The sequence below is a fragment of the Nonlabens sp. genome, assembly GCF_965660805.1.
In the GTDB taxonomy this organism is placed as follows: Bacteria; Bacteroidota; Bacteroidia; order Flavobacteriales; family Flavobacteriaceae; genus Nonlabens.
Genome location: NZ_CBFIBE010000004.1, coordinates 1 through 57,671 on the forward strand (window position 1 = coordinate 1; position 57,671 = coordinate 57,671).

General features: G+C 37.4%; 44 protein-coding genes, 1 tRNA gene and 1 pseudogene (1 of these 46 running past the window's edge). 28 read left to right on the top strand and 18 right to left on the bottom strand.

Annotated features, from left to right (window positions below; all coding sequences use genetic code 11):
* Positions 1–472 (top strand): annotated as a pseudogene (locus ACTF48_RS01945) (TonB-dependent receptor); the annotation flags it as partial.
* 204 nt (positions 473–676) lie between these two features.
* Complete coding sequence (locus ACTF48_RS01950) at positions 677–2,932, top strand: inorganic phosphate transporter (RefSeq protein WP_438961453.1); 2,256 nt, start codon at positions 677–679, stop codon at positions 2,930–2,932.
* 281 nt (positions 2,933–3,213) lie between these two features.
* Here the strand turns inward: ACTF48_RS01950 and ACTF48_RS01955 are convergent, their stop codons facing one another.
* Genes ACTF48_RS01955 through ACTF48_RS01970 form a run of 4 tightly spaced genes read right to left on the bottom strand, consistent with a single transcriptional unit; the run spans position 3,214 to position 9,901 of the window.
* A complete protein-coding gene (locus ACTF48_RS01955; protein WP_438961454.1) occupies positions 3,214–6,732 on the bottom strand; it encodes an efflux RND transporter permease subunit in 3,519 nt (1,172 codons plus the stop codon).
* A gap of 1 nt (position 6,733) precedes the next feature.
* On the bottom strand, positions 6,734–7,891 hold the full coding sequence (locus ACTF48_RS01960; RefSeq protein ID WP_438961455.1) for an efflux RND transporter periplasmic adaptor subunit: 1,158 nt from the start codon (positions 7,889–7,891) through the stop codon (positions 6,734–6,736).
* Positions 7,892–7,915: 24 nt separating this feature from the next.
* Positions 7,916–9,286, bottom strand: a complete 1,371-nt coding sequence (locus ACTF48_RS01965; RefSeq protein WP_438961456.1) for a TolC family protein — start codon at positions 9,284–9,286, stop codon at positions 7,916–7,918.
* Positions 9,287–9,901: a TetR/AcrR family transcriptional regulator gene (locus ACTF48_RS01970; RefSeq protein WP_438961457.1), complete on the bottom strand. Its 615-nt coding sequence runs from the start codon at positions 9,899–9,901 to the stop codon at positions 9,287–9,289.
* 170 nt (positions 9,902–10,071) lie between these two features.
* On the opposite strand from ACTF48_RS01970, the gene ACTF48_RS01975 reads away from it, so the two are divergent.
* Entirely contained in the window at positions 10,072–11,055 is a 984-nt protein-coding gene (locus tag ACTF48_RS01975; RefSeq protein ID WP_438961458.1) for a polyprenyl synthetase family protein, read from the top strand.
* Between the two features lie 24 nt (positions 11,056–11,079).
* Positions 11,080–11,880 (top strand): NAD(P)H-binding protein, encoded by an 801-nt coding sequence (locus ACTF48_RS01980; RefSeq protein WP_438961459.1) that lies wholly within the window; start codon positions 11,080–11,082, stop codon positions 11,878–11,880.
* A 143-nt stretch (positions 11,881–12,023) separates the two neighbouring features.
* Here the strand turns inward: ACTF48_RS01980 and ACTF48_RS01985 are convergent, their stop codons facing one another.
* Both ACTF48_RS01985 and ACTF48_RS01990 read right to left on the bottom strand, forming a co-directional pair.
* A complete protein-coding gene (locus ACTF48_RS01985) occupies positions 12,024–12,488 on the bottom strand; it encodes a CYTH domain-containing protein (RefSeq protein WP_438961460.1) in 465 nt (154 codons plus the stop codon).
* A 147-nt stretch (positions 12,489–12,635) separates the two neighbouring features.
* On the bottom strand, positions 12,636–13,295 hold the full coding sequence (locus ACTF48_RS01990; RefSeq protein ID WP_438961461.1) for an NAD-dependent epimerase/dehydratase family protein: 660 nt from the start codon (positions 13,293–13,295) through the stop codon (positions 12,636–12,638).
* Between the two features lie 38 nt (positions 13,296–13,333).
* Between ACTF48_RS01990 and dinB the strand changes: the two genes are divergently transcribed.
* Together dinB and ACTF48_RS02000 are read left to right on the top strand one after the other, a co-directional pair.
* Positions 13,334–14,419 carry a DNA polymerase IV gene (gene dinB / locus ACTF48_RS01995; protein ID WP_438961462.1) on the top strand — a complete coding sequence of 362 codons (1,086 nt, stop codon included), beginning with the start codon at positions 13,334–13,336 and terminating at the stop codon, positions 14,417–14,419.
* Positions 14,420–14,475: 56 nt separating this feature from the next.
* Positions 14,476–14,979: a PAS domain-containing protein gene (locus ACTF48_RS02000; protein ID WP_438961463.1), complete on the top strand. Its 504-nt coding sequence runs from the start codon at positions 14,476–14,478 to the stop codon at positions 14,977–14,979.
* Positions 14,980–14,983: 4 nt separating this feature from the next.
* On the opposite strand, the gene pyk is transcribed toward ACTF48_RS02000, so the two are convergent.
* From pyk to ACTF48_RS02025, 5 genes are all read right to left on the bottom strand, one after another.
* A complete protein-coding gene (gene pyk, locus ACTF48_RS02005; RefSeq protein WP_438961464.1) occupies positions 14,984–16,414 on the bottom strand; it encodes a pyruvate kinase in 1,431 nt (476 codons plus the stop codon).
* Positions 16,414–16,902, bottom strand: coding sequence for an IPExxxVDY family protein (locus ACTF48_RS02010; RefSeq protein WP_438961465.1), 489 nt, complete (start codon positions 16,900–16,902; stop codon positions 16,414–16,416). Before ACTF48_RS02010 ends, pyk begins: the two co-directional genes overlap by 1 nt.
* Positions 16,903–17,067: 165 nt before the next feature.
* Positions 17,068–17,805 carry a ribonuclease III gene (rnc, locus tag ACTF48_RS02015; protein ID WP_438961466.1) on the bottom strand — a complete coding sequence of 246 codons (738 nt, stop codon included), beginning with the start codon at positions 17,803–17,805 and terminating at the stop codon, positions 17,068–17,070.
* 15 nt (positions 17,806–17,820) lie between these two features.
* Positions 17,821–19,068: a beta-ketoacyl-ACP synthase II gene (gene fabF / locus ACTF48_RS02020; RefSeq protein WP_438961467.1), complete on the bottom strand. Its 1,248-nt coding sequence runs from the start codon at positions 19,066–19,068 to the stop codon at positions 17,821–17,823.
* Between the two features lie 90 nt (positions 19,069–19,158).
* Positions 19,159–19,395: an acyl carrier protein gene (locus tag ACTF48_RS02025; protein WP_015361896.1), complete on the bottom strand. Its 237-nt coding sequence runs from the start codon at positions 19,393–19,395 to the stop codon at positions 19,159–19,161.
* 155 nt (positions 19,396–19,550) lie between these two features.
* On the opposite strand from ACTF48_RS02025, the gene purN reads away from it, so the two are divergent.
* Complete coding sequence (gene purN, locus ACTF48_RS02030; RefSeq protein WP_438961468.1) at positions 19,551–20,114, top strand: phosphoribosylglycinamide formyltransferase; 564 nt, start codon at positions 19,551–19,553, stop codon at positions 20,112–20,114.
* Positions 20,114–20,593 carry a ribonuclease HI gene (gene rnhA / locus ACTF48_RS02035; protein ID WP_438961469.1) on the top strand — a complete coding sequence of 160 codons (480 nt, stop codon included), beginning with the start codon at positions 20,114–20,116 and terminating at the stop codon, positions 20,591–20,593. The genes purN and rnhA overlap by 1 nt, the downstream gene beginning before the upstream one ends.
* A 92-nt stretch (positions 20,594–20,685) precedes the next feature.
* On the opposite strand, the gene fabD is transcribed toward rnhA, so the two are convergent.
* Both fabD and ACTF48_RS02045 read right to left on the bottom strand, forming a co-directional pair.
* Complete coding sequence (fabD, locus tag ACTF48_RS02040; protein ID WP_438961470.1) at positions 20,686–21,570, bottom strand: ACP S-malonyltransferase; 885 nt, start codon at positions 21,568–21,570, stop codon at positions 20,686–20,688.
* A 111-nt stretch (positions 21,571–21,681) separates the two neighbouring features.
* Complete coding sequence (locus ACTF48_RS02045) at positions 21,682–22,587, bottom strand: dihydrofolate reductase (RefSeq protein ID WP_438961471.1); 906 nt, start codon at positions 22,585–22,587, stop codon at positions 21,682–21,684.
* Positions 22,588–22,643: 56 nt separating this feature from the next.
* Here ACTF48_RS02045 and ACTF48_RS02050 point away from each other — a divergent pair, with 56 nt between their 5' ends.
* Both ACTF48_RS02050 and ACTF48_RS02055 read left to right on the top strand, forming a co-directional pair.
* Positions 22,644–23,717 carry an aminotransferase class V-fold PLP-dependent enzyme gene (locus ACTF48_RS02050; RefSeq protein ID WP_438961472.1) on the top strand — a complete coding sequence of 358 codons (1,074 nt, stop codon included), beginning with the start codon at positions 22,644–22,646 and terminating at the stop codon, positions 23,715–23,717.
* A gap of 97 nt (positions 23,718–23,814) precedes the next feature.
* On the top strand, positions 23,815–25,386 hold the full coding sequence (locus tag ACTF48_RS02055) for a family 16 glycosylhydrolase (RefSeq protein WP_438961473.1): 1,572 nt from the start codon (positions 23,815–23,817) through the stop codon (positions 25,384–25,386).
* Positions 25,387–25,474: 88 nt separating this feature from the next.
* Here ACTF48_RS02055 and polA read toward each other — a convergent pair whose 3' ends face one another.
* Complete coding sequence (polA, locus tag ACTF48_RS02060; RefSeq protein WP_438961474.1) at positions 25,475–28,327, bottom strand: DNA polymerase I; 2,853 nt, start codon at positions 28,325–28,327, stop codon at positions 25,475–25,477.
* A gap of 189 nt (positions 28,328–28,516) precedes the next feature.
* Here polA and ACTF48_RS02065 point away from each other — a divergent pair, with 189 nt between their 5' ends.
* Together ACTF48_RS02065 and ACTF48_RS02070 are read left to right on the top strand one after the other, a co-directional pair.
* On the top strand, positions 28,517–29,734 hold the full coding sequence (locus ACTF48_RS02065; RefSeq protein WP_438961475.1) for a metallophosphoesterase: 1,218 nt from the start codon (positions 28,517–28,519) through the stop codon (positions 29,732–29,734).
* 110 nt (positions 29,735–29,844) lie between these two features.
* Entirely contained in the window at positions 29,845–30,141 is a 297-nt protein-coding gene (locus ACTF48_RS02070) for a thioredoxin family protein (protein ID WP_438961476.1), read from the top strand.
* On the opposite strand, the gene ACTF48_RS02075 is transcribed toward ACTF48_RS02070, so the two are convergent.
* Together ACTF48_RS02075 and ACTF48_RS02080 are read right to left on the bottom strand one after the other, a co-directional pair.
* Complete coding sequence (locus ACTF48_RS02075; RefSeq protein WP_438961477.1) at positions 30,113–30,754, bottom strand: polysaccharide deacetylase family protein; 642 nt, start codon at positions 30,752–30,754, stop codon at positions 30,113–30,115. The genes ACTF48_RS02070 and ACTF48_RS02075 overlap by 29 nt on opposite strands.
* A 2-nt stretch (positions 30,755–30,756) precedes the next feature.
* Complete coding sequence (locus tag ACTF48_RS02080; RefSeq protein ID WP_438961478.1) at positions 30,757–34,113, bottom strand: protein O-mannosyl-transferase family; 3,357 nt, start codon at positions 34,111–34,113, stop codon at positions 30,757–30,759.
* 200 nt (positions 34,114–34,313) lie between these two features.
* Here ACTF48_RS02080 and ACTF48_RS02085 point away from each other — a divergent pair.
* A tRNA-Gln gene (locus ACTF48_RS02085) sits at positions 34,314–34,384 on the top strand.
* Positions 34,385–34,736: 352 nt separating this feature from the next.
* Here the strand turns inward: ACTF48_RS02085 and ACTF48_RS02090 are convergent.
* Positions 34,737–35,558, bottom strand: coding sequence for a universal stress protein (locus ACTF48_RS02090; RefSeq protein WP_438961479.1), 822 nt, complete (start codon positions 35,556–35,558; stop codon positions 34,737–34,739).
* A 145-nt stretch (positions 35,559–35,703) separates the two neighbouring features.
* Between ACTF48_RS02090 and rimP the strand changes: the two genes are divergently transcribed.
* Genes rimP through infB form a run of 3 tightly spaced genes read left to right on the top strand, consistent with a single transcriptional unit; the run spans position 35,704 to position 40,249 of the window.
* Positions 35,704–36,171: a ribosome assembly cofactor RimP gene (gene rimP, locus ACTF48_RS02095; protein WP_438961480.1), complete on the top strand. Its 468-nt coding sequence runs from the start codon at positions 35,704–35,706 to the stop codon at positions 36,169–36,171.
* Between the two features lie 9 nt (positions 36,172–36,180).
* The gene (nusA, locus tag ACTF48_RS02100; RefSeq protein WP_438961481.1) at positions 36,181–37,413 is read left to right on the top strand and encodes a transcription termination factor NusA; all 1,233 of its coding nucleotides are present in this window, start codon (positions 36,181–36,183) and stop codon (positions 37,411–37,413) included.
* A gap of 28 nt (positions 37,414–37,441) precedes the next feature.
* On the top strand, positions 37,442–40,249 hold the full coding sequence (infB, locus tag ACTF48_RS02105; RefSeq protein ID WP_438961482.1) for a translation initiation factor IF-2: 2,808 nt from the start codon (positions 37,442–37,444) through the stop codon (positions 40,247–40,249).
* A gap of 140 nt (positions 40,250–40,389) precedes the next feature.
* On the opposite strand, the gene ACTF48_RS02110 is transcribed toward infB, so the two are convergent.
* Complete coding sequence (locus ACTF48_RS02110) at positions 40,390–40,764, bottom strand: SPOR domain-containing protein (RefSeq protein ID WP_438961483.1); 375 nt, start codon at positions 40,762–40,764, stop codon at positions 40,390–40,392.
* A gap of 184 nt (positions 40,765–40,948) precedes the next feature.
* On the opposite strand from ACTF48_RS02110, the gene ACTF48_RS02115 reads away from it, so the two are divergent.
* The 12 genes from ACTF48_RS02115 to ruvA form a co-directional block, all read left to right on the top strand.
* A complete protein-coding gene (locus ACTF48_RS02115; RefSeq protein WP_438961484.1) occupies positions 40,949–42,289 on the top strand; it encodes a c-type cytochrome in 1,341 nt (446 codons plus the stop codon).
* A 21-nt stretch (positions 42,290–42,310) separates the two neighbouring features.
* Positions 42,311–45,373, top strand: a complete 3,063-nt coding sequence (locus ACTF48_RS02120; RefSeq protein WP_438961485.1) for a TAT-variant-translocated molybdopterin oxidoreductase — start codon at positions 42,311–42,313, stop codon at positions 45,371–45,373.
* A gap of 28 nt (positions 45,374–45,401) precedes the next feature.
* Positions 45,402–46,799 (top strand): NrfD/PsrC family molybdoenzyme membrane anchor subunit, encoded by a 1,398-nt coding sequence (nrfD, locus tag ACTF48_RS02125; protein WP_438961486.1) that lies wholly within the window; start codon positions 45,402–45,404, stop codon positions 46,797–46,799.
* Positions 46,792–47,328, top strand: coding sequence for a DUF3341 domain-containing protein (locus ACTF48_RS02130; RefSeq protein WP_438961487.1), 537 nt, complete (start codon positions 46,792–46,794; stop codon positions 47,326–47,328). Before nrfD ends, ACTF48_RS02130 begins: the two co-directional genes overlap by 8 nt.
* Positions 47,328–48,059, top strand: coding sequence for a c-type cytochrome (locus ACTF48_RS02135; RefSeq protein ID WP_438961488.1), 732 nt, complete (start codon positions 47,328–47,330; stop codon positions 48,057–48,059). The genes ACTF48_RS02130 and ACTF48_RS02135 overlap by 1 nt, the downstream gene beginning before the upstream one ends.
* A gap of 21 nt (positions 48,060–48,080) precedes the next feature.
* Entirely contained in the window at positions 48,081–49,466 is a 1,386-nt protein-coding gene (locus ACTF48_RS02140; protein WP_438961489.1) for a quinol:cytochrome C oxidoreductase, read from the top strand.
* 22 nt (positions 49,467–49,488) lie between these two features.
* Positions 49,489–50,565 carry a cytochrome c oxidase subunit II gene (locus ACTF48_RS02145; RefSeq protein WP_438961490.1) on the top strand — a complete coding sequence of 359 codons (1,077 nt, stop codon included), beginning with the start codon at positions 49,489–49,491 and terminating at the stop codon, positions 50,563–50,565.
* A 5-nt stretch (positions 50,566–50,570) separates the two neighbouring features.
* Positions 50,571–52,391 (top strand): cytochrome c oxidase subunit I, encoded by a 1,821-nt coding sequence (locus tag ACTF48_RS02150; protein WP_438961491.1) that lies wholly within the window; start codon positions 50,571–50,573, stop codon positions 52,389–52,391.
* A 116-nt stretch (positions 52,392–52,507) separates the two neighbouring features.
* Positions 52,508–53,536 (top strand): Holliday junction branch migration DNA helicase RuvB, encoded by a 1,029-nt coding sequence (gene ruvB / locus ACTF48_RS02155; RefSeq protein WP_438961492.1) that lies wholly within the window; start codon positions 52,508–52,510, stop codon positions 53,534–53,536.
* The gene (locus ACTF48_RS02160) at positions 53,536–54,888 is read left to right on the top strand and encodes a cytochrome P450 (protein WP_438961493.1); all 1,353 of its coding nucleotides are present in this window, start codon (positions 53,536–53,538) and stop codon (positions 54,886–54,888) included. The genes ruvB and ACTF48_RS02160 overlap by 1 nt, the downstream gene beginning before the upstream one ends.
* A gap of 185 nt (positions 54,889–55,073) precedes the next feature.
* Complete coding sequence (locus ACTF48_RS02165) at positions 55,074–57,386, top strand: NADP-dependent malic enzyme (RefSeq protein WP_438961494.1); 2,313 nt, start codon at positions 55,074–55,076, stop codon at positions 57,384–57,386.
* Positions 57,387–57,444: 58 nt separating this feature from the next.
* On the top strand, positions 57,445–57,671 hold the start of the coding sequence (gene ruvA, locus ACTF48_RS02170) for a Holliday junction branch migration protein RuvA (protein WP_438961495.1). The gene runs 355 nt beyond the window's last position; only the first 227 of its 582 coding nucleotides appear in the window; the start codon lies at positions 57,445–57,447; its stop codon lies off the right edge, out of view.

Here is a 57,671-nt window from a genome sequence, read left to right on the forward strand (position 1 = left end):
ATTAACTAATTTTAATTTTCAGTCTAACATATCCGTCATACAATCAGATCAGGAATACGTGGAACAAGAACGTATTTTTAGAGAAAATACTGCTCGAGATGGTCAGGATGTAGGTGACAGTCGTGAACTACAAGGGCAATCACCTTTCTTAGTTAATACCGGTATTACATATGAAACTCAAGAGAGCGGTTGGAGAACAGGATTGTTTTACAACGTGCAAGGCAGAACTCTACAAGTTGTAGGAGGTGGAGATGTAGCTGATGTTTATACCTTACCATTTCATAGTCTAAATTTCACCTTAAATAAAAATTGGAAAGCAGATAATGCTGAACACAGCATTAATTTTAAAGTGGATAACCTTTTAGGTGATGAGCGAGAAAGTGAATTTGAATTCTTCGGAGCAGATAATCCATTATTTTTCTTTCAAGATCCAGGAAGAACGCTAAGCATTAGCTACGGCGTCAAGTTTTAATAACTATTATATCAGATAAAAGACCATTCACACGAGTGGTCTTTTTATTTGAAATGTATTTGCCACAGGCTATTATTTTATATTCGCTTTCGCGAAAGTGAGAGTATTAAAGTATAATCCTACAAATAATAAAAAAGTATAACACTTACATAACGTACAAGAGCACAGAAAATAAGACTTTTGCACTCTTAAACAAGCCTCAACATGGGAGATATTTATGTTTACATGCTGGTCATTCTTGCCGGCCTTGCTATTACTGATCTGGTCGTAGGAGTAAGTAATGATGCGGTAAACTTTTTAAATAGTGCGATAGGTTCTAAAGCGATAAGTTTTAAGACCATAATGATCATCGCCAGTATAGGAATAGCCGTAGGTGCTCTTTCTTCTAGTGGTATGATGGAAGTAGCGCGTAAAGGAATTTTTAATCCCGAGATGTTCTTTTTTGATGAAGTCATGATGATTTTTATGGCGGTGATGATTACTGATATCTTGCTCTTAGATTTCTTTAACTCTTTAGGCTTGCCTACTTCTACTACAGTATCCATTGTTTTTGAATTACTCGGAGCAGCCGTATGTATAGCGCTCATAAAGATCTATTATGAAGGCGATACAGAAACTATTGCTGATTTAGGGAATTACATAAATTCCCAAAAAGCATTAATGATAATAGCTGGAATTCTAGGCTCAGTGGTGATAGCATTTACTATAGGTGCGATAGCTCAGTTTTTTTCTAGAATGTTGCTCACTTTCAATTTTGAAAAAAGAGCACCTATTTATGCAAGTCTTTTTGGTGGGGTATCTTTAGTTGGGTTGTTCTATTTTATTATCATAAAAGGACTTTCTAAAACAGATATTTCATTTGTTAAAACTACGTCTGCATTTCTAGAGCAGCATATGGGAATTAGTTTTCTTATAGGGTTTATAGTTTTTTCAGTACTGAGCTATCTCTATATCTTACTGTTTAAAAAGAGTATTTACATACTGATTATCGCCTTAGGAACATTTGGACTGGCCATGGCGTTTGCAGGGAATGATCTAGTAAATTTTATAGGTGTAGTAATAGGAGCAAAACAAGCATGGGCTGGCTGGGTAGATTCTGGACTAGCTGCTACAGATTTTAACATGGCATCACTAGCAGCAGCTCAAAAGTCACCGTACTGGATTTTACTAGCGGCTGGTGGAATTATGGTGTTGACACTTTGGTTCTCTTCCAAAGCACAAGCTGTGGTAAAAACATCTGTAGATCTTGCCAGACAAGGTAATGGAACAGAGCGATTTGAGCCTAATGCATTTTCAAGATTTCTAGTGAGGTATACCATTATTACGGCAGGTTTTGCCCAGCGACTTTTACCTCAGTCTGCATCAAATTATATTTCTTCACGTTTTGAAAAATTACCTGAAAGTGATGTGGTCTTAGAGCAAGCAGATGTGCCAGCTTTTGATTTTGTGCGTGCTGCGGTAAACTTGATGATTGCCAGTATTTTAATATCGATTGCAACTACTTATTTAACCTTGCCTCTTTCCACTACTTATGTCACTTTTATGGTGGCTATGGGAACCTCTCTGGCAGATCGAGCTTGGGGTTCAGAAAGCGCAGTTTATCGTATTGCAGGAGTTTTAAATGTCATAGGTGGATGGTTTTTTACTGCATTCAGTGCTTTTACCGCTGCTGCTATTTTTGCCTCAATCATTTATTATGGAGGTTTTACAGCTATAGTAGGTTTAGTCCTTCTTGCCGTTTTTCTCTTAATACGTAACTATCTTTCTCATAAAAAGAATAAGACAGCCACCATAGACCCTAAAAGTTTAAAAAATCAAGAGAGTAGTACAGTTCAAGGTATTATCACTGAAAGTGCAGATAATGTTGCTAACGTGGTGTCTAGAACAAATAAAATATACACTGATGTCCTTCACGGATTAGCCAAAGAGGATAAGAAATCACTCAAAAAGAGTAAGAAAGGAGTTGAAAAACTAGATTTAGAAATTGAGAGTCTTAGAGATAACATATTTTATTTCATTAAAAGTCTCGATGAGACCAGTTTGAGAGGTAGTAACTTTTATATAACCATACTCGCGCACCTTACTGATATTGCACAGTCACTTGATTTTATAACAAAAAAGAGTTACAAGCACATTAATAATGAGCACCGTAAACTGCGCTACAATCAGTTTAAAGACTTGCAAGAGGTGAATGACTCACTGAGCGCTTTATTAAATGAAATGGAAGAGGTATTCCAAAGTCGTAAATTTGAACGTATAAGCCACGTACTTTCCAGAAAAGAGGAAATATTAAGCTTATTATCTATTAAGATTCAAGCTCAGATAAAACGCACTAGAAGCGAGGAATCTAGCCCTAAAAACACCACACTTTATTTTAATATTCTACTAGAGACTAAGGATCTTGTCACTGGAATAATGAACCTCATGCAGGAGTATCATTCTAGCTATAAAAAAGAATAGTAGGGATTTATAAAGTCTTAATAAATAGTTCCTTTTTTTACTTACTTTTCAACTAAAATTATTTCCGTAGCTACGGCTATGCAAAGAGTTTTCAGCTTCAACTAAGCAAAAAATAATTCCATTTATTTTAACGACATTACAAGCACAAATTGATATTAGAGATGTGCTGTGATGTTGATGGATACGCTTTCGCGAAAGCATAATACTTTATTCTAATCCATAAAAAAGCCCTTATCTAGAAAGAAAAGGGCTTTTAAGTAAGAATGTTTTACCAGTTAGGATTAAGCTGCCTCTGAATAATTTTCAACTGCAACTGCTTGTGGTTTGCGCCATCTTCTCCATCTCAACTTTACACGATGTACCATATATAATAATATAGGCACGATGATTAAAGTTAAGAAGGTCGCAAAGATGAGCCCGTAGATAACGGTCCATGCGAGTGGTCCCCAGAAAATAACGTTATCTCCACCTATAAATATTTTAGGATCAAACTCACTAAACAGCGTGAAGAAGTTGATGTTCAAACCTATCGCAAGTGGTATTAAACCTAGCACCGTTGTGATAGCGGTAAGAATAACAGGTCTTAAACGAGCTTTACCACCTTTAACGATAGCGTTAAACATATCTTTTTTACTTAAGAGTTGATCATCTTCCAGATCTAGTTCTTCACTACGTCGCAGTTTAAGAATATCTATGTAATCTATAAGTACCACGCCGTTGTTTACTACAATCCCAGCGAGCGATATAATTCCCATCATGGTCATTAATATTACAAAGGGATCTCCAGTGATAATAAGTCCTAAGAATACACCTATGAAGCTTAAGAATATGGCTATCATAATAATTGTAGGCTTAGAAATAGAAGCAAACTGAAAGATAAGAATCAAGAATATTAAGAAAAGACCACCAAAAAGCGCACTCATTAAAAACGCCATTTCTTTATTTTGTTCTTCAATCTGACCTGTGTAGTCTATTTTAATATCGTTAGGTTTTTCAAAATCGGCCATTTCATTTTGAATCTCTGTAACTACAGCACCAGCGTCAGTAAATCCAGGTTTAAGCGCAGAGTAAACCGTCACGACTCGTTTTGCATCCTTGTGCTTAATAGCGCTAAAACTAGAGGTGTTTTTTTGTTCTGCAACAGCGCTTACAGGTACTTCTTTTATCTGACCAGTAGCCATATCCCTAAAAGTGATACGCTGGTTAAAAATGGCACTACGATCATAACGTTGCTCCTCATTAAAACGCACGTTAATATCATAATCCTCTCCATCTTCTTTATAAATCCCTGCTTTTTCTCCAAAAACAGCACGGCGCAACTGTAAACCTACCTGACTATTGCTTACACCTAGTTCACCAGCTTTAGCACGATCTACGTTTACAATCATGGAAGGTTTGCTGCGGTTTACATCTACTTTAAGTTGATCAACTCCAGCTACATTGCGACTGTTTAAGAATTTCACCATTTGCTCTGCCGTCGCTATAAGCTGTCCATAGTCCTTACCTTCTAGTTCTATGTTTACGGGATAACCTTGAGGTGGTCCAGCGGCATCTTTTTCTACAGATATGGAGACGCCTGGATAAGCTCCAGCAAGTGCTTCTTGAACTTTTTTGCGCAGTACTTCACTATCTCTTAACTCACCATCAGTTCCTTCACGGAACTTGTACTCACGCATACTGGCTGTAATTTTTCCTTTATGTGGCATCTCTGCAGAGCTACCACCATCAGTTTGAGGATTTCCTGCACCCATTCCTACTTGAGAAACTGCACTTTCAACCAGAACGTTTTCCCCATCTTTCATATAGAATTCATCATTGAGTACTTGATAAACTCGTTGCTCAATTTCTTTAGTGATTTGATTTGTCTTTTCAATTGCTGTTCCTTGTGGATACTCTACGTAGACAATGATCTGGTTAGGTTTATTATCTGGGAAAAACTCAATTTTAGTTCTTCCAGAGGCAACAGACCACCCAAAATAAGCCATCAATATCCCTATAAACATCACAAACATTCCTCCCATAAATAGATAGGGTTTGATACCGCTTAAAGCAAATTTTAAGAAACGTTCATAAGACTTATCTAGCCATACTAGAATAGTTTTTTGAAAACCACGGGTTAACGGCTTGATGAGGTATTTATATAACCAAAACATGATTACCGTTAATAACATTAAACTACCTAGTCCACGCACTGGTCCACCTACTATGAGGATAAAAGCTCCTATAGCTCCCATAATACCCGTTAAGTAAAACAATTGCTTTACAGAAAGGTTGCGATCCTCTATTTCCATAAATTTAGAAACGAGCATGGAGTTAAAGAATATAGCTACAAACAAAGAACTACCTAAAACGATAGAAAGTGTGATAGGGAAATAAATCATGAATTGCCCCATTAATCCAGGCCATAACCCTAGCGGTACAAAGGCAGCTACTGTGGTTAATGTAGAGATAATAATAGGTACAGCAATCTCACCAACGCCTTTTTTAGCAGCTTGGATTCTGGTCATTCCTTCTTCTTCCATCAATCGGTATACGTTTTCTACTACTACAATACCGTTATCTACTAGCATACCTAATCCCATAATCATAGCAAAAAGAATCATGGTATTTAAGGTGTACCCAAAAAGATTAATTATAACAAAGGACATGAACATAGACATAGGGATCGCAAATCCTACAAAGAGTGCGTTTCTAAACCCTAAAAAGAACATTAAAACACCTACTACGAGTAGAATACCAAAGATGATATTGTTTACTAAATCATCTACTTGATTTAATGTTTTTGAAGAAAGATCATTTGCAATGGTAATGTCTAGGTCTGATGGTAAAGTTCCAGATTCTTGAGAATCTTTTACAATCTCCCGTATCCTATCTGCTGCTACGATCATGTTCTGTCCAGAACGTTTTTTTATGTCCAGCATGACCACCTGGTCACCATATTCACGTGCAAAGGTGTTCTTATCTTCTTCTTTAAAAGTAATGGTGGCTACATCTCTTATGTAGATAGGTCCTTTCTCATTCTTAATGACAAAGTTTTCTAAGTCTTTAGGGTCATCTATTTCACCTATAATTCTTATAGTGCGTCGCTGGCCACTGGATTTTAAATTACCAGCACTTATTGTTGCATTTCCACCACGCACGGTGTTTAAAATGTCATCAAAGCTTACTTGAGCTGCGGTCATTTTATAAATATCTACAGCTATTTCTACCTCTAAATCTTGAGCGCCACGTATATCTACTTGTTTAATTTGCTCTACATCTTCAATTTCATCTTCTAAGTATTCTGCAAATGTTTTAAGCTTTCTAACGGTATAATCGCCTTTTATGTTAATATTCATAATAGGCATTTCCTCACTTAGGGTAAGGTTAAATACATTAGGTGTAACGGGTTTGTTATTAAAAGTAGGCCAGTCTTCACCAGCGCTTTCAGAATCTACTTCATCTTTAACGAGTTGTTTTGCGGTTTCTACTTCTATTTCTTCATCAAATTCTACGATGATAATAGAGTAATCTTCTTGAGAAGTAGATTCAGTCTCTGTGACACCAGATATATTTTTTAACTTGTCTTCTAACGGGTCAGTAATGAGACGCTCCACGTCTTCAGCAGTGTTACCTGGCCACACGCTAGAGATATAAATTTTAGTCTCTTTAATTTCTGGAAAATCTTCTCTAGGCATGCTGTTATAAGCACTCAATCCTAAAATAAAGATTATCACCATCATCACATACACGACGATAGAATTATCTATAGCCCATGAAGAGAGTTTAAACTCTTTGTCGCTTTTCTTTTGGGTAGCCATGTTATGAGTTTTTAATATCTATTAATTGGCCTTCTTTAACGGTGCGAGCACCTTCAGTAATCACCTGATCACCTAACTTAAGACCAGTTGTAACCTCTATAAGGTCACCACTTGCTTTTCCAGTTTCTATTTTACGTCTCATAGCCACAAGACCATCTTCATTTTTATGAGCAATCATTACATATTGCTCGCCGTCTTGATTTTCGCTTATGACACTTAATGGAACTAGTATGGCATTTTTTGACGTATAATCGTTGATCTTAAGCTTAGCAGTAAGGTTAGGTTTTACCATTCCGTCCTCATTAGGTACTGGGATTTCTATAGAAAAAGAACGATTTGCAGGATTGATATAATTACTGGTTTGGCGCACTGTACTCTCCATAGATTTTCCTAACACTGGAAATTCTACTGTTACGTCTGTTCCTTTTGTGATAGAAGTTATGTAGGTTTCTGGAACATCTACTGTGATATACATGTCTTTGAGAGAAACCAGTCTAAATAATGGAGACATACCAGGACTTACTACAGTACCTTGCTCTGTAATTACATCATCTATAGTTCCTGAAAAAGGAGCTTTAACTGTGGTTTTGGCAATTGTTTTTTGCATAGAATTGATCGCTTTGCTTTGCGCTTCATAATTTGCTTTGGTTTGTAAATATTGAATTTCAGAACCTATATTTTGATCCCACAATCTTTTCTGGCGTTCAAAAGTAGTTTTTGCCAGTTGCTGTTGCACTTGCATTTGCTGTAATTGCTGGGATAAACCACCATCGTCTATTTTTGCAAGCACTTGTCCAGCACTTACATTCTGTCCTTCTTTAACATAAACTTGAGTAAGCAAACCAGCCGTTTCAGGCATGATAGTAATATTTTGTTTAGTATCTACACTTCCTTGTAACACTGTATAGTGAGTAAAAATGGTGTCCTTAACGTTCATGGTGCTGACCTGTGTGTTCATAGCTTGATCACCGTGCTCGTTTTGATACTCTTGTATTTTTTTAATCGTTGCCTCGATTTCTCCTTTTTGTGTGTTTAAAGAGCTTTTCATGCTCGATAGCGCCTTTAAATCTCCTTGTGCGATAAGTTCATCAACACTAGGTTCTTTGCCACCGCAAGAAACTAGTAAAATGGTCGTGAGTATAATTATTATTTTTTTCATGATATAATGATTCTGTGGTGTGACTTATTTTTTGGTTGTGTAATTAGGTGTGTTTAGAATGGTTTCTAGGTTAGCCTTTTCAGTAATGAGTAGATACATGCTGTTTAGAAACTCTCTTTGTGTGGAGTAAAGTTGTGTTTGTGCTTGTCTCAGGTCAAAACTGGTTGCAATTCCTTCTCTGAACTTGATATTATTTTTATTTTCAATGCGCTCAGCCAGTGCTAGATTATCTTTACTAGTGGTATAATTATCTATGGCTGTTTGATAATTATTAATAGCCGTTTCATAATTAAGACGTATTTCTTCGCTAGTACGCTGTAAGTCAGTTTCAGCTTGATCCCAGGCTATTTTTGTTCTTGCTTGGGCTGCTTTTCTACCCATGGAGCTAAAAATGGGAACATTTATACTTACTCCAGCAATAGACTGCTGGAACCATTGCTGGTTATTATTAAAAAATACAAAATCATTATCAAAGGTTTGAGTTCCATAGTTGATAAAACTACTTACCGTAGGAAGTCCTTTTGCTTTTTCTAGTTTATATTCTAAACGGCGCTGTTCTGTGAAGTTATGAGCGATTTGATAATCCACATTTTGATTCAGATCTAGTGATTCTTCAGTAATTGATGGATCTATATGAAGTAGCGCTAGCGATTCTAAGTTTTCAGTAAGTGTTACTGGAGTGCTAAGTTCTATTCCTAGAGCTAGTTTTAACATGTCCATAGCAATATCGCGCTGTCTGGTAGCACTGTTGAGCTGATTATCTAATTGTGATAAGGTGATTTGTAATTGCTCTACATCTTCTTCTTCGGCAAGGCCGTTTTCAAATATTTTAGTGACTTCCTTCAGGTTATCTGCTACATTATTGCGGTTTTTAGAAATAATGGCTATGTTTTCTTCAGTAAGTAAAACGCCGCCATAAGCATTTATAATCCCTTTTCTTACCTCAAGCTTTGTCTTATTATTTGCATTTTTAGAGAAATCCAGAAAGGTCTTTGAAGCCTCTAAGGCTACTAAATATGAACCATCAAAAATGAGCTGTGTTAAGGTAGCATTTAAAGTCATACTCTGTTGTGGTCCAAAAACCACAGGCACAAAAGTCCCAGGTGTTCCACCAGCAATTTCTCCTGGTAGTGGCGTGACTGGTTGTTTCAGCTGGTTTTGATAATCTACTGTACCATTAATTTGCGGTAATCCAGCCGCTGTAGTTTCCCATTTTTGCTTTAAAGCTTTGGCGATATCTCGCTCGGCATTAATGGCACGGTAGTTATTTTCTAGTCCATGCGCTATGGCTTGTTCTAGCGAGAAACTGTAACTGGATGCAGTATACTCTTGAGAGTACGCTTTCGCGAAAGCGAGGACAAAAACAAATAGTGCTATTCTTAATTTAACAGGCATTTAATCGTGATTTGTATTAGTGATTTGGTTAAGTATTTTTCTTCCTGCTGGTGTGACTATACCGCGCAGGTGGTACTCTAGATACTGGTCATATAGTTCTTGAACGGGAAATTGTCTGTTAGGGAACAAGTGTAAATCTTTAATCCCTTGAATCCCTACAAAGTAAATTCTGGATACAAAGGCTTTATCTATACTGTCGCGGTACAATCCTTTTTCAATTCCTATTTCTAGATTTTTGTTAATGCAGTCTTGCATGTAGTTAAACTGCATGGCGCTTATTTTTTGATGAACTCGTGGATAGTAACGCTGCAATTGATGAATAGGTGACGTTTTATCTCCTTTAAGTGAGGTCATTACCATGCGTTTAATTTCATACAGTTCCTCAATGGGATTCTCTGAGTGTACACATATATGATCTACACCAGTACATATAGTGTTATAAATGTTCATGGTAACTGCGGTGACTAGCTCTTCCTTATTTTTGTAATAACTGTAGAGCGTTTTTTTACTCATTCCCATTTCTGCCGAAAGATCATCCATAGTCACGCTCTTAAACCCTAGGTCTAAGAACATTTCAGTGGATTTTTCTAGTATTTCGTTTTTTAAATCGGTCATTTATGGTCATTAACAGGCGGCAAATATACTAACAGGAAACTTTAAATACTTGAAAAGTTTCCTAGGTTTTACAATTGTTTAACATTCTATCTTTTTAAAGTTTTGCCCACTTTGATAAAAACCAAATGCAATATCGAGTGAGAGTCGAGTTATGGTATTACTTTTACAAGATGAAAGAATTAAACTCCTTAAGAACCCTTTTTCTAGAACGTTTAAAGTCTAGAGTGACTGAAAAAGAGCCTAAATCTCTTTATGATCCTGTACATTACATACTAGACTTAGGTGGTAAAAGGCTGCGGCCATTACTTACTCTAATGAGCGCTCAAATGTATGGTTCAACAGTAGAAAAGGCTATGGACGCGGCAATTGCGGTTGAGGTATTCCACAATTTTACTTTACTACATGATGACATTATGGATGCAGCAGATTTGCGTCGTGGTCAGGAAACCGTGCATGTAAAATGGGATGTGAATACAGGAATTTTATCTGGAGATGCTATGCTTATTATGGCCTACCGATTATTTAACTCTTATGACGCGCAAACCTTTTATGACTTGAACCAGGTGTTTTCTAAAACAGCACTAGAAGTATGTGAAGGACAGCAGTATGATGTGGATTTTGAAACCAGGGATGATGTTACGATTCCTGAATATATCCACATGATTAAGTTAAAAACATCTGTCCTGGTAGGTTGTGCGCTGCAAATGGGAGCAATTATCGCTGGAGTAGATAAAAAGGAGCAAGAGCTTATTTATGATTATGGGATTCATCTAGGAATAGCATTTCAATTAATGGATGATTATCTCGACGCTTTTGGAGATCCAGAAACCTTTGGTAAAGAAGTAGGTGGCGACATACGTGAGAATAAGAAAACCTATCTATATCTTAAAAGCCTAGAGGATCAAGGTTGTGCGACTGAATTAAAAGAGTGGTTTTCCATGGACTTTAATGACATGAATGAAGAACAAATAGAAACCAAAAAAGAAACGGTAAAAGTATTTTTTGAAGAAAGTGGTGGTGCCGCAGCAACACAACAAGCGATTAAAAATTATACAGATAAAGCACTAAATACCATCGAGCAGCTTTCCATAAGTAATGATGCTAAAAAACAACTTACCGCTTTTTCATTAGATTTAATGAGTAGGGTAAGCTAGTAATCTTAAAACAGCCACCTTAGAATGACTAGACGGGTCATAAGAGAAATGAATTTGAAAAAGAAAAGCATAGGAATATTAGGATTAGGCTGGTTAGGAACCGCACTAGCGCATCACTTACTAGAACTAGGTCACACCGTTAAAGGAACCGTACGTTCTAAAGATAAGATTCGTAAGCTGCAACAAAGCGGTATCGACACCTATTACCTAGAAATTACTGAAAATAAAATTTACGGCGACCTTGCCGATTTCCTTAAAGGAACTGATGTTCTTTTTATTAATATCCCGCCGGGATTGCGCAAGAATCCTGAAAGTGATTTTGCTCAGCGCATGAAGTTGCTCATGACCTTTGTGAATACTGCACGTGTAGAGCAAGTGATTTTTGTTTCTAGTACTTCTGTTTTTGAAGATATGGAAGGTATCCCAGTTTATGATGAACATAGTATCCCAAACAGCTCGAGTAATAACGGTAAAAAAATCTATGCCGCAGAGCAAGTGGTTCAAGATTTTTTTGAAAACACAACCATTCTCAGGCCTTGCGGCCTTATAGGTAGTGATCGCCATCCTATAAAAATGCTCGCTGGTAGGGTTAATGTTAAAAATCCTAATGCACCGATCAATCTAGTCACTAGAGACCATGTGATTAACCTAGTTAAAAAAATAATCACTGATGAAATTACAGCTACTGTAGTTCACGCTATTAGTGAACCGCATGATTCTAGAAAGTTATATTATCTTAAAAAAGCTGAAGAGTTTGGATTAGTAGCGCCTGAATTTGAAGAAAACGTAATCCATCTTGGAAAAAAGGTCGTTTCGGTTCTTTAAAACTACTCAAATGTTTCAAGTTCTAAAGTTGATCATTAACTAAAAATCATCATAACCAAACCTGTGAGGTTTAGTTAACAATGGATTTTAAAGACCGTTCTAATTCCGAGAACTTGCAAAATCTAAGAAATTGCGATTAATAACTACCACTCCTTAAAAGGCTTTTCACTTAAATAAGAATTATAATAGCGGTGATCACCAGTAACTTCTTGAGCGAGCCAGTCTGGTAAGGCAAACTTTTCGTCTTCGGTTTGGAGTTCTATTTCGGCCATGAGGAGACCTTTGTTAGTGCCATGAAAAACATCTATTTCCCAAGTTTGATTTTCAATGGCTATTTCATATCTTGTTTTATCGATCACACCTGGTAGTGCGAGTTCTAGTAATTCCTCAGCCTCAACAATGGTAATTTCTTTTTCCCATTCATACCTGGTTAAACCGCTGTCTGTGGACTGTCCTTTTATAGTAAGGAATCCTTGAGTGCCTTTTATGCGTACTCGTACCGTGCGCGCAGGATCTGTAGTGAGATAACCTTGTGTGATGCGTTTTCCTTTTACTTCTTTTAAAAAATCAGTAGTTTTTACAAGGTATTTGCGTTCTATTTCAGTCATGGGAAAAATTATTATGGAAAGGTATTAATTAGTATTCTAAGTTCAAGTAACAAGTGCAACATGTAAGTTTAAGCAATAAACTAAATCGTTCTCCACTATCGCTCGAACGGACTTAAAAATTATAAGATTTAAACTGAGAACTGAGAACTAAAAGCTAGCTATCTCGATTAACTCATCGCTTTCAATTCTTGTTTTAGGGTAACCTTTTGTAGCCACATAAATCATTGCAGCTGCAATTTCTTCTGGCGCTATGGTTCGATATTTTTTAAGAAAACCTATGAGTAAAGGATCGATGAATTTTTGAAATTTTTTCCAGGCACTTTCAAAGGGTCGTTTCTCTTCTCTATAACCACCTATAAGCGCTGGCTGGACAAAATAACATTCTTTAAAACCTAATTTTTCTATATCACGTTCCATTTCTCCTTTGCCTCGATTGTACATAAAACAACTATTAGGATTTGCGCCCAGTGCAGAAATGGCAATGACTTTGCTTATGCCATTTTTGAGCGCTGCTTGAGATACATGGAGCGGTAAATCATGTTCGATTTTGTAATATTCGGTGGCATCAGGTGTTTTGGCTTGCGTCGTTCCCGTGCAAATAAATAAATGATCGCCCTTTAAATGTTGTTGATAAGTGCGCTGATCAAATAAATCTACGAGATGAGATTCATGCTTGCGGTGATGGAGTCTAGTACCCTTTCGCGAAAGCGTGATGACACGATCATACTGCTCATTTTCATATAACAATTCCACTAACTTACTTCCTGTAAGTCCCGTAGCACCTATGACAATAGCTCTATATTTCATTAACACATTTCTTATTCTAAAGGTAGTAATTTTGTACAATGCACGAACTTGATGATCGTAAAATAATTCACGTGGACATGGACGCTTTTTATGCGAGTGTGGAACAGCGTGATTTTCCCGAGCTTAAAGGAAAGCCCATAGCCGTAGGTGGCGGCAGTGATCGTGGAGTAGTGGCAGCAGCTAGTTATGAGGCTCGTAAATATGGAGTGCGCAGCGCAATGCCTAGCGTTACGGCAAAAAAACTATGTCCCGACCTCATCTTTGTCAAGCATAGATTTGATAAATACCGAGAGGTATCTACTCAAATAAGAGATATTTTTCTGGATTATACAGATCTTGTAGAGCCATTATCACTCGACGAGGCTTACTTAGACGTTACCGAGAATAAACTCAATTATCCCAGTGCTACCGTTATTGCTTATGATATAAGACGCCGTATTTATGAAACTACGGGTCTCACTGCTAGCGCAGGGATTTCTATCAATAAATTTGTGGCAAAAATTGCCAGTGATTATAACAAACCTAATGGTCAAAAGACCATCACTCCTGAGGAAGTTCTTTCCTTTTTAGAAGAGCTGGAGATTAGAAAATTTCATGGAATAGGTAAAGTTACCGCTGAGAAGATGTACCGTCTAGGTATCTTTACCGGAGCTCATTTAAAGGAACGCTCGCTAGATTTTCTGGTTAAACATTTTGGTAAAAGTGGTGAACACTACCATAATATTGTGCGTGGGATACATAAAAGTGAAGTGCAACCAGATCGCATAAGAAAATCGCTAGGTGCAGAACGCACTTTTTCTGAAAATATATCTAGTGAGATCTTTATGAAAGAACGACTCACACAAATCGCTGAAGAGATTGAGAAAAGGCTGGCCAGAAATAATGTTGCTGGTAAAACCGTAACACTCAAAATAAAATATAGCGACTTTAAAACGCAAACAAGAAGTAAAACTTTGCCCCATTACATAAGAAATAAAGACTTAATTCTGGCAACTGCTATAGAATTAATGGAACAAGAAGGTTTTAGAGAAAGTGTGAGACTTCTGGGTATTACTCTGTCTAACCTCAATATTGAAGTAGAGGAAGAAGATTTTGTTGAAGTTCAATTAAAATTTTCATTCTAAAACATTAACAGCATATCGAGCGAAATATAGACTAAAGTATAGTAATTTTATGCACTATGTTATTAGAGAATTCCCAGTACGCTGTTATAAATAATGATACAAATTCCTTACCCATGTTATCCTGGGATTTAATGAAAACACTTTTGTGGAATTTAGAACCAGAAATGTATCATCATCTTAATACGCTAGCCATGGAGCATGACTGGCATTTTAACTATTTTCTAGACAGTTATTCTCACCATAAGGGTTATACCATTGTAGTCACAGATAAAGAGTTAAAGGTGCAATGCTGTTCTGAAAATGTTCTAAATATGACTGGTTATGAGAATTATGAGCTCATAGGCCATACTCCTGGTATATTACAAGGACATCATACAGATCTTAATTCAAAACGGCTCATAAAAAAAGCAATTCAAGAAGAATTGCCTTTTAACGCTCGACTGGTGAACTATCGTAAAGATGGAACGCCTTATGGATGTGAGATCGTTGCGTTTCCCATATTTAATGGAGCCTCACAACTATCTCACTTTATTGCTTTTGAATATGAGTATTACGTGTAAGGTATTATTCGATTTCACTTACTCTTAAGGTATTTACCATTCCTTTATCTGCTACTGGCATGGCTGCTAGATTGATAAGGTAGTCGCCTTTTTTTACAAATTTATTATCCTTTGCAAACTTGTTCACATCTTCAATAGTTTCATCAGTACTAACAAAGCGGTCGTACAAGTAAGCTTTAACACCCCATAATAAACTAAGTTGTGTTAAAATACGCTGGTTACTAGTAAACGTTAGAATGTGAGCATCTGGTCTCCAGGCGCTTATTTGAAAGGCTGTGTAGCCACTATTAGTCATAGTGGTAATGGCTTTGGCATTGATATCATTGGCCATTTTTGCGGCGTGATAGCAAATGGACTTAGTAATATATCTTTTAGTCTTTATATGTGGTGCGTTATGCGGTACTTTAATTAACTCACTGTCTTCTACAGACTTACAGATGTTAGTCATTTTTTCAATAACTTGAATCGGGTACTTACCTACTGAGGTTTCTCCTGATAGCATAACAGCATCTGCTCCATCCATGACAGAGTTTGCTACATCATTTACCTCAGCACGTGTAGGTGTTAAGCTAGTAATCATCGTTTCCATCATTTGGGTTGCAATAATTACTGGAATACGTGCTTGTTTAGCTTTAAGAACGAGTTGCTTTTGAATTAAAGGTACTTCATGAGCAGGAACTTCTACACCTAAATCTCCACGAGCGACCATGAGTCCATCACAATAAGCTACAATCTTATCTATATTTGTTACAGCTTCTGGCTTTTCAATTTTTGCAATAATAGGAATCTTATGTTCAGAGTTCTCTTTTATTAAATCCTGTAATTCCATTAAATCACGGCTGTGACGCACAAAAGATAAGGCCATCCAGTCTACTTGTTGTTCTATAGCAAAATGGGCGTCTTTAATATCCTTAGGTGTTAAGGCTGGTAAAGAAATATCTGTTTGAGGCAGGTTCACTCCTTTTTTAGAACGTAAAGGTCCACCTTGAATCACTTGAGCTTTTACATTTTCCTTACCGTCTGTTTCTACAACTTCAAAAATAAGTTTCCCGTCATCTAAAAGTATGCGCTCTTTAGGTTTTACATCTCTAGGGAAGTGCTCGTAGTTCATATACACTTTCTCTGCAGTTCCTTTAAAAGGCTTACCAGTTGTAAAGGTGATCATGTCTCCAGGATTTACCACGACCTCTTCACTCATAACGCCTACACGTAATTTAGGTCCTTGTAAATCGCCTAATATTCCAGTGGCATAACCATGCTCCTCGTTGAGCTCTCTTATTATCTGGATACGCTGCTTTACATCTTCATGGTCAGCATGTGAGAAATTGATTCTAAACACGTTTACACCAGCTTTCATCATTCCTAGTAATACTTCTTTAGTAGATGTTGCTGGTCCTAATGTTGCTACTATTTTGGTTTTTTTTGTCTTTGGCATTATTCAAAAATTAAATAATCTTTTTGTTTAATTGCATAATGATCTAGCTGGTAAGCCGTGATCACTTGCGGTATTTTTGTTATGTCGTTAATCAGTTTTTTTAATGGAAAATAAGCAGGGTCTTTTTCTACTTTTATAATATAATCTACACCTGCATATTCCTTAAGTAAAATGGTTTTTACAATAGTTTCTTCTTCATTTTCAAAGAGGCCACCATTGCTAGATGCCGTGTTAAGCGTTGCCCAGTATTTGTTAGGCGTGAGGTAAAAAGTATGATAATGTACTTGATCTTCATACTTATACACGGGATATTGCACTGTGAAATTAGGCATGGTAACGTCTTGATCATTATCTGTTCTTTTAAAAGACAGATTCAGGTACTTATTTACCATATAAGCCATTCTATAAGGCTCAATGGTAGAATGAATGCCTACGAGCGTGTAAGGCTCGTCATCACAGACCCAATCATCTAATTTGTAAGTCGCCATACTATTAACTATCTCCCACAAATTTAAGGAGACAAACTACAATTAAGTATTCAGAAATCAGTAAAAATCATTTTTTTTCTACGAAATGGTTATCGTAACACTGCTTTCGCGAAAGCGGAATAAAAAAGAAATGATTTGTTAAAACCATATAAATTCAAGTAGGTATTATGTCTTCATTCTGTCTTGTAGAGCAAAGAAGGCACGCTTACTGGCTTTTTCTTCAGCCTTTTTTTTAGAAGTTGCTCGTGCCTTTGCGAGAACTCGATCATCTATAGAAAGTTTTACAGAAAAGTGTTTGATCTCATTGACTCCTGTATCTTCATATGTGTGATAATGAAAGACTTTTTTATTCTTTTGGCACCACTCAATGAGTATGCTTTTATAGCTGATTACCTTACCTTCTAATTTTTCTAAATCCACATAAGGTTCAATCACTCTGCGACTTATAAAGTTTTGTGTACGTTTATAACCTTTATCTAAATATATGGCTCCTACAAGGGCTTCAAATAAATTACCGTGTACGTTTGCGCCATAATTGCGTTCTGGGACCTGAGTTCTTACAAAATTAATAAGCTCAAAGTCCATTCCTAATTCATTGAGATGTTCTCGGCTCACTATTTTAGATCGCATTTTAGTAAGGTATCCTTCGTCTGCGCTGGGTACTTTGTTATAGATATATTCAGCGATTACACTTCCTAATATGGCATCTCCTAAAAATTCGAGTCTCTCATAGCTTATAGGGTTTCCCAGATCATCTTTTAAACCCATAGATTTATGAGTAAAAGCCTTGCGGTAGATACTGATATTTTTAGGGGTTACTCCTGTAATTTTTTTTATTCCACGAGAAAGAGTCTCGTCATCTTGAGAGATGCGAGTAGAAAATATTTTTTTAAACCGATTCATTTAAGGAATAAACGCTTAGATTTTTCTAAACGCAATGCAGCAGTTGTGACCTCCAAAACCAAAAGTATTACTCAAAGCAACTTTTACTTCACGTTTTTCAGGCTTATTGAGCACTAATCTCAATGATGGGTCTATATTCTCATCTACCGTAGTATGGTTAATGGTAGGAGGAATGATACCTTCATTAATAGCCATTACACTAGCTATGGATTCAATTGCTCCAGCAGCTCCTAGCAGGTGACCAGTCATGGACTTTGTAGAGTTAATACTGATATGCGGTGCGTGATCGCCAAAAACGGCTTTAATCGCCTTTAACTCTGCTACGTCGCCTAGTGGTGTAGAAGTACCGTGAGTATTAATGTGATCTACATCTTCAGGATTAATACCTGCGTTTTGTAAGGTGTTTTTCATTACAGCTATAACACCACGTCCTTCTGGATCTGGCGCTGTAATGTGGTATGCATCACTTGAGAAACCACCACCTATTACCTCAGCATAGATTTTTGCTCCTCTTGCTTTTGCATACTCATAATCTTCTAGAACTAGAGCTCCTGCGCCTTCTCCTAGAACAAAACCATCACGTGTCGCGTCAAATGGGCGGCTCGCGGTTTCTGGACTTTCATTGCGTGTAGATAAGGCATGCATGGCATTAAAACCACCCATTCCAGCCTGTGCAACAGCAGCTTCAGAGCCACCAGTAACAATCACGTCACAATGACCTAGTCTTATATAATTAACAGCATCCAGCATCGCATTTGCACTAGATGCACAAGCAGATACTGTGGTGTAGTTAGGCCCCATAAATCCATGCTTAATAGAAATATGTGCCGGCGCTATATCTGCAATCATTTTAGGGATAAAGAAAGGATTAAATCGTGGCACGCCGTTACCAGCTGCAAATGATTTAACTTCTTCCTGAAAAGTTTCTAGACCACCTATTCCAGCACCCCATATTACACCTACTCTATATTTATCTATAGATTCTAAGTCTAATCCAGAGTCTGCTATCGCCTCATCACCTGCTACCAGTGCATACTGGGCAAAACGATCCATGCGTCTAGCTTCTTTGCGGTCTATAAAATCAGTCACTGTAAAGTTCTTGATCTCACAAGCGAATTTAGTCTTAAAATGTTCTGTATCAAAATATGTGATAGGAGCACAACCGCTCTTACCATTTTTTAAACCGTCCCAATATTCCTCTAGGTTGTTACCTATAGGTGTTAGGGCTCCCATTCCTGTAATGACTACTCGCTTTAATTCCATATAATTTAGATTTATACTTTAAGAGCTTAAAAATACCGTAAAAAATCAAAAAAAGATCATTTATGTATTTTCAAGCTCTAAAAAAAAGTATTAAGCTTTTGCTTCTTCTATGTATGAAACTGCTTGACCTACTGTAGCGATGTTTTCAGCTTGGTCGTCTGGGATCTGGATATCAAATTCTTTTTCAAATTCCATGATTAACTCAACTGTATCTAGTGAGTCTGCGCCTAAGTCGTTAGTGAAGCTCGCTTCTGTTACCACTTCATTTTCGTCAACACCTAATTTGTCCACGATAATCGCTTTTACTCTTGATGCAATGTCTGACATAATAATCTTGTTTTAATTTTAAATGAATGGCAAAAATAACAAACTTTGTGATAAAACCACTTTTTAGTTATTTGAGTTAACTTGCCATTTCATTTGATACTATAATTTTACTCAACTCTAGCAGGTGGTTTACAAAGAGCCTGCCACAATTATTTATGAAGAAAATAGTCATCCTCGCATCGGGTAATGGTACTAATGCTCAGGCAATTATAGATCATTTTGCAATAAATGATAAAGTAAAAATATCTTTAATTTTATCAAATAATTCTACTGCTTATGTGCTAGAAAGAGCTCAAAAAAATAATATTCCTGCGATGAGTTTTAATAAATACGCTTTTGCGAAAGCGGGAACTATAGAAACTCTATTACTTGCAGAACAGCCTGATATCATTGTACTTGCGGGCTTTTTATGGAAAATTCCAGGAAGTCTCGTAAAATTATTCCCAAATAAAATTATTAACATTCATCCTGCATTATTACCTAAATATGGTGGAAAAGGCATGTACGGGATACATGTGCACCGAGCAGTTATAGAAAATAAAGAGCAAATAAGTGGTATTACCATTCATTACGTGAATGAAAATTATGATGAAGGTGCGATTATAGAACAATTTAGCTGTCCTATATATAAAGAAGATACTGCTGACGAGCTTGCGGCAAGAATTCATGAACTAGAGCACCAGCATTTTCCAGTGGTCATAGAAAAAATATTATCCTAATGGAGCAAGTGCATATTTATACTGATGGCTCTTCTCGCGGTAATCCAGGACCTGGCGGCTATGGAATAGTAATGATATGGGTAGGGAAGAGCTATAAAAAGGAATTTTCCCAAGGATACCGGCACACCACTAATAATAGAATGGAATTACTGGCAGTTATTGAAGCACTTGAAAAAATTAAAATGGATGCTGTTCACATCACCGTTTTTACTGATAGTAAATATGTGAGTGATGCCGTAAATAAAAACTGGATTGCTGGCTGGATCAAGCGCAAATGGAAAAATGTAAAAAACCCAGATTTATGGAAACGTTTTATTAAAGCTTTTAATAGAACGCAACCTAAGATGCAATGGGTAAAAGGTCATAACGATCATCCTATAAATGAACGTTGTGATACACTAGCTGTTCAAGCAGCTTTAAAAAAAGATAATCATCTAGTGGATGAAGGTTTTGAAGCTGGAGAAAAAGGGTTGTTTTAATTTTTAAAACCTCACAGGTGGTTCTATTCCATAGACTATATTAAGGGAACTAATAACTTGTCTAAATAATAAACCCGTGAGGTTTTTATTGTTTACTCTACACTAGCGCTGCTAGTCGCTAGACTGCGATCTACTTTCTTAATCATTCCTTGAAGCGCTCGTCCTGGACCTACTTCTATAAACTCGCTAGCTCCATCTGCGATCATGTTTTGAACTGATTGTGTCCATTTTACGGGTGCGGTAAGTTGGGAAATGAGGTTAGCCTTAATAGCATCTACATCTTTTACCGCTGTGGTGGTTACATTTTGATAAACGGGACAGTTAGGTGTGTTAAAGTTTGTGGCTTCTATGGCTGCAGCAAGTTCTTCACGTGCAGGCTCCATTAAAGGTGAGTGGAATGCGCCACCTACTGGTAATAATAAGGCACGTTTAGCACCTTTTTCTTTTAAGATCTCACAGGCTTTTTCTACCGCTGGTACTTCTCCAGAAATAACTAGCTGTCCTGGACAATTGTAGTTTGCCGCTACTACAACACCATCGATATCATTACATACTTGTTCTACAACAGCGTCTTCTAATCCTAGAATTGCTGCCATAGTGCTTTCTTGATGCTCACAAGCGGCTTGCATGGCTAGAGCGCGTTTAGAAACAATTTTTAATCCGTCTTCAAAACTTAAAGTTCCCACAGCGGTTAGTGCGCTTAGCTCGCCCAGTGAGTGACCAGCAACCATTTCTGGTTTGAAATTTTCACCCATCATTTTAGCTAGGATTACAGAATGTAAAAAGATAGCTGGTTGGGTTACTTTAGTTTCTTTTAGTTCTTCAGCAGTTCCTTCAAACATGATTTTAGAGATTTCAAATCCTAGAATCTCATTTGCTTTTTCAAATAACGCTTTCGCAGAAGCGTAATTATCATATAAATCTTTACCCATTCCTGTGAATTGAGCTCCTTGACCTGGAAAAACGTATGCTTTCATAGTTGTTATTTAGTTGATGGGGCAAATTTAGTTAAAAGTGAGAGATTGCCGTGCTACACTCGTAATGACATTAAATACCTACTGTAGATTGCTGACTTTTAGGACTGAAAACTAATCAACTCGTTCCCAAGTCTCAAAATCAAAAGCATACTGATGTTTCTCATCTACTGGGTGATGTTCTGTGCGCACAAGTTTCCACTTTTTTTCATCAAACTCTGGGAAGTACGTATCTACATCAAATTTCCCGTGAACTCTCGTGAGTTCTATACGATCAGCGACTTCTAGTCCTAGTTTGTAAATCTCTCCACCACCTATGATGAAGGGTTCTTGATCACTAGAAGCTGCAGCAAGAGCGGTGGAAAGATCGTGCACCACGATACCGCCATCTGTTTTATAATTTTTATCTCGAGTAAGGATAATGTGAGTACGATTAGGTAATGGTTTAGGGAAACTCTCAAAAGTCTTGCGTCCCATAATGATATGATGTCCTGTAGTCAGTGATTTAAATCTCTTAAAATCATCTGGTAAATGCCATACTAGATCACCATCTTTTCCTAATTCATTATTAGCGCCTGCGGCAGCTATCATGGTTATAACTTTCTTAGAATCGCTTGTCGCGTTCATGATTTTATGTTCTGGTAATGGATGTGCAGCAGCAACTTTTTCCTCTAACTCTGCTATGCGTTCTTGTTGCTTTTGAACTAACCTGTTATATTGTTTCTTCTCCCATCCAGGACCTAAAAGTCGGTTAGTGATAAATACTTTAAAGGTGTGATAGATTAAAAATAGCAACCATATAAAAAGCACCCAAATCCACCATTCTATATCGAGTATAAGCATAGGATCTACCTGCATCATAACCTGACTTATAGTAATCAGTCCTATCGCGCCTACTAGAAAAACCACTAAATGTGTAAACAATCCACGTTTTTCCTTAATGCGTTTTTGAGCATTTTCAAACATTTCCTTTTGAACTGGGTCAATTGTAGGAGCCTCTTTTTTCTTTCTACCGAACATATAATGTACTTTTATACTTCAAATTTAAGCAGTATTGCTCGTTTTAATCTTTACAAATGCATAAAATAAGGTCTCAGTATCCTATTCTTGAAAAATTCACCTATCTCAATACCGCAAACCATGGTTTAATTTCTCAAGATTTAATAGATTATAGAATGGGCGTACTTCAAAAAATGAAGAATAGCGCTAGTTTATATACAAACCAGCGTAATGTTTTTATAGATCAGGTGCGACATACCATTGCAAATTTTCTCGATGCCGCTGTAGAGAATACTGCGGTCATTCCTAATTTTTCTACGGGATATAATGTTCTTATGGAAGGCGTGCCTGAAAACGCAAAATTCTTACTTCTAGAAGGTGATTACCCATCAGTAAACTGGCCTGTGGAGTCACGAGGATATGACTGTGTGTATGCGATTATAAATGAAAATTTAGAAGAAAATATTCTAGCAGCATGCCTTAAACATCGTCCTGATTTTTTCTGTTTTTCAGTGGTGCAGTACATCTCTGGAATTAAACTGGATCTTGATTTTATAGTACAACTTAAACAGCAGTTTCCTGATATGATTCTCATAGGAGACTTAACGCAATACGTGGGCTGTGAGGAATTCCGCTTTCGCGAAAGCGGACTTGACATCATTCTAGCCAGCTGTTATAAGTGGCTTAATGCTGGCGATGGGAATGCGTTTATTTGTGTCAAGGAACAAGTCAAAGAAGTGATCCAGCCAAAACGGGTAGGTTACCGAAGCACTCGTAATGTCATTAATGCTACACCTGAATTTATAGGAAGGTTTGAGTCTGGACATCAAGATATGGTGGCTATGGGAAGTTTACAATTTGCCATGGATGTAGTTCAAAAGATAGGACTAGATCGCATACAGATCGAGCTAAATGAATGGTCTGAAAAGTTAAAACAAGCTTTTATGGAGCGTGATTTATTAAGTGATGCGGTTGTAAATAGAGCTCATCATTCTACCATTTTTAATATAACAGGCGATCAGGAATTATACGATCGACTGTCTGAACATAACATAATCACTTCTTTACGTGGTGATGGTATACGGATTAGTTTCTCTTACTTTAATGTTGAAAGTGACTTCCAGACATTGTTAAAAGCACTGGATTATTAATAACTGAGCTTTTTAGATCTATTTGTATAGTTTATGTAGTGGTAGTAATGTTGTTTTAACTTGACTCAGTACATATATTGCATGAAAAATAAATTTCATGTTTAAAGGTTGGTGTGTATTTCTTATCGGGTTGTTTTTTTATGGTGCTCAATCACAACAACTACCCTTAGATTTTGAAAATAATAGTTTTCAATTTACTGGTTTTTCTGGGTCTTTATTTTCCTTCAGAGGTGATCCAGCGCAAGGTGGTAATCAGGTAGGCCAGTTCTTTAACGATGGTTCTGTTGATTTTCAAGGTTTTTTTATGGACTTGAATACACCGGTAGATTTAGATAATGATACAAATGTTAGTTTAAGATTTTATGCGTTTGATCCTAATGTACACAGCATAATTATTAAATTAGAAAATGGAATAAACCCTGACGTTGAGGTTGTACAGTCTATTTCTAATACTCAAAACACCTGGACAGATTTAACTTTTGATTTTGCTAACGCTATAGAAACCGCTACTGGAAATACAGTTACTGCATCTGGTACTTATAGTAGACTTACTATATTTATAGATGGTGGATCATTTATTACTGGAACTTATTTAATAGATGATATCGATAATAATGCGGTGACCGTTCCACCACCTAATCCTATAGATGTGGTCTACACAGATCTAGTGTGGTCTGATGAGTTTAATACCCCAGGAATTAATAATCCTATAGACGCAACTAAGTGGCACCATCAAACTCAATTACCTAATGGTGGAAACTGGTTTAATGGAGAAGAACAACATTATACGGATAGAACCGATAATTCTTATGTTGAAAATGGTTTTTTACACATAGTTGCAAAACGAGAAAACTTTACAGATCAAGGCGAGACTAAGTCTTTTACCAGCGCACGCTTAAATTCTAAATTTGCTTTTACGTATGGTAGAGTAGATGTAAGGGCAAAATTACCTTTAGGAGATGGAACCTGGCCAGCGATATGGACACTAGGAAAAAATATAAATGAAGCTGGTGCTTACTGGAGTGCGACTCATGGAACAACAAACTGGCCGCTATGTGGAGAAATAGATGTTATGGAACACGGTTTAGGTCCTTTGAATCAAGTTTCTGCGGCTTTACATACTAATTGTGCTGGTTGTTCTGGAGCGACTATGAATTACCAGCCATTCATGCTTACTGATGTAGCAAATACCTTTCACGTGTATTCCATGAACTGGTCTCCACAACAAATTACTTTTTTAATTGATGGTATCCCTTTTTACACTTATAATCCTGGAGTAAAAAATATAGACACATGGCCATTTGATGCAGATCAATATATGTTATTAAACGTAGCTATGGGCGGTATTGCTGGTGCTATAGATCCTAATTTCACACAAAGTGATATGCAAATCGATTATGTGCGTGTGTATCAAAATACGTTGAGTCTTAATACAGCTGACTTCGCTTCCGGTATAAAAATTTATCCAAATCCGACAAGTGATGTGTTAAATGTGAACGCGCCACAGCAACTAGATCGAATTGTCTTATTAAACATGTTAGGTCAAGAGGTTGTAGAATTTACCTCTAATTTGAATCAAATAGACTTATCTAATCAATCTAGCGGAGTGTATCTTTTAAAACTAGTAAAAGATGATCAAGTGGTTACAAAAAGAGTTGTTGTTCAATAGAATTTGATTTGGTGTATTGTTGCAATCAAATCGTGATACGGACATTCATCTAATTACCGATTAACAGATTCCTGCTTGCGCAGCTATGTTAATGCGCTTCTAACCAGTTCATCCCGACACCAACTTCCACATCTAGAGGAACCGTCATTTTATAAGCGTTTTCCATTTCTTCTTTGATGACTGCCTTGAGTTCCTCTAGCTCATCGTTATGTACGTCAAAAACCAGTTCATCATGTACTTGAAGCAACATGCGTGATTTGTACTCGCTTTTGCGGAAGCGTTTATAAATATTAATCATCGCAATTTTAACAATATCTGCTGCGCTACCTTGAATAGGGGCATTTACAGCATTGCGCTCTGCAGCACTGCGCACGACTGCATTTGAACTATTAATGTCTTTTAAATAGCGGCGTCTTCCCAGTACGGTTTCTACATAACCATTTTCACGTGCAAAATCTACTTGATCTTGCATATAAGCACGTAGTTTAGGGTAAGTCGCATAGTAAGTATCGATCAACTCTTTTGCCTCGCCACGGGTGAGATCTGTTTGATTACTTAGTCCAAAGGCACTTACACCATAGATTATCCCAAAGTTTACTGTTTTAGCATTGCTGCGCTGTTCTCGAGTCACTTCTTCTAGGGGAACATTAAATACCTTTGCAGCTGTTGAGCTGTGAATATCCTCGCCATTCTGGAACGCAGCGATCATATTCTCTTCCTGACTCAGTGCGGCTATGATTCTTAATTCTATTTGAGAATAATCGGCAGCGAGAAGAGTGTGGTTTTTGTCACGTGGCACAAAAGCTTTGCGCACCTGTCGTCCTCGTTCTGTTCTTATCGGTATATTTTGTAAGTTAGGGTCTGTAGAACTCAAACGACCTGTTGCGGCAACGGTTTGCATATAATTAGTATGAATGCGTTGCGTTTTAGGATCTATTTGATGCGGTAAGGCATCTATATAAGTAGATTTTAGTTTTGCAAGACCGCGATATTCTAGCACATCAGCAATGATTTGGTGATCTTTTGCCAGGTAACTCAGTACATCTTCTGCGGTAGAATATTGACCGGTTTTGGTCTTTTTAGGCTTTTCTACCAGTTGTAATTTCCCAAAAAGAATTTCTCCCAGCTGCTTTGGCGACCCGATGTTAAACGCCTCGCCAGCTTCTTTATAAATGTTTTTTTCTAGTGAAGCGATGTCTTCAGTGAGCTTTTGCGAAAGCGAACTTAAAAATTCCTCATCAAGATTCACTCCTTCTATTTCCATAGCTGCCAGCACTTCTAGCAGTGGCATTTCTATGTCATGAAATAACTTATCTGTTCCTGCCGCAGTTAGTTCTGGTAAAAAGTGCTCTTTTAATTGCAGTGTGATATCTGCATCTTCTACGGCATATTCTTTTTGTTTTTCAAGATCTACATTACGCATAGAAAGTTGGTTCTTTCCTTTCTTACCTATAAGTTCTACGATGGATTGTGGCGTGTAGTTAAGATAGGTTTCTGCCAGAACATCCATGTTATGACGCATATCTGGATTGATCAAATAATGAGCCAGCATGGTGTCAAACATGGGACCTTTTATATCAACTCCATATTTGTTCAGTACTTTTATGTCATATTTTAAATTCTGACCTACTTTCTCGATAGCATCACTTTCAAAAAATGGTTTTAGCTGATTTACAATTGCCTGTGCCGCATCACGATCTTCAGGAATAGGTAAATAAAAACCTTTTCCTTGTTCCCATGAAAATGCAATACCTACCAGCTCAGCCGCTAGTGGATCCAGTCCAGTAGTTTCTGTATCAAAACACACACTAGATTGTTGCATTAAGGACTGGATGAATAATCTAGTTCCCATTCCTTCTTGCACGAGCTGGTATAAATGATCTGTAGTAGCAAGAGTTTTGCGTCCGGTAGATTGTGTTTCAGTAGCCGCACCAGAGCCTGGTGCATCAAAAAGAGAAAACTGACCAGCGCCAGCGGCAGGATTTGAACTGGAACTCGACTTTGAAGAGTTAGAGCCGTTCTCGACTGCGCTCGAACTGATATCCTTTGAGAATATTTTTGCCAGTGTTTCTTTTGCCCTGCGAAATTCTAGTTCATCAAATATCTCGTGAACAGCCTCTATATTTGGGTCGTCCAGTGTATAGTTAGTAGCATTAAAAGTAACAGGGCAATCTAGTCTGATAGTAGCTAGTTTTTTAGAAAGCAATCCTAATTCTTGATTAGCTTCTACTTTTTCTTTCATTTTACCTTTGAGCTCATGAATGTTTTTAAAAAGCCCTTCCATAGAACCATAAGCGGCTATGAATTTCTTTGCCGTTTTATCGCCTACACCTGGTAGTCCAGGAATATTATCACTGGCATCTCCCATCATTCCTAGATAGTCTATGACTTGTTCAGGGCGTTCTACTTCAAATTTCTTTTGCACTTCTGGGATTCCCCATATTTCTATGCCATTACCCATACGAGCCGGCTTGTACATGAAGATATTTTCAGAAACGAGCTGTGCATAATCCTTATCAGGTGTAACCATATAAGTAGTAAAACCTTCTTTTTCGGCTTGTTTTGCTAGTGTTCCTATGAGGTCATCTGCTTCTATTCCTTCTTCTACGACTATAGGAATGTGCATGGCTTTTAAGATGCGCTGTATATAAGGAACGGCTATTTTTATGGCTTCAGGAGTCTCGTCACGGTTTGCTTTATAATCTTCATAAAGTTCTACACGCTCTTGACTACCACCTTTATCAAAGGCTACAGCTAGATATTCTGGCTTCTCACGTCTTATAACGTCAAAAAGACTGTTAGTAAAACCCATAATAGCACTAGTATCCATACCAGCACTATTAATTCTAGGGTTTTTAATAAGTGCATAATAGCCTCTGAAAATGAGTGCATAAGCATCGAGTAGAAATAGTCTTTTATCGTTTGTACCGTCGTTAGTCATCTTAAAAATTTGTGGATGTTAAAGATAAAATTCTTAGCAGAGAAATAGATTTGATTTAATATTAAATAGCAGTTTTTATCCACAACGAGTGCGAGTTTTTTTTAAACGATGAGATACTGACTACATTTTTAAGATAACCTTATGAAGGCATAGAGTTTATTATTTTAACGCTAGCAGTAGTTTCGCACTATGCGTTTTATCATAGCTATTATCATTTTTATAGTTTTTCAATTGTACTCTTTTCAGTTGATCAGAACTTTATCTCGAGGCCACTGGTGGAAATGGGTTTACCTACTCATTACCGTTTTAATTCTTGCTCATCTCATTTTACAATTTGTATGGCATCCAGATCGCTCTCAAGTGAGTGGTTATAGAGATTTTGCGGTAACTCTTGTTTTGGGTCTTTTTGCTGCACAGGTAGTGATGATTTTATTCATGTTAGGAGAAGATATTTATAGAATTTTTGAAGGTCTTTTTAATACGCTTTCGCGAAAGCAAGAACATACATCTTTCCTGCCCAGTAGGAGAGATTTTATTTCAAAAGTAGGTCTTGGACTTGCTGCCCTACCCTTTGGTGCGATTCTTTACGGTGCATGGAAAGGGAAGTATAACTATCAAGTTAGGGAATATGAATTGAGTTTTACTGATTTGCCAGCAGCTTTTGATGGATACAAAATCACTCAATTGAGCGATATTCATGTGGGTAGTTTTGACGATAAGGAAGAGGTGAAGTATGCTATTAATCTAGCAAATGAACAGCATAGTGATGTCATATTATTTACAGGTGATCTAGTGAATAACGTGGCTAGTGAATTGTACGGTTGGGAAGATGTTTTTGGCTCACTGACGGCTCGTGATGGAGTTTACTCTGTACTGGGGAATCATGATTATGGTGATTATGCAAGCTGGGATTCTCCTGAGGCTAAAGTCGCAAACATGACTGAACTGCAGGACATTCAAAGGAAAATGGGATGGAAATTATTACTGGATGAACATGTGAAGATCACTAAGAGTAAGGATCAAATCGCATTAGTAGGAGTCCAGAATTGGGGTGGTGGTCGTTTCCCTAAATATGGAGATTTAGAAAAAGCGTCTACTGGATTGAGTAACGAAGAATTTAAGGTGTTATTAAGTCATGACCCTACACACTGGGATTTACAAGTTAAAGATGACCCTAAAAAATATCATCTTACACTGAGTGGTCATACTCATGGAATGCAGTTTGGGATTGAAATCCCTGGTTTTATTAAATGGAGCCCGGCTAGTTTTGTCTATAAAAAATGGGCTGGTATCTATAAGGAGATGGATCAGTTTCTAAATGTGAATAGAGGTTTTGGTTTTCTAGGATATTCTGGTCGTGCTGGTATATGGCCAGAGATTACCGTGATTACTTTAAAGAAAGCTTAGTTTTAGAATCTCAATTTTTAGTGAAGAGCGTTTGTGAGGTTCATGGTTTTAAAAGACTTATTGAACATTGCACATTTTTTAACTACTTTTGATTAGCTAAAAACTTTTATATGTCAAAGTTTGGTCAACTTATAAATACAGAAGTGCCTGTCTTACTCAATTTCTTTACAGAGTGGAATGAGGATTCTGTCGGTATGCACGAGGTCTTAAGAGATGTTGCTGCTGCTTTAGGAGATAACGCAAAGATTATTAAAATTAATGTAGATAAGAACCAGGAGTTAAGTGATGCCCTACGTATTAAAGGGTTGCCCACCTTAATTATCTATAAAAATAGTGAGATGAAATGGAGGCAGAGTGGTACTCAAGACCCTAATTCTCTTATTGCCTTGTTGAAGCAGTATGCTTAATAACCTTAGCTTGAAAGCCTTTCAGTTTTAAAAATTCTAAATATTCAGGTAATATCTTTTCCAGTTTAGGAAACGCTTTCTCACTATCGTGAAACACCACGATACTACCATTACGAGTGTGTTTTTTTATATTTTTAAGACAAGATGTGGTAGATCGTTTCAGGTCAAAATCTCCTGAAAGGACATCCCATAGGACTATTTTATAGCCTTTGGCACTAAGTTTTTGAGCAATTTGAGGAGTAATTCTTCCATACGGTGGACGGAATAGTTGAGAATCTATGACTTCACGTGCTTTATCTATATCATTCAGGTACATGCTCCTTGAGGTTTTCCAGCTATTTAAATGGTGGAATGTATGATTGCCTACTTGATGTCCCGCAGCTTGCAACTCCTTATAAACTTCGGGATGGCGTTGTACACAATCACCTATACAAAAGAAGGTCGCTTTACAATCATACTTATCGAGCTGTTCTAGTACAAACCGAGTGACTACTGGATGTGGACCATCGTCAAAGGTGATATACACTATTTTTTTATCTCTAGATCCATGCCACAGGTATCCTGAAAACAGGCTGGAAAACCAGTCCTTAATAGTATCAGGATACCAGCGCATTTTTAAGGAGTTTCTTGTGGGTTTGTTTCTAATAAGTCTTCAGTATCTATGTTATCTAAAGCCTCTTGAAAGATATTATCTAGTTCAGAATTTTGGTTTTCAATGGTAGCATCCTTGTTGATAAGGAAGTCGTCACCAAATATTTTCGGGAATTCCTTTACATAATTATCATAGGTCTCTGCTTCTTGTTGTACAAGAGTATCATCTTCATGAAGTATAGCAATTTCTATAATTTCATTATACCTGCTTATTGCTGCACCTATATTATCTACGTTTGCACCACGTTCTTCATAGGTTAACATTTTATAATGATCGATCTCATCTTGGAACTTTGCAATAACTCTTTGTGCCAGGTCTCTTGCTTTATCTCTATTGTTATTTTTATAGTAAGCATTTACAAATTCTGAAATCATCGAGTAGTTTTCAAAAATTTCTAAAGGCATTTTTTCCATTCCTAGATCTAGAATCTCTTCTGCTTTGGCGTTTTCTCCTTCTTTAGTTAGTGCCTCAGCAACACGACTGAGATTATTGCGATAACCTATACTATTACGTCTAGTCTCTACATCATGATACATGTCTGGATCACCACTGTTGCCCCAATCCCATTTTTTAATGATTTCATAGCCATGTAAAGCATCTACACGCCCCATATTAAATGGATTACGAGACTTCCCTAAATCAGTTTTTATAGGTAATAACCTAAAAGCACAGCCATCTAACTGGAGATAGTTTTTCATCCATATATAGTCTTCATCGCTAAAAGCACCACCTGAGAAATAAATAGGACGTTCCCAGTTATTTGCATTAATGATGTCTAGCATTAACATTCTATTCTTGTAGATAGCATAATCTTTTATTTCTATATAGATTTCATCTACTATGAGGTCTGTGTCTTTTTGAGGAACTACTCCATTTTTAAGAACCGCTTCTTTATTTACTGGTATGCGTATAACACGTGTTGGGAATGTGTGTTCCCAGTGTTCATTGCGCATTTGTTCTTGAGTGATTTTTTTATCACTCGCTACCCATTCCATCCAGTCTTTTAAATCGAGTGTATCAGGTAAGGTACTTTTACCATTAGTGCGTTGCGCAATACGCTCTTTATCTGCATAAAATAATACGTCTCTTGTTCCATAAGAATATTTATCATGAGTAAGAGTAGAAGGTACAGGCTCACTGTCCCATGCTTTTTTCTTCATATCATCCATGTACCAATCTGTAGCAAGTAGTGAAGTACAAACCACACGCACATCGGTACGATATCCTTCTACTTCTTGTAAATACCATAATGGAAAGGTGTCATTATCACCTATGGTAAAGATGAGCGCATTAGGCAAGCAGCTATCTAGATATTTTTTTGCACTAGCAAGCGCCGTGTATTTCCCAGAACGGTCATGATCATCCCAGTTTTGAAAAGCCATAAGTAATGGAACAGCAGCAAAACAAGCCACTAGAGATAGTGCTCGAGCTGTTTTTGCGTTGAGAAATCCTTTAATTCCTTCATAAACACTATAAGCACCTATTCCTATCCACATACCAAAAACCAAGAACGACCCTACATAAGCATAATCACGTTCACGCACTTGATACATGCTCTGGTTGAGGTACACTATGATAGCAAGTCCTGTAAATAGAAATAAGGCAAGGGTGACATAAAAAGATTTTATATCGCGCTTAGCATGAAATATCATCCCTATCAATCCTAATATAAGAGGTAAAAAGAAATAAGTATTACGTCCTTTATTATTCAACATGTCTTCAGACAGGTTCTCTTGAGTTCCTAGATGCCACTCATCTATAAATGGAATACCACTGAGCCAGTTCCCATTATACTTGCCACCTTCACCTTGAATATCATTTTGTCTTCCCGTAAAATTCCACATGAAATATCTCAAATACATATATTGTACTTGATAATTCATAAAATAACGTGCGTTATCTATACCATCAGGTTTTTGAATGTTTATGATTCCGCCTTCCATGTTTTGCAGGTCTTGTAAAAAAGAGATGTACTCATCTGCCTCCATGCGACCGCTGTTGAAGTTTCTTTCATAATCAGACAGTAACCCTATTAATTCTTGATTTGAGGCATATTCAGGCTTTATGGTATAGTTCAAACCACCCATAAAATTAATGTAGTTACTAGCCCGTGATGGATCTGTCATTCTAGGAAATAGGCCTTTATGATCATCATGTGTGTTTTGTAATGCGTTTTTATAATTATTTACAATCACATATTTACCCAGTTCATAGTCCTTTTCATATTTAGGCTTTTCGTCCAGGTAAGGATTATCGGGATCTAGTCCAGCATACATATCTGTAAACGCCTCACCATAAAATAACGCTGGTGCTGGATATTGTTCTCGATTATAATAAGCCAGTAAAGCTCGTGCATCATTTGGGTTATTTTCATTAATAGGTGTTCCCGCATTAGCACGTATCGGTAACATGGTCCATGAGGAGAACCCTATGAGAATAAACATGACACATAGAGTTATGGTGTTGAGAAGTGGTTTATGACGCTTTCGCGAAAAGCGAATTAAAAAAACAAATAATGCTACAACTAGAAGTAACATGATAATAGAACCTGAGTTAAAAGGTAACCCGATATCATTTACAAAGAAAACCTCCATATAACCAAAAATGGATAAGGTATAAGGCAGTAATAATTTAAAAACAAAAAGTAATACAGCCACCACCGCTATGTTTGCAATGATAAAGTTGAGAACTGTAATTTTTTTATAATGTTTAAAATACCATAACATTCCTATAGCAGGAATGGTAAGAATACCCATAAAGTGTACCCCAAAAGAAAGTCCTACAGTAAAAGAAATAAGCACAAGCCATTTATTACCTCTAGGTAAGTGCATGTCTCGTTCCCATAGCAGTCCCATATAGAAAAGGGCGCTCATGAGCAGTGCTGCTGGTGCATACACCTCTGCTTCAACAGCGTTAAACCAGAAACTATCTGAGAACGCATAAGCAAGACTACCTATGGTAGCCGCGCCTAGTATCATAATGTCATTTGAGGCTGTTTTGAGTATGTGTCGCTTTAATAATAAGGTTAAGGACCAAAACATAAATAAAATGGCAAAAGCACTGGCAAATACTGACATCATATTTACCATGTATGCGATTTGACTTTTTTCTAAGGCAAACATGGAGAAAAAAGCTCCCAGCATTTGATATAATGGAGCTCCTGGTGGATGACCTACTTGTAGTCCTGAAGATGTAGCAATGTATTCTCCAGCATCCCAGTAACTCACTGTAGGTTCTACGGTAAGCCAGTAAGTGATTAATGCTACGGCAAAAACGGCCCAGCCTGTAATTTTATTCAGTTGATTGTAATTCAATTTCATAGTAGTAGTTAGCTATGGCGAAAATAATATTAATAAATCTAATCCTGTATAATAGAACTCAACTTACTCAAAAGCAATAGAGTTATTCCTTATGTAAAGCATAGTGTTAACGTGATAATTTTAAAAAATGATATAAATTGATAAAAAAACTTATTTCTATTTGCTCAAATTGATATTTGTATTAAATTTGCAACCGATTTTGTCCCATGGTGTAATGGTAACACTCCGGTTTTTGGTACCGTCATTCAAGGTTCGAGTCCTTGTGGGACAACTTAAGAATCCCGAATCATCTTTTTGATTCGGGATTTTTTGTTTTTAAAATGTCATTGGACGAGAAGTTTATGCCGCACTTGATGCGGTAAGTCCTTGTGGGACAACTTAAAAATCCTGATTCTTTCTTGAGTCAGGATTTTTTTATGAAATAAGATTAAATTATAACAGTTGTGAATCAATGGACTGCGTTCTAATACCATTTTATGTTTCCAGCAATTTGTTCTTAGCACACGTTTTTACCATGTAAGAACATATGTAGTGATCCTGTTTATTTTTATTGTAAAAAAAGAACCTTCAAGAGAAGATGCTTTAGGTTAGTACGCTTACGCGAAAGCGAAATAAGAGTTACCTTATTTAATTCTGAAAGTCACAACAGGTAGTGAAGAGTGATTCACTATATCTTCACTTACACTTCCATTAAAAAAATGGGAAATGCCGCGGCGACCATGAGTAGCCATTCCTATGAGATCTCCTTTAATGTCTTTAGTGAAGTTAAATACTCCTTCTTCTATAGAGAAGTCATTATAAATGGTGTAGTCTGAAGGTTCTACGTTCACATCTTTTAAATATTCTCTCACTTTTTGTTCTGCTTTTTGAGAGGTTAAGAAGTTTGATGGTGTATTTACATAGAGCAGGTGCAGGTTGCAATTGGTATTTTTTGCAAACCTTGCTGCTTCTTGTAGAGCTCCATTTGATGCTGGATCTAAATCTGTGGCAAACACAAACTCATTCACATCTAGTCTTTTCTTACGATCCTTAATGACTAAAACAGGAATTTCAGAATTGCGCACCACTTTTTCTGCGTTAGAACCTATAAACATGTTTTTTACACCATCTGCTCCGTGGCTTCCCATAACTATGAGGTCAGCGTTATGTCTTTGGACGGTGTCCATAATTCCGCTAAATGCTGCTCCAGTTTCTACATCTCCGTGAATAGTTACACCTTCTAAATAATCTGCTTTGAGAAGGTTGTCAAATTTTTGTTTGGCTAGTTTCATGAAGAAAACAGCTTCGGGCATGCTAGAGCTTCCATTGTTAGCTAGGTGTAGCGGCAGGTCTAGCTGGTGTAGTAAGAAAATTTCTCCATTGTTCTCACGAGCTATATCTGCAGCTACACGTAAAGCGTTATCTGCTTGTTCTGAAAAGTCTGTTGGGACAATTATTTTTTTCATTAATTTAAATTTTGAGGTTTAAATATAAGTAATTCTGTTTCAATGTAGAAGTATTGATTTGTACTTGCAAAAGCCTAAAAAAGTAGTATATTTGCAAAGTATTTAAACAATATGAGGGGACATCTGTCCCCTCTTTTTATAAAATATGTTAAAAGAAAAAGTACAAGACTTACTAGATGATGCTTTTGAAGAGCGACCTGATTTGTTCTTAATGGACATGACTATAGATGGTAGCAATGAGATAAAAGTAATCATAGATGGTGATGAAGGAGTGACGGTTGCAGATTGTATTTTTGTTTCTAGAGCTGTGGAGCATAACCTAGATCGTGATGAAATAGATTTTGCTCTAGAAGTGGCTAGTGCAGGAGCAAGTGCGCCGCTTAGTTTTCCTAGACAATTTAAAAGAAATGTAGGGAGACAGCTAGAGGTAATTGATAAGGAGAAGAGAAAAGAAACTGGAGAGCTTGTTGATGCAAATGATCAAGGAGTGGTGATTCAGTGGAAAGCGCGCGAACCTAAGCCTGTAGGTAAGGGGAAAGTAACCGTGCAAAAAGAGTGGTCGATCAGTTATGACGACATTAAACAAGCAAAAGTGGTGATAACATTTAATTAATAAGTGAATATGGAAAATCTCGCATTGATCGAGTCTTTTTCTGAGTTTAAAGATGATAAAATGATAGATCGCGTCACATTGATGGCGATCTTAGAAGACGTTTTTAGAAGTGCTCTCAAAAGAAAGTACGGTGATGATGACAACTTTGATATTATTATTAACCCAGATAAAGGAGATTTAGAGATCTGGCGTAACCGTGTTGTGGTTGCAGATGGTGAAGTGGAGGACGATAATTCAGAAATTGAATTGAGTGCAGCTCGCAAAATTGAACCAGATTATGAAGTAGGTGAAGACGTAGCTGAGGAAGTAAAGCTTATTCAGCTAGGTAGACGTGCTATTCTTGCCTTAAGACAAAACCTTATTGCAAAAATTCACGAACACGATAACACAAACATATACAAGCAATTTAAGGAATTAGAAGGAGAATTGTATAGTGCTGAGGTACATCACATACGTCACAGAGCTATTATCTTATTAGATGATGATGGTAATGAGATCATTATGCCTAAGGATCGTCAGATCAGTTCTGATTTCTTTAGAAAGGGTGAAAATGTAAGAGGTATCATAGAAAGCGTAGAGTTAAGAGGTAATAAGCCTAATATCATACTTTCTCGTACTTCTCCTAAATTCTTAGAAAAGTTATTTGAGCAAGAAATCCCAGAGGTTTTTGACGGCTTAATTACTGTAAAAGCTGTAGTGCGTGAGCCAGGTGAAAAGGCAAAGGTAGCTGTAGATAGTTATGATGATCGTATAGATCCTGTAGGTGCCTGTGTAGGTGTTAAAGGTTCTCGTATTCATGGTATCGTTAGAGAACTAGGTAATGAGAACATAGACGTTATTAACTTTACGGCAAATACTCAATTATATATCGCTAGAGCACTTAGTCCAGCGAAAATTATTTCTATGGAAATAAATGAAGAGACTAAAAAGGCTGAGGTAAGATTGAATCCTGAAGAGGTTTCTAAAGCGATAGGAAGAAGAGGACATAATATAAGATTAGCTGGTAAATTAACCGGTTATGATATAGATGTGATCAGAGATGGTGCAGAAGAAGATGTTGAACTTGCAGAGTTTAGCGATGAAATCGAACCATGGATCATAGAAGAGTTTGCAAAAATAGGTCTGGATACCGCAAAAAGTATCTTAGAGCATGAAATAGCAGACTTAATAAAGCGTACCGACTTAGAAGAAGAGACAGTTTTAGAAGTTGTCAATATTCTTAAGTCAGAATTTGAAGATTAGTTAAAATAAAGTCAACCCATAACCATTTATGGCCGAAGTAAAGAACATGAGACTCAATAAGGTGCTAAGAGAATTTAATATATCTCTGGATCGTGCTGTGGAATATCTTTCCTCTAAAGGAATCGAGATAGAGGCTAGACCTACCACAAAAATTGATACGCACGTTTATCAAGCACTTGCAGATGAGTTTCAAACTGACAAGAGTAAAAAAGTAGCTTCTAAAGAAGTAGGAAAGGAACGTCGCAAGGAGCAAGAGGAATTGCGAGAAAAGCGTGAAAAGGAGCAGGAAGAAAAGCAGCGAAGACAAGAGGTTATCAAGGCCAAAGCTACCCTAGATGGTCCTAAGCAAGTAGGTAAGGTTGACTTATCCGATGGCACTAAAGACGCGACCGATAAAAAGGAAGAAGCGACTCAACAACCTAAAGAAGAGAAGGTAGAAGCTCCAGTTGCAACTGAAGATGTTGATACTACCCCTAAGGTGGTTTCTAACAGGCCTAAGGTTCAGGAGACTAAGGTTAAAGGTAAAATAAATCTAGAGCCTAAAAAGAAAAAAGCTCCTAAGAAAAAACAAGTTGCCCCAGAAAAGCCTAAGGCTCAAAAGCCTGCAGATGGCAAGAAGCAACCTGAGGTAGAAACCCCTAAGGTTGAAGTAAAGAAAGAGGAAACTCCTAAAGCTGACGCAGCTCCGGCGACTGATGAAAATCAAGAGCCAGAAAAAATTAAAACAGAATATCAAAAACTAGGTGGGCTTAAGGTTACCGGTAAAACGATTGATCTTTCTCAATTTAAAAAGCCTAAGAAAAAAGAGGATCCTAGAAAAGGTAAACGCAAGAGAATTACTAAAGCGCCAGGTGGTGCTGGAGGTAATAACCGCTCTGGTGGTAATAGACGTGGCTCAGGTCAGAAACGTGCTCCTATTGTAAAGGCAGAGCCTACAGAAGAGGAAATCCAAAAACAGGTTAGAGAAACTCTTGAAAAACTTCAAGGGAAGTCTTCTAAATCTAAAGCAGCAAGATATCGTAGAGATAAAAGGGATTCTCACCGTGAAAAGGTAGAAGCTCAAGAGCAGTTAGATTCAGAAGAGAAAATCTTACAGGTAACAGAGTTTGTTACCGTAAGTGACATATCTACTATGATGGACGTGGCAGTGAACCAGGTGATAGGTGCCTGTATGTCCTTAGGAATGATGGTAACCATGAACCAAAGACTCGATGCAGAAACAATTTCTATTGTTGCAGAGGAATTTGGTTATGAGGTAGAGTTTGTAAATGCTGATATAGAAGAAAGTATTACTGAGGTAGAAGATAATGAAGAGGATCTATTAAGCCGTGCTCCTATTGTTACCGTAATGGGTCACGTAGATCATGGTAAAACATCTTTACTCGATTATATACGTGAAGAAAATGTTATCGCAGGTGAAAGTGGTGGGATTACACAGCACATCGGTGCTTATGGAGTTGAGCTTAAAGGCGGTCAGAAAATAGCCTTTTTAGATACTCCAGGTCACGAAGCCTTTACTGCGATGAGAGCTCGTGGTGCTCAGGTTACTGACCTTGCTATTATTGTTATTGCTGCAGATGATGATGTGATGCCACAAACTAAGGAGGCAATTAGTCACGCACAAGCCGCTGGTGTTCCTATCGTTTTTGCCATTAATAAGGTAGATAGAGAGGCAGCAAACCCAGATAAGATTAAAGAAACTCTCGCTCAAATGAATTTGTTAGTAGAAGATTGGGGTGGTAAAATCCAGTCCCATGACATCTCTGCAAAAACAGGGCAAGGTGTAGAAGAACTTTTAGAAAAAGTACTATTAGAAGCAGAGTTGCTGGATCTTAAAGCAAACCCAGATAAACCGGCATTAGGTACAGTTGTAGAAGCGTTCCTAGATAAAGGTCGTGGATATGTATCTACAGTTCTTGTTCAGGCGGGAACTCTTAGAATAGGTGATTATGTCCTTGCAGGTCGCAATCACGGTAAGGTAAAAGCGATGCAGGATGAACGTGGTAAAAATGTTCAGGTAGCAGGACCTTCTACTCCAGTTTCTATTTTAGGATTAGATGGCGCGCCTACTGCAGGTGATAAGTTTAACGTTTTTGAAGATGAAAAGGAGGCAAAAGATATTGCTTCTAAACGTACTCAACTACAACGTGAGCAGTCTGTAAGAACACAAAAAACACTATCACTTGATGAGATAGGACGTCGTATAGCGCTGGGTGACTTTAAAGAATTGAATTTAATACTTAAAGGTGATGTAGATGGTTCTGTTGAGGCATTAACTGATTCTTTCCAGAAACTTTCTACTGAAGAAATACAAGTAAACATTATCCATAAAGCTGTAGGTGCTATTACTGAAAGTGATGTTCTATTAGCCTCAGCATCAGATGCGATTATTATAGGGTTCAATGTGAGACCTCAAGGTAATGCTAGATCTCTTGCAGAGCAAGAAGAGGTAGATATCCGTATGTACTCCATTATCTATGATGCCATTAATGATCTTAAAGATGCTATGGAGGGAATGCTTTCTCCAGAGTTGAAAGAAGAGATTACCGGTAACGCAGAGATCCGTGCGACTTTTAAAATATCTAAAGTTGGAACCATTGCAGGTTGTATGGTTACAGATGGTAAGATATACCGCAATAGTGGCGTGAGATTAATACGTGATGGCGTCGTGGTTTACACAGGTGAATTATCAGCTCTAAAACGTTTCAAAGATGACGTTAAGGAAGTTGCAAAAGGATATGAATGTGGTATGCAAATCAAGAACTATAATGATTTACATGAAGGAGATATCATTGAATGTTTCAGAGAAGTAGAGGTTAAAAAGAAATTGAAATAGATTTCAGTATTATACATAAAAAGGGCGATTTCATAAGAAATCGCCCTTTTTGTTTTAGACCTATTTGTGTTTATAGTGACTTTAAAAGAAACTATTAATTAAGACTTTATAAATTCAATTTGTTTTTATAATGCTTTCTGTTATGGTTTTAAAATAAAGGCATTAGGGAATTCCTTTTTTACTTCTAGTAAAGCACGTTCAGCGTCCAGTTTATTGCGATAACTGCCTACCCAAACTTTAAAATTTGGTGCTTCATATTCCATTTTTGATTCCCAAGTGAGTTCAAGCTCTTTGTATTGTGTTTCTATTTTTTTTGCTCCTTCCATCTCGCCATAGAATAATTGTATCGTGAATCTATCTTGGAATTTTCCTTTTTTATCCATGGAAATCTTCATGGAAATAAGGCTTTCTATCTTTGATTCTTGAATTTTTTCTGAGCTCTGGGCACGAGCTATATTACCAGCCATGATTAAGGCTGTAATGACTACTATTCTTGAATTCAGGCGTTTAAACATAATGGATGATTTGATAATTTCGCTTTCGCGAAAGCGTACTTATTTAGAATTATTATAAATTATTTTGTTCAAAATAACTGCTGCAAAATTATAGACTTTATACCTTATTTTTGCGAAAGCATTTACGATGCGGTAAAATACCGTAATTATTGTGCCAAATTTATTGCAATATTTAGTAAAAGACATGATAAAAAGGAAATTACATTTTTCCGCTTGGCAGTTTGTACTGGCGTCTGTTTTTGTAACGTTTTCATCTTTAAACGTTTATGCTCAAGAAGCAGCCATCGGTAATGATGATCCAGCGGTACCTGTAGAAGCAACTGGAGGAGCTGATGCAGCGGCAGGAGAAGCGCTTTTTAAAGCAAACTGTGCTGCTTGTCATAAACTTTATAAAAAAGGAGTTGGCCCAGCTCTTTTTGGAGTTTCACAAAAATATGATCGCGAGTGGCTCTACAGCTGGGTAAAAAACTCTGCAGCGATGATTGAGTCTGGAGATCCTCAGGCGGTAGCTATCTATAATGAGTATAATCAGACGGCTATGAATGCGTTTCCCGCATTGAGTAACGTGGATATAGATAATATACTTGCGTACACAGATACTCCTAAGCCTGCGCCTAGTACTACGGTTGCGGCTGTAGATGGAGCTGGAACAGCTGGTCCTGTGGATAATTCATTAAATAGTATCGTGCTTGCGGCGCTAGCCTTAATACTGATTTTACTTACTACGTTACTCTTTGTAGTAAATAAAACGTTGAAGAGGTTTGCTGAGGCTAATGGAATGGTGCAAGAGAGCGATGTAGAAAAAGAACAACGTCGTCCTGTATGGAAGGCTTTTGTTGAGAATCAGTTCTTGGTTCTAGTGACTGCTGTCTTTTTATTACTTGCTAGTGCTTATTTTGCATACGGAGCATTAATGTCGGTAGGTGTTGATCAAGGATATGCTCCTGTTCAACCTATTCATTATTCACACAGAATACATGCTGGAACGAATCAAATAGAGTGTAAGTACTGTCACTCAAGTGCTCGAGAATCTAAGCACTCAGGGATTCCTTCTCTAAATGTTTGTATGAACTGTCACAAATCTATAGGTGAGGTTGCTGATGCTACTTACCAAGAAGGGATGAATGAATATGGCGTGGATTACAATAAAGAAATTGAAAAGCTGTATGCAGCCACAGGTTGGGATGCAGATGAGCAAAAGTTTACTGGAGAAACAAAGCCAGTACGATGGGTGCGTATTCATAATCTTCCAGATCTAGCTTATTTTAATCATGCACAGCATGTTACAGCAGGTAATATAGAGTGCCAGCAATGTCATGGTCCAGTGGAAGAAATGGAAGTGATGTATCAGTACTCGCCATTAACAATGGGCTGGTGTATTAACTGTCACAGAGAAACTAATGTAGATCTAGAAAATAACGGATACTACGAGAAAATTCATGAAGAACTATCTAAGAAGCGTGGTGGTAAAAAGCTTACTATTGCAGACTTAGGAGGTCTTGAATGTGGTAAATGCCACTATTAATTAATAGTTTTAGATATATTTATGGCTACTACTAAGAAATATTGGAAAAGTACTGCGCAGCTTGATGAAGGCAACGAGATCGTAAAAAATCTTGAGCAAAATGAATTTGCTGCACCTATTCCAACCGAGGAGTTTTTAGGAAATAATGACGTAATGGAAGAGTCTTCTACTACGCGTAGAGATTTTTTAAAGTATGTAGGTTTTAGTACAGCAGCAGCATCGCTTGCAGCTTGTGAAGGACCTGTGATTTACTCAGTACCTTACGTGAACCAACCAGAGCAAATCATTCCTGGTATGGCAAACTATTATGCGACTACCATAGCCGATGGTTATGATTTTGCAAGTATTTTAGTTAAAACTCGTGAAGGAAGACCTATTAAAATAGAAAGTAATAAAGATGCAAAATACCGCGGTCATGCAAATGCACGTGTACACGCATCTGTACTTTCCTTATATGATAACAATCGCTTAAAGACTCCACTTGTAAAAGGTGCTGAGTCTACTTGGGAAACTTTAGATAATGAGGTTGCTGCTCAGCTTAATAGTTTGAACGGAAAAGAGATTGTCGTGTTGACTCAGACTTTTGCTAGTCCATCAACAGCTGCAATTCTTGAAATGTTCAAGGAAAAATATACTAATGTACGTCACGTAACTTATGATACCGTAGGTGAGGATGGAGCTTTAAATGCTTTTCAATCTAAATATGGTGTAAGAGGTCTTGCAGATTATGATTTTACAGATGCTGAGACTATAGTTTCTATAGGGGCAGATTTTGTAGGGAACTGGCAAGGTGGCGGATTTGATAAAGGTTATGCAGCGTCTAGAGTTCCTTCTAATGGAAAAATGTCACATCACGTTCAGTTTGAATCTAATATGACGTTATCTGGGGCAAATGCTGATTTGCGTTACCCAGTTACTCCTACGGAACAAAAGCATATCCTTGCTGCCTTATATAGTAAATTAGTAGGTGGAGCTGCAAATGTTTCATTAAGTGATAAGGTCGCAAAGGTTGTTGAACAAACTGCTCAAAAACTTTCTAAGGCTGGTAGTAAAGCGGTTGTTTTATGTGGTCTTCCAGATCAAGCAGCGCAACAACTAGTGCTTGCTATTAACGAGAAGTTAAACAGTACTATCGTTGATACATCAGCACCTATTATGACTCGTCAAGGTGATCGTAAAGCTGTAGATCAGTTAGTTAAAGACATGCAGGCTGGTTCAGTAGGCGCCTTATTTATTGCAGGTGTTGATCCTATCTATAGTTATGATAATAGTGACGCTTTCGCGAAAGCGATGGAAAAAGTAGCACTTAAAGTCTCGTTTGCTTCTAGAGAAGATGCAACTGCACAGAAGTGTGATTATGTGGCTACAACACCGCACTACTTAGAAGCTTGGGGAGATACAGAAATCAAAAAAGGAATGATTTCTTTATCACAGCCTACTATTCATCCAATATTTGATACCCGTCAAATGCAAGACACTTTATTAAAGTGGTCTGGCAGTGATTCATCATATAAAGACTTTTTAAAAGAAACTTCTGTAGCCGCTGGTGCAAGCTGGTCTAAAGGATTACAAGATGGTTTCTTTATGTCAACTACTGCTACAACAGTGGCCGAAGTAGTGGCTCCAGAAGTGTCTAATAGTGCTGCTCTGTCAGAAATGGCAAGTGCTAAAAAACCATCTGGATATGAACTCACGCTTTACACTAAGACTGGTTTAGGTGACGGATCACAGGCTAATAACCCATGGTTGCAAGAACTTCCAGATCCTATTACGAGAACTACTTGGGATAATTATGTTACTATTTCTCAGAAAGATGCCGAAGCTCTCGGTGTAGAAAATGAGAACGTAGCAGATGGTGCTTTAAATGGTAACTACGTAGTAGTTAAGATGAATGGTGTGGAGCGCAAGCTGCCTGCACTTATTCAACCTGGTCAGGCACAAGGTACTATAGGTATCGCCTTAGGTTATGGTAAAACAGCGGCCATTCAGACTGAAATGCAAACTGGTGTTAATGCTTATCCATTCTTTAAAGGAGGATCATCTATACAGTCAGTATCGGTTGAAAATGTAGGTGAATGGCATGAGTTTGCATGTACACAATTACAAAATACTATGATGGGTCGCGATATTATACGCGAAACAGAATTAGCTACTTATATTAAAGGAGATAAGCACGAGTTTAATCCAGTTCCTGAAGTTTCATTGAATCACATTGAAACGCCTGTGACATCTCCAGATGTTGATTTATGGACAAGTTTTGACCGTACAACGGGTCACCACTTTAATATGTCTATAGACTTAAACGCTTGTACGGGTTGTGGTGCTTGTGTAGTAGCATGTCACGCAGAGAATAACGTGCCAGTTGTAGGTAAATCTGAGATTAGAAAGTCTCGTGATATGCACTGGTTACGTATCGATAGATATTACTCTTCTGAAGATAGCTTTGAAGCTGATGAGGAGAAGAAGGATGGTTTTGACGGATTATTTGGTGATAATGGATCTTTAGGTGGATTTGGTGAGTTAGAAAACCCAGCAGATAATCCTCAAGTAGCATTCCAGCCTATTATGTGTCAGCACTGTAATCACGCTCCTTGTGAAACAGTATGTCCTGTAGCGGCTTCTTCACATGGTCGTCAAGGTCAAAATCACATGGCTTATAACCGTTGTGTAGGTACGCGTTATTGTGCAAATAACTGTCCTTATAAAGTACGTCGTTTTAACTGGTTCTTATATAACGGGAATGATGAGTTTGATTACCACATGAATAACGATTTAGGTCGTATGGTAATTAATCCAGATGTTACGGTAAGATCTCGTGGAGTTATGGAGAAATGTTCAATGTGTATTCAAATGACACAAATGACCATTCTTGAAGCTAAAAAAGATGGCCGCATGATCAAAGATGGTGAGTTTGCTACGGCATGTTCAAATGCATGTTCAAATGGCGCTATCAAATTTGGAGATATTAACGATAAAGATGCAGAGATCACTAAGCTTAAGAATAGCGATCGTATGTATCACTTATTAGAAGAAGTAGGAACTGAGCCTAACGTGATGTATCAGGTTAAGGTAAGGAACTCATAAATTAATAAAGAAAACTAATCAATACATTATGGCTCATTACGAAGCGCCCATAAGAAGAGCTCTAGTTACAGGAGATAAGTCTTACTCAGATGTAACCAGGGATATCGCTGCACCAGTAGAAGGTGAAGCAAATAAGCAATGGTGGATTGTTTTTACAATCGCGCTTATAGCTTTTCTTTATGGAATAGGATGCATTATTTATACGATCTCTACCGGTATAGGTGTTTGGGGTCTGAACAAGACCGTAGGTTGGGCTTGGGATATTACTAACTTTGTTTGGTGGGTAGGTATCGGTCACGCGGGAACATTGATTTCGGCGGTACTATTGCTTTTCCGTCAGAAATGGAGAATGGCGATTAACCGTTCTGCAGAGGCTATGACTATATTCTCCGTGGTCCAGGCTGGATTGTTCCCTATTATTCACATGGGTCGTCCATGGTTAGCATATTGGGTATTACCTATTCCTAATCAATTTGGTTCTTTATGGGTGAATTTTAACTCGCCACTTCTTTGGGATGTATTTGCGATTTCTACATATTTGTCAGTATCGTTAGTGTTCTGGTGGACTGGATTGCTTCCTGATTTTGCAATGATCCGTGACAGAGCGATTACTCCTTTTAATAAAAAGATTTATGGAATACTTTCTTTTGGATGGTCTGGTAGAGCTAAAGATTGGCAACGTTTTGAAGAAGTATCCTTGGTACTTGCAGGGCTTGCAACTCCTTTAGTACTTTCTGTACACACTATTGTATCCTTTGACTTTGCTACTTCCGTAATACCAGGATGGCACACTACGATCTTTCCACCATACTTTGTGGCAGGAGCGGTATTCTCTGGTTTTGCTATGGTAAACACACTTTTGATCGTAATGAGAAAAGTGGTTCACTTAGAAAATTATATTACCATCCAGCATATTGAATTGATGAATATTGTAATCATGATTACAGGCTCTATCGTAGGTGTGGCTTATATCACTGAGCTGTTTGTAGCTTGGTATTCAGGTGTAGAGTATGAGCAGTATGCGTTTTTAAATAGAGCAACGGGACCTTATGCATGGGCTTACTGGGCTATGATGACCTGTAACGTTTTCTCACCACAATTTATGTGGTTTAAGAAGCTTAGAACGAGTATTATGTTCTCTTTTATTATATCTATTGTTGTAAACATAGGAATGTGGTTTGAGCGTTTTGTAATCATCGTTACTTCCTTACATAGAGATTATTTACCATCTTCATGGACCATGTTCTCACCTACGTTTGTAGATATTGGAATCTTCATCGGTACAATTGGTTTCTTCTTTGTATTATTCCTATTGTATTCTAGAACATTCCCAGTTATTGCACAGGCAGAGGTGAAATCTATCTTAAAGTCTAGTGGAAGTAAATACAAAAAATTAAGAGAAGAAAAGGAGGCAAGCCATGAGTAGTACTAAAACAATACATGCTCTTTATACTGATGATGACGTTTTACTAAGCGCTGTAAAACAAGTCAGAGAAAAGCACTATCACATAGAAGAGGTTTTTACACCTTTTCCTGTGCACGGACTAGAAAAAGCGATGGGTATTGCAGACACACGTCTTGCGATTAATGCCTTTCTTTATGGAATAGTTGGACTTACGGTTGCAACAGTAATGATGAATTATATAATGATTCAGGACTGGCCACAGAATATAGGTGGTAAACCTAGTTTCTCTTACTTAGAGAATATGCCAGCCTTTGTACCTATTATGTTTGAGTTAACAGTGTTTTTTGCAGCTCACTTAATGGTAATTACTTTTTATTTAAGAAGTAGATTATGGCCGTTTAAAAAAGCTGAAAATCCGGATGTAAGAACCACAGATGATCACTTTTTAATGGAAGTAGATGCAGCTGGTAAAGATCTTGATGAGATGAGCTCATTTTTAACGAGTACTGGAGCCGTAGAAATTAAAATAATTGACAAAGACGCACACTAATGAATAGATATTTTCAAACATTCATTTACGCTGTTGCTTCACTATTGATTATATCATGTGGTGGTGAGGATAAAGCGGTAGATGCAAAATCAGACAGAAGTGCACAGTACTTCCCTAATATGTATGAGTCTGCAGGCTATGAAACTTATCAAGAAGGAGATATTTTTCCTGGAAATGTTGAAGCTCAAACGCCAGTAGAAGGAACGGTAAGTAGAGGATGGATGCCTTATGAGTATCCAGATTCTAATGAGGGATACGCTTCCGCGAAAGCAGAATTAACAAATCCATTGCCATACACAGAGGAGAATCTTGCAACTGGTGAAGAATTGTACAACATTTATTGCGCAATATGCCATGGTAAAAAAGGTGATGGTCAAGGACATTTAGTGAAAACTGAAAAGATTTTAGGTGTGCCTTCTTATGATGCACGTGAGTTATCTCAAGGATCTATTTATCACGTTATGTACTGGGGAATTAACTATATGGGGTCTTATGCTTCTCAAACCTCTATTGAGGAAAGATGGCAAATAGCTCATCATGTTGATGCCTTAACTAGAGATTTAAAAGGGCAAGACCGTCAAGAATTTGTAACAGTTCAAGAAACTGTGGACATGACTCATGCCGAAGATGGACATGATATGGATCACCATAGTGCTGATGCGCATGATGGGGATTCACATGATGAAGATCACGATAGTCAAGAAAATCATTCATCAACAGAAGGCGAGTAATCGACCACGAAATTTGATAATATGTATAAAGTTTCAAGTAAATTAAAAATTTTCGCATTTGTCCTTATTGGGTTAGGAGCACTTCTAACGGTAGTAGGATTTTTTAACGCACCTCATTCTGAAGAGGACGTTAAACAAATGCTTGCAGATGAAGCATCTCATCATGGAGATCACCACGCTGCTGCTGACACGCATCAAGTTGCCACACATGGAGATGAACACGGCTCTGATAATCATGCCACCATGGATCATGGTGATGCTCATGCATCAGGTCATGATAGTGCTGAGCATATCGAGCACTTATATCATCAACTAGCAAATAAACCTTGGTCAGCGCTATATGTGGCCTGTTTCTTTTTCTTTATGATAGGACTAGGTGTCCTTGCCTTTTATGCGGTACAAAAAGTAGCGCAAGCAGGATGGTCTCCAGGCCTTTTTAGAGTAATGGAAGGAATAAGTAGTTATATATTACCTGGTGGTATCATTATGTTTATTCTGCTTTTGTTAAGTGGTTTACATATCAATCACATATTTGTATGGATGAATGAAGGTGTAGATGTAGTAGGTCATGAAAATTATGATGCCATTGTTGCAGGAAAGACAGGCTTCTTGAATGTACCATTTTGGTTAATTAGAGCTGGTGCATTTTTAGTAGGTTGGAATTTATATCGCTGGAACATCCGTAAGTTCTCCTTAAAACAGGATGAAGAGCCACAAGGAAATGTATGGTATAAAAAAGGCTTTAAGCACTCTGCAGCATTTCTTGTATTCTTTATCGTTACAGAATCTATCATGTCTTGGGACTGGATCATGAGTTTTGATCCACACTGGTTCTCAACATTATTTGGCTGGTATGTATTTGCTAGTATGTTTGTAAGTGGAATTACGGTGATCGCTTTAGTGACGATATATTTAAAATCTAAGGGTCATTTAGAACATATTAATGATTCCCATATCCATGACTTAGCTAAATTCATGTTTGGTGTTAGCATTTTCTGGACGTACTTATGGTTCTCCCAGTTTATGTTGATCTGGTATTCAAATATCCCAGAAGAGGTAACATACTTTGTAACAAGAATAGAAGATTATAATATCTTGTTCTTTGGGATGGTAGCCATTAATTTCCTTTTCCCGTTATTAATCTTAATGAATTCCGACTTCAAACGTGTGAATTGGTTTGTTGTAACGGCAGGTATTTTTATATTACTTGGACATTACCTAGATATTTACGTAATGGTTATGCCTGCTACAGTAGGAGAGTCTTGGTTTATCGGTATGCCTGAGATAGGTTCATTTATGTTGTTTGCTGGTCTTTTCTTACTAGTAATCTTTAACTCTATTTCTAAAGCACCTTTACTACCTAAAGGAGATCCATTCATTGGAGAAAGCAAACACTTTCACTATTAATTAATTATTGAAAAACACTGAAATGACAGCATTTCTTATCATATTAATTGCCGCGTTATTTGTTATCGCATTATGGCAAATCTCGAAAATCGTTCAGCTAGGTAAGTCTCCTGAAGCAACAGGAGCTCAAGGTGAAATAGCCAATGACTCAGATAATGATCGTCATGGAAAATACATGCTCTATTTTGTGATCGCCATGTATGTAATGATGATTGCTTGTTTTATTGCTTATAAGGACTTTTTCCTTCCTGATGCTGCATCTGCGCATGGTGCTGAGTACGATAACTTATTGCTTCTTACGACTGTTGTCATAATGATTGTGCAGTTTTTAACACAGGCATTATTGCACTGGTTCAGTTATAAGTACAGAGGTAAAAAGGGACAAAAAGCATTATTCTATGCAGATAACGATCGTCTGGAGTTTATTTGGACAGCTATACCAGTTGTAGTTTTAGCAGGTCTTATTCTTTGGGGATTATTTTCATGGAATGATATCATGGACGTAGATAAGCATGATGACCCTCTAGTAGTTGAAGTTTATGCTTACCAGTTTGGTTGGAAAGTTAGATACAGTGGAGCAGATAACACCTTAGGTGATGCAAACGTCCGTTTTATTGAAGGAACTAATGTTTTAGGTATAGACCCTACTGATGCTGATGGTAAAGATGATATGGTAGCTACTGAATTACACTTACCTGTAAATAGACCTGTAGTTTTTAAGTTCCGTAGTCAAGATGTTTTACACTCGGCCTATATGCCTCACTTTAGAGCGCAAATGAATGTTGTACCAGGTATGGTAACTACATTTAGTTTTACTCCTACGGTCACCTCAGAGGATTATAGAGCTACTGACTTTATGAAAAGAAAAGTTAGTAAGATTAATGAAATTAGACGACAAAAAAGTAAAGAACTAGAAGCAGCAGGAGATGTTGCTCTGGATCAATATGACTTTGATTACTATTTATTATGTAACAAAATTTGTGGTGCCTCGCACTATAACATGCAAATGAAAATAGTAGTCGAATCTGAGGAAGACTATAATGAGTGGTTAAAAACTCAAACAACTTTTGAATCAACTTTAGCTAACGCTGAAAACTAAGATATATGGGACAAGTGATTGCAGCAGCAACAGATCATGGACACGATGATGGTCACCACCATCACAAAGAAACTTTTGTAACCAAATATATTTTCTCAACAGATCATAAGATGATTGCTAAGCAATATCTTATTACGGGACTCATTATGGGTGCTATAGGAATTTTGATGTCTGTACTTATGAGAATGCAGATAGCTAATCCAGCAGAGCCTAATGTTATATTTGAAGCTTTACTGGGTAAATGGGCACCAGGCGGAGTAATGGATCCTAATATTTATCTAGCATTAGTTACTATACATGGTACTATTATGGTATTCTTTGTATTAACAGCTGGACTTAGTGGAACCTTCTCAAACTTTTTGATTCCATTACAAATTGGAGCACGAGATATGGCTTCAGGATTTTTAAATATGGTTTCTTACTGGTTGTTCTTCCTTTCATCAGCTATCATGATCGGTTCTCTGTTTGTAGAGTTAGGTCCGGCAGCAGCGGGATGGACTGTCTATCCGCCACTAAGTGCGGTGGCAAAGGCTATGCCTGGATCTGGTATGGGAATGACACTTTGGTTAGTATCTATGGCTATTTTTATTGCATCTTCTTTGTTAGGTTCATTGAATTATGTCGTAACGGTTATTAATATGCGTACTAAGGGAATGTCTATGACTAGACTTCCACTGACCATTTGGGCATTTTTTGTGACAGCTATTATTGGTATCGTATCCTTTCCGGTATTATTTGCGGCAGCATTATTACTTATAATGGATAGAAGTTTTGGTACATCATTCTTCCTTTCGGATATTTATATTAAGGGTGAGGTTCTAGCACATCAAGGTGGATCACCGGTGTTATTTGAGCACCTTTTCTGGTTCTTAGGTCACCCTGAGGTTTATATCGTTTTACTTCCAGCACTCGGTATTACATCTGAGATTATCGCTACTAATTCGCGTAAACCTATTTTCGGTTATCGTGCCATGGTAGCTTCTATTCTTGCGATTGCATTTTTATCTACCATTGTTTGGGGTCACCACATGTTTGTATCGGGTATGAATCCTTTCCTAGGATCTGTCTTTACCTTTACGACCTTGTTAATTGCGATTCCTTCTGCGGTAAAAGCCTTTAATTATATCACCACTTTGTGGAAAGGTAACTTGCAACTCAATCCTGCTATGTTATTTTCTATAGGGTTAGTATCTACCTTTATTACCGGTGGTTTAACAGGAATTATTCTTGGTGATAGTACACTAGATATTAATGTTCACGATACATATTTTGTAGTGGCACACTTTCACTTAGTAATGGGTATATCTGCGCTGTATGGTTTATTTGCTGGAGTATATCACTGGTTCCCTAAAATGTTCAACAAAATGATGAACAAGAAAATGGGTTACGCACACTTTTGGTTAACTGCAATAGGTGCTTATGGTGTTTTCTTCCCTATGCACTTTATAGGAATGGCTGGTTTACCACGTCGTTATTACACAAATACAAATTTCCCTTATTTTGATGATCTGGCAGATACTAATACTTTAATTACATACTTTGCTATTGCAACGGCACTGGCACAATTGATTTTTGTGTACAATTTTGTAAGTTCTATCTTCTATGGTAAAAAAGCTCCGGCAAATCCTTGGAAGTCTAATACATTAGAATGGACTACTGGAGATAAGCACATTCATGGTAACTGGGATGGACCTATTCCACATGTACACCGTTGGGCTTATGATTATTCTAAGGTTAATGAAGATGGTGAATATGTCATCGCAGGTCAGGATTATGCACCGCAGCATATTCCTTTACAGGATGGTGAAGAAGAAATGAATCACTAATTGATTCCATCGATATTAAAAAGCTGTTCTTGTGGGAACAGCTTTTTTGTTTTTATATGCGGTAGATTTTTGCTTTCGCGAAAGCGTATAGAAAAGCCATTCCTTATCTTTGATATATGAACGAAAATTTAGATCCTTCTGGAACTCATTTCTCAAATGAAGAGAACGACTTAGAAAAAGCATTAAGGCCTTTAAGTTTTGATGATTTTGCAGGGCAAGATCAAGTACTTGAGAATTTAAAGATTTTTGTGGAGGCTGCAAACCAGCGGGATGACGCGCTTGATCACGCTTTGTTTCATGGTCCGCCAGGATTAGGAAAAACTACCCTAGCGCATATTCTTGCAAACGAGTTAGGTGTAGGTATTAAGGTTACTTCAGGACCCGTTTTAGATAAGCCAGGTGATCTTGCAGGATTGCTAACTAACCTAGATGAGCGCGACGTTCTTTTTATAGATGAGATTCATAGATTAAGCCCTATTGTAGAGGAATATTTGTACTCTGCTATGGAAGACTATAAGATCGATATCATGATCGAGACAGGACCTAATGCTCGTACGGTTCAAATTAATCTAGCACCTTTTACTCTTATAGGCGCTACGACACGTTCTGGATTACTAACAGCTCCTATGAGGGCACGTTTTGGGATTCAATCTAGGCTGCAATATTATAGCACAGAATTATTAGCTACTATAATTACTCGTAGTGCACAGATTTTAAATGTGCCTATTCATGAAGACGCGGCAATTGAAATAGCTGGCCGCAGCCGTGGAACGCCACGTATTGCAAACGCCTTGTTGCGTCGTGTGCGAGATTTTGCTCAAATTAAGGGTAATGGGAATATAGATCTTAACATCGCTAAGTACTCACTTAAGGCCCTTAATGTAGACGCAAACGGTCTCGATGAAATGGATAATAAAATCTTACTCACTATTATCGATAAATTCAAAGGAGGACCAGTAGGGTTAACCACTATTGCTACGGCAGTATCAGAAAGTGCAGAGACTATTGAAGAGGTCTATGAGCCATTTTTAATACAGCAGGGATTTATCATGCGTACACCGCGTGGTCGTGAGGTCACGGAGCTTGCTTATAAACACCTAGGTAAAATTAAAGGGAATGTAATAGGAGGCTTATTTGATAACTAATGAAAGAAATTTCACAGGTTCCATCGCTCACCTTCCTGGCAAAATCACGGCAGATCTACAAAGACCCATTGCCGTTTCATAGAGAAAATTTCCAGAAGTATGGGAATACATTTAAGATAAGTCCCAAACCTGGTTTGATGATTCACTTTACTTGTGATGAAAAAATAACCCAACATATTCTTCAAAAAAATCAAAAGAACTTTCACAAATCCTCTTTACAAACTGATGATTTAGGAAAATATATAGGCCATGGTTTGCTCACAGAGAACGGAGAAAAATGGCGGGCTAATAGAAAATTAATACAACCTGCATTTTATAAAAAATCCATAAATAACTTCATGGAGACTATGGATGTAGTGATTCAAGAAGAATTAAACCGCATTCAGCTAGGAGCAATTACTGATGTTTATACCATTTTTAATGATCTCGCCTTTAAAGTAGTGGCAAGAAGTCTCTTTGACTTTGCAGACATAGATGATCTCGATAATAAAATAAGTAGACTTCAATATATTACGGAGCATGCTCAAAAAATGCTCATTAAAGAACTACGTATACCATGGATGAAATGGTACTTTGATAGAGAATGGCTCTCAGGTAGAAATAGTGTCCCACATGCTCTAGCGCTGGTAGATGAAGCTAGAGGGATTTTAAGGACCATTATTAATAATAGAAGAGAAAGCGATAAAGAGCCAGGTGATTTATTAGATATGCTATTACATAGTACTTATGAAGATGGAACGCACATGGAAGATGATCAGCTCGTAGATGAAATATTAGTACTCTTTATAGCAGGCCACGAGACTACGGCTAATGCTCTCAGCTTTGCAGCGCAGCTCATGGCGCATCATCCAGGAGCAATAGAGAAAGTGAAAAATGAAATTAATCATGTAAAGGAAGATACCTTGATGCGTGAGCTCATGGAAAGTCCATACTTGAAACAATGTGTGGAAGAAACTTTAAGGCTCTATCCGCCAGCTTATGTAACTGATCGAGTGGCCTTAGAAGCAGATCAGTGCGCACACCTTAAAATAGAAAAGGACAGTATATGGTTAGTTTCTTTTTATGAAATGCACCGCCGTAAAGATTTATGGGAATCTCCAGAGCAATTTATTCCAGAACGTTTTACTCCTGAAAAGGCAAAGAAGTATAGAGATTTCTATTTTCCATTTGGTGCCGGGCCGCGCATGTGTGTAGGTAATAATTTTGCGATGATGGAAATGATGCTTGTAATAAGAAGAATGCTAGAGCAGTTTGAAATAAAAACAGTTCAAGGTCATATAGATTATCATCCATTAATAACACTGAAACCTAGGAATGCAAATTTGATTTTCCATTCTACAATGAACCAATAGTGTATTTCTAATTTATTCTGATTAATAAGCTTATCTCGCGCTCGTTTCTTAATGTGGAACATGATAAAATCATATAAACATCGCTTTTGCGAAAGCGTAATTCACACAATTTTACACTTATCAAAAACCCTTAATCATCAATATACCTTACATTTGTTTCTACACTAGAAATAACCACGTTATTTATGAGTAAAGAAAGTAAAAGACGCGAGGCACTGGTATATCATGCTAAGCCTACACCAGGGAAAATAAAAGTAGTTCCTACTAAAAAATATAGCAGCCAGAGAGATCTCTCACTAGCTTATAGTCCTGGAGTTGCAGAGCCATGTCTAGAAATCGCAAAGGATAAAGCAAATGTGTATAAGTACACTACTAAAGGTAATCTCGTTGCAGTAATCACTAACGGTACAGCTGTTTTAGGTCTAGGAGATATAGGTCCAGAGGCTTCTAAACCAGTTATGGAAGGTAAAGGATTGTTGTTTAAGATTTTTGCAGATCTAGATTGTTTTGACATAGAGATAGATACTAAGAATGTAGAAGAATTTATTCAAACAGTTAAAAATATTGCTCCTACATTTGGCGGGATTAATCTAGAAGATATTAAAGCTCCTGAGGCTTTTGAAATCGAGAAAAGATTAAAAGAAGAGCTGGATATTCCAGTCATGCATGATGACCAGCACGGTACGGCCATTATCTCAAGTGCTGCATTATTAAACGCTCTGGAGATAGCAAATAAAAAAATAGAAGACGTTAAAATAGTTATAAGCGGTGCAGGTAGTGCTGCTATTTCCTGTACAAACCTCTATGCAAAATTAGGTGCTCGCAAAGAGAATATCCTCATGTTTGACATAGATGGATTAATAACTACAGACCGTACAGATCTAGGAGCAGAACAAATGGAGTTTGCCAGAGATATGGAGCCTATCACACTGGTAGAAGCCTTTAAAGGAGCAGATGTTTTTCTAGGGCTATCTGTTGGGAATATTGTTACTCCAGCCATGTTGCTGGATATGAATGATAATCCCATCGTTTTTGCTATGGCAAACCCTAATCCAGAAATTGAATATGACGTAGCGGTAGCGACTCGTGAGGATTTAATAATGGCTACAGGTCGTAGTGATCATCCTAACCAGGTGAATAATGTCCTCGGATTTCCATTTATTTTTAGAGGAGCACTAGATGTGCGTGCCTCTAAGATTAATGAAGAAATGAAACTTGCGGCTTGTCATGCGATTGCTCAACTTGCCAAAGAGCCTGTTCCAGAGCAAGTGAATATTGCTTATGGAGAGACTAAGCTCAACTTTGGTAGAGAATATATTATCCCTAAACCTTTTGATCCACGATTAATAGCAACTATACCACCGGCGGTTGCAAGAGCTGCTATGGAAAGTGGTGTGGCTATGGAACCCATACAGGACTGGGAAAAATATGAAGATCAACTATATTCTAGAATGGGATCAGATAATAAGCTGATCCGATTGATATTAAACCGTGCGCGTACTAATCCTAAACGTGTAGTTTTTGCTGAGGCAGATAACCTAGATGTTATTAAAGCAGCACAAATAGTTCATGAAGAAGGAATCGCTATCCCTATTCTTCTAGGAAGAAAAGATGTGATTGATGAACTCAAGGAAGAAATAGGATGGGAAGATCAAATTCTCATTATAGATCCAAAGGCAGATGAAGAAAAACCACGACGCGATCGTTATGCTCAAGAGTTCTGGCACATGCGATCTCGTAAAGGTATTACAGAGTTTGATGCCGGTAAATACTTGAGACAGCGCAATTACTTTGCCGCTATGATGGTAAAACTGGGTGATGCAGATGCGCTCATCACAGGAGTAGCTCAATCATATCCTATATCAGTAAAACCTATGATGGAAATTATAGGTAAGGCTCCAGGTGTTCAGAAAGTAGCAACCACTAACTTAATGATCACAGAGCGTGGACCTATTTTTATATCAGACACGTCTATTAATATTAATCCAGACGCCATAGAGCTTGCTAAAATTGCTCAAATGACCGCTCGCACTGCAAGCATGTTTGGTATAGATCCAGCAGTTGCCATGATTAGTTATGCAAACTTTGGGTCATCAGAACATCCTCATGCGCGCAAAGTTACTGATGCGGTAAATTATCTACACAGGTACTATCCAGACATTACTGTAGATGGAGAAATACAGACTGACTTTGCTCTTAACCCAGAATTGCTTAAAAAGAAATTCCCTTTTTCTAAACTAGCTGGTAAAAAAGTAAATACCCTTGTATTCCCTAACCTTGAAGCTGCAAATTCTACTTATAAGTTAATTAAAGAACTCTATCAGACAGATTCCATAGGACCTATTATGATGGGAATGCAAAAACCAGTTCATATTCTCCAGCTCAATGCTAGTGTAGATGAAATTGTTAATATGGCAGCTGTTGCTGTAATAGATGCTCAAAAAAAAGAAAAAAACGAGCAAAAGCGTCAGGAGGAGACTGGAAATAGTGCTCCATAAGTTATGTTATAGTCCTTTTAATTTTATTACATTTGATCCTTTAACTTAAAATTAAGGAATGATAGCGCAGTTGCAAGGAAAACTGGTAGAAAAGAACCTCACAGACGTAGTTATAGACTGCGGTGGTGTGGGATACTTTGTGGAGATTTCTCTACATACCTATTCCTTAATTCCTGATGGTGAGTTGATCAAACTTTTCACGTTTATGCAAGTGCGAGAAGATTCTCAGCGACTTTTTGGGTTTATGGAAAAGTCAGAGCGAGAAGTTTTTAAGCTATTATTATC

Coding starts and splice junctions, on each gene's coding strand:
- fabF (WP_438961467.1), bottom strand. CDS start 19,068: ATGGAATTAAAGCGAGTAGTCATTACAGGAATGGGAGCCCTAACACCT.
- rimP (WP_438961480.1), top strand. CDS start 35,704: ATGTTAAAAGAAAAAGTACAAGACTTACTAGATGATGCTTTTGAAGAG.
- ruvB (WP_438961492.1), top strand. CDS start 52,508: ATGAACGAAAATTTAGATCCTTCTGGAACTCATTTCTCAAATGAAGAG.
- ACTF48_RS01970 (WP_438961457.1), bottom strand. CDS start 9,901: ATGACCGATTTAAAAAACGAAATACTAGAAAAATCCACTGAAATGTTC.
- infB (WP_438961482.1), top strand. CDS start 37,442: ATGGCCGAAGTAAAGAACATGAGACTCAATAAGGTGCTAAGAGAATTT.
- ACTF48_RS02050 (WP_438961472.1), top strand. CDS start 22,644: ATGCATAAAATAAGGTCTCAGTATCCTATTCTTGAAAAATTCACCTAT.
- ACTF48_RS02065 (WP_438961475.1), top strand. CDS start 28,517: ATGCGTTTTATCATAGCTATTATCATTTTTATAGTTTTTCAATTGTAC.
- ACTF48_RS02145 (WP_438961490.1), top strand. CDS start 49,489: ATGACAGCATTTCTTATCATATTAATTGCCGCGTTATTTGTTATCGCA.
- dinB (WP_438961462.1), top strand. CDS start 13,334: ATGCACGAACTTGATGATCGTAAAATAATTCACGTGGACATGGACGCT.
- ACTF48_RS02055 (WP_438961473.1), top strand. CDS start 23,815: ATGTTTAAAGGTTGGTGTGTATTTCTTATCGGGTTGTTTTTTTATGGT.
- purN (WP_438961468.1), top strand. CDS start 19,551: ATGAAGAAAATAGTCATCCTCGCATCGGGTAATGGTACTAATGCTCAG.
- nrfD (WP_438961486.1), top strand. CDS start 45,402: ATGGCTCATTACGAAGCGCCCATAAGAAGAGCTCTAGTTACAGGAGAT.
- ACTF48_RS02150 (WP_438961491.1), top strand. CDS start 50,571: ATGGGACAAGTGATTGCAGCAGCAACAGATCATGGACACGATGATGGT.
- ACTF48_RS01975 (WP_438961458.1), top strand. CDS start 10,072: ATGAAAGAATTAAACTCCTTAAGAACCCTTTTTCTAGAACGTTTAAAG.
- fabD (WP_438961470.1), bottom strand. CDS start 21,570: ATGAAAGCATACGTTTTTCCAGGTCAAGGAGCTCAATTCACAGGAATG.
- rnhA (WP_438961469.1), top strand. CDS start 20,114: ATGGAGCAAGTGCATATTTATACTGATGGCTCTTCTCGCGGTAATCCA.
- ACTF48_RS02135 (WP_438961488.1), top strand. CDS start 47,328: ATGAATAGATATTTTCAAACATTCATTTACGCTGTTGCTTCACTATTG.
- ACTF48_RS02070 (WP_438961476.1), top strand. CDS start 29,845: ATGTCAAAGTTTGGTCAACTTATAAATACAGAAGTGCCTGTCTTACTC.
- ACTF48_RS02160 (WP_438961493.1), top strand. CDS start 53,536: ATGAAAGAAATTTCACAGGTTCCATCGCTCACCTTCCTGGCAAAATCA.
- ACTF48_RS02140 (WP_438961489.1), top strand. CDS start 48,081: ATGTATAAAGTTTCAAGTAAATTAAAAATTTTCGCATTTGTCCTTATT.
- ACTF48_RS01955 (WP_438961454.1), bottom strand. CDS start 6,732: ATGGCTACCCAAAAGAAAAGCGACAAAGAGTTTAAACTCTCTTCATGG.
- ACTF48_RS01985 (WP_438961460.1), bottom strand. CDS start 12,488: ATGACTGAAATAGAACGCAAATACCTTGTAAAAACTACTGATTTTTTA.
- ACTF48_RS01965 (WP_438961456.1), bottom strand. CDS start 9,286: ATGCCTGTTAAATTAAGAATAGCACTATTTGTTTTTGTCCTCGCTTTC.
- ACTF48_RS02000 (WP_438961463.1), top strand. CDS start 14,476: ATGTTATTAGAGAATTCCCAGTACGCTGTTATAAATAATGATACAAAT.
- ACTF48_RS02045 (WP_438961471.1), bottom strand. CDS start 22,587: ATGTTCGGTAGAAAGAAAAAAGAGGCTCCTACAATTGACCCAGTTCAA.
- ACTF48_RS02025 (WP_015361896.1), bottom strand. CDS start 19,395: ATGTCAGACATTGCATCAAGAGTAAAAGCGATTATCGTGGACAAATTA.
- ACTF48_RS01960 (WP_438961455.1), bottom strand. CDS start 7,891: ATGAAAAAAATAATAATTATACTCACGACCATTTTACTAGTTTCTTGC.
- rnc (WP_438961466.1), bottom strand. CDS start 17,805: ATGAATCGGTTTAAAAAAATATTTTCTACTCGCATCTCTCAAGATGAC.
- ACTF48_RS02075 (WP_438961477.1), bottom strand. CDS start 30,754: ATGCGCTGGTATCCTGATACTATTAAGGACTGGTTTTCCAGCCTGTTT.
- ACTF48_RS02010 (WP_438961465.1), bottom strand. CDS start 16,902: ATGGCGACTTACAAATTAGATGATTGGGTCTGTGATGACGAGCCTTAC.
- polA (WP_438961474.1), bottom strand. CDS start 28,327: ATGACTAACGACGGTACAAACGATAAAAGACTATTTCTACTCGATGCT.
- ACTF48_RS01950 (WP_438961453.1), top strand. CDS start 677: ATGGGAGATATTTATGTTTACATGCTGGTCATTCTTGCCGGCCTTGCT.
- ACTF48_RS02165 (WP_438961494.1), top strand. CDS start 55,074: ATGAGTAAAGAAAGTAAAAGACGCGAGGCACTGGTATATCATGCTAAG.
- ACTF48_RS02130 (WP_438961487.1), top strand. CDS start 46,792: ATGAGTAGTACTAAAACAATACATGCTCTTTATACTGATGATGACGTT.
- ACTF48_RS02110 (WP_438961483.1), bottom strand. CDS start 40,764: ATGTTTAAACGCCTGAATTCAAGAATAGTAGTCATTACAGCCTTAATC.
- ACTF48_RS02120 (WP_438961485.1), top strand. CDS start 42,311: ATGGCTACTACTAAGAAATATTGGAAAAGTACTGCGCAGCTTGATGAA.
- ACTF48_RS02080 (WP_438961478.1), bottom strand. CDS start 34,113: ATGAAATTGAATTACAATCAACTGAATAAAATTACAGGCTGGGCCGTT.
- ACTF48_RS02090 (WP_438961479.1), bottom strand. CDS start 35,558: ATGAAAAAAATAATTGTCCCAACAGACTTTTCAGAACAAGCAGATAAC.
- nusA (WP_438961481.1), top strand. CDS start 36,181: ATGGAAAATCTCGCATTGATCGAGTCTTTTTCTGAGTTTAAAGATGAT.
- pyk (WP_438961464.1), bottom strand. CDS start 16,414: ATGCCAAAGACAAAAAAAACCAAAATAGTAGCAACATTAGGACCAGCA.
- ACTF48_RS01980 (WP_438961459.1), top strand. CDS start 11,080: ATGACTAGACGGGTCATAAGAGAAATGAATTTGAAAAAGAAAAGCATA.
- ACTF48_RS02115 (WP_438961484.1), top strand. CDS start 40,949: ATGATAAAAAGGAAATTACATTTTTCCGCTTGGCAGTTTGTACTGGCG.
- ACTF48_RS01990 (WP_438961461.1), bottom strand. CDS start 13,295: ATGAAATATAGAGCTATTGTCATAGGTGCTACGGGACTTACAGGAAGT.